Genomic DNA, 55,523 nt, shown 5'->3' with positions numbered 1-55,523 from the left:
TGGTTGACACAGCCTCAACCGGTGGTTGAGCATCGGTGCCGCATGCGCTTCAACCTCAACCGATTCGACCTGACCACCCTGCGCCTGTTCGTGGCCGCGGTGGAGGCCGGCAGCCTCACCGCCGGCGCCGAGCGGCTGGACCTGTCGCTGGCCGCGGCCAGCAAGCGGGTGGCCGAGCTGGAGAGCCACCTGGGCACGCCGCTGCTGCAGCGCAGCAAGCGCGGCGTGGTGCCCACTTCGGCCGGCGCCACGCTGCTGCCGCATGCGATGGAGATGGTGGCGCGGCTGGAGCAGATGGCACTGGCGATGGACGACGTGCGCGCCGGCCTGTTCGGTCACCTGCGCCTGTGGGCCAACACCTCGGCCTTCGGTGGCTTCCTGCCGGCGCTGCTGGCGGCCTACGGCAAGGCGCATCCGGGCGTGGTGCTGGACCTGCAGGATGCGATCAGCGAGGACGCGGTGCGCGGCGTGCTGCGCGGCGCGGCCGAGCTGGCGGTGATCGGCGACAACACCGCCGCCGAAGGCCTGCGCACCCTGGTGTGCGACGTGGACGAGCTGGTGCTGCTGCTGCCGCCCGGCCATGCGCTGGTGCCCGCGGCCGGTGGCAGCGTGGCCCTGGCCGACGTGCTGCAGCACGACCTGGTGGCCTTCGGCCGCACCACCTCGCTCACGCGGCAGCTGGCCAGCGCGGCCGAGGCCATCCAGCAGCCGCTGCGGCTGCGCGCGCAGGTGCGCAGCTTCGATGCGATGGGCCGCATGGTGGCCGCCGGCCTGGGCCTGGCGGTGCTGCCGCGCAAGGGCGCCCTGCCCTATGCGCATGCGCTGGGCCTGCGCATCGCGCGGCTGCAGGGCATGACCACCGAGCGCCGCCTGCTGCTGGCCATGCGGCCCGGCGACGGCCTGTCGGCCGCGGCGCTGGCGCTGGTGGCGATGGTGCAAAACTCGCTGGATCATCCCCACGCGAAAGGCGCGACATGATCCTTGACCACATCGGCATCGCCGTCTCCGACTACGAAGCCAGCAAGCGCTTCTTCGACGCCGCGCTGGCGCCGCTGGGCATCGGCCTGGTCACCGAAACCCACGGCTGGGCCGGCTACGGCGCGCAAGGCAAGCCCGAGTTCTGGTTCGGCGAAGGCGGCGAGCCGCAACGGCCGATGCACCTGGCGTTCACCGCTTCAAGCCGCGAGCAGGTGAGGGCGTTCTACGACGCGGCCTTGGCGGCCGGCGGCACCGACAACGGGCCGCCGGGGATACGGGCGCACTACCACCCGAACTACTACGGCGCGTTTGTCATCGGGCCGGATGGGCACAACGTGGAGGCGGTGTGTCATGGAGCGGAGGCGTGACGCGTGTCCTCCACGGATCACAGCCTGCTGTCGTCGTACCGCGAGTCCCTGTTGGAACACCTGTTCGCCGGTGAAGTCATGAAGGCGTTGCACATGGCCTGGGCCTGATCGATGGCCGTCGCGGCGCCGCTGACCACCAAAGTCTCAGGCAGTCCGCCCGCCCGCCTTCAAGGGATTCAGCAGCCGGACCCCAAACCCCTTGAAGTCCGCCACGTTCCGCGTCAACACAGTCAGCCCGTGCACCAGTGCGGTCGCGGCGATCATTGCGTCTTCATTGCGCGTGTCGGACTGCGGTGCATCGGGCGCGCCCAGGCGCGGAAGGCGGCTGCGTCCATCAGGCCACCACGGCGCCGTGGGGCTTGGGCTTGCGCAGCTCGGAGACGAGGTGGGTCCAGCAGGAACATGCTGGGTCAGTCGAAGGCCAACGGCGCACGCCGCCGCAGCTGCCCACGCTGGGGCACCGCCATATCGGCACGCGCCTCGTCGCACAGCAGCAACTGCCTCAGCGATGGCTTGGCGGCCGCCTGCAGCCGCCGCCATTCATCGACGGGCACCAGCACCGCAGCTTCCACGCCCCGCCGGGTGATCATCTGCGGACCTTCGGCGGGGCAGGTTTCCAGAAACTCGCTGAAACGCGCCTTGGCGTCCTGTAGGGGCCAGCTGTGCAGGGGGCACCTCTTGATGACTGGTCGGCTGACCAGGTTATTGCAAGGCCGCCGCCCCTACCGCGCCGCCATCCTCAACGCCCCATCCAGCCGGATCACCTCCCCGTTCAGCGCCGTGTTCTCCACGATGCTCGCCGCCAGCAGCGCGAACTCCTCGGGCCGGCCCAGCCGCTTCGGGAACGGGATGCTCGCCGCCAATGAGTCCTGCACCGCCTGCGGCAGCTCGTCCATCAGCGGCGTGTGGAACAGGCCCGGCGCGATGGTCATCACCCGCACGCCGAACTGCGCCAGGTCGCGCGCCAGCGGCAGCGTGAGCGACACCACGCCGCCCTTGCTGGCCGCATAGGCCTCCTGGCCCACCTGGCCGTCGAAGGCCGCGACGGAGGCGGTGTTGACGATCACGCCGCGCTCCTGCGTCTGGTGCGGGTCGTCCACCGGCGCCAGCTTCAGCATCGCTGCCGCGGCCAGCCGCGTCATGTTGAAGGTGCCGATCAGGTTCACCTCCACCACGCGCCGGAAGGCCTCCAGCGGCATCGGCGTGCCGTCCTTGCCCACCAGCCGGCGCGCGGTGCCGATGCCGGCGATGTTCATCATCAGCCGGGCCGGGCCGTGCGCTTTGGCCGCGGCCTGCAATGCGGCTTCGGCGCTCTCCGTCGAGGTGATGTCGCAGGCCACGGCCAGCGCCTGGCCGCCGGCCTGGGTGATCTCGTCGGCCACGCGGCGCGCGGCGTCCAGGTTGATGTCCAGCAGCGCCACCTGGGCGCCGCGGCGGGCCAGTTCACGCGCGGTCTCGGCGCCCAGGCCGGAGCCGGCGCCGGTCACCAGCGCGGCTTGTCCTTCGATCTTCATCGGTGCAACTCCAGGGGTGGATTCAACGCTGGCGCGGCAGCAGCAGCCAGGGGTCGTCGGCGCGGCCTTCGTACAGCGCCTTCACCAGCGCAGCCCGGTGCTGCAGCACCGCGCGCTGGTTGATCGAGCCCTTGTCGGTCACCTCGCCCTTGTCGATGGACGGCGGCTCGGCCAGCACATGGGCACGCGCCACGCGGTTGGCACTGCCGGTGCCGCCCTGCCACAGCCGGTCGACCAGCGCCTGGAAGAACTCGCGCACCTGCGGGTGGTGCAGCACCTCGGGCGCGGGCGTGTCGGCCGACAGGCCGGCCAGCGTGCGGCACTCGTCCAGCCGCGGAATGAGCAGCAGGCCGATGTCGCCGCGGTTCATGCCGGTGACCACCGCGTCCTGCACGCAGGGCGCGCCTTCGGCCACCACCCGCGCGCGCAACGGGCCCACGCTGACGAAGGTGCCGGTGTCCAGCTTGAAGTCCTCGGCGATGCGGCCGTCGAAGAAGAGGCCCGCCTCCGGGTCGGCCGGGTCCACCCATCGCACCGCGTCGCCGGTGCGGTAGAAGCCTTCCTCGTCGAAGGCCTCGGCCGACAGCGCCGGCTCGCGCCAGTAGCCCGGCATCACATGCGGGCCGCGGAAGCGGATCTCGGTCTTGCCCTGCGGGCCGGCGCCCTCGGGCACCAGCTTGACCTCCACGCCCGGCACCGGCAGCCCCACGTGCCCGGCACGCACCCGCCCTGCCCGCACGGCGAAGGTGCAGGCCGGCGCGGTCTCGGTCATGCCCAGGCTGGTGAAGACGGGGATGCGCTCGCCCACCGTGCGTTCGCCCAGGCGGTCGAGCTGGTCCCACACCGCCTGGCTGAGGCCTGCGCCGGCATACATGAAGGCCTGCACGCGGCGGAACAGCGATTCACGCAGCACGTCGTCGCGCTCCATCGCGAAGGCAATCTCCTCGAAGCCCTTGGGCACGTTGAAGTACACGGTGGGCGAGATCTCGCGCAGGTTGCGCAGCGTCTGCGCGATGCCCTTGGGCGTGGGCTTGCCTTCGTCGATGTACAGCGTGCCGCCGTTGAACATCGCGATGCCCACGTTGTGGTTGCCACCGAAGGTGTGGTTCCACGGCAGCCAGTCCACCAGCACCGGCGGCTCGTCGGCCAGGAACACCAGCGTCTGCCGCAGCATCTGCTGGTTGGCGCACATCATCCGGTGGGTGTTGACCACGCCCTTGGGCTGCTTGGTGGAGCCCGAGGTGAAGAGGAACTTGGCGATGGTGTCCGGCCCCACCGCGGCATGGGCGGCCTCGGACTCGGGCCCAGGCTCGGTGGCCAGCAGGGCTGCGAACGGCGTCACCGGGCGCCCATCCAGCATGCCGTCGGTCAGCACCACTTCCACGTCGGGCGGCACCGCCGCGGCGATGGCCTGGGCATAGGCCGGCCCGCTGGCGAACACCAGCCCGGGCGTGGTGCGGCCGATGATGTGGCGCAGCTTGGCATGGTCCTGCGACATCAGCGAATACGCGGCCGAGATCGGCACATAGGGCACGCCGGCCCACAGCGCGCCCACGGTGAGCACCAGGTGCTCCAGGTCGTTGTCCGACAGGATGGCCACCGGCCGCTCGGCCGACAGGCCGCGCCGGCAGAGCGCCTGGGCCACGCGCCGGGCCTGCGCCAGCATCTGCGCATAGCTGATGCGCAGCCAGTCGCCGCCACCGGGCACCGAAGGGTCGCGCCGTGCCACCAGCGTGCGGTCGGGCGCTTCGAGCGCCCAATGTTCCAGCCGGTCGGTCACGCGCGCCGGATACGGCTGCAGCGGCTCGGGCGAACGCAGCAGCTGGCTGCCGTCGGCACGCTGCTCCAGCTGCACCTGCAGGGCGCCGCCCACGCGGGCGGCCCGGTAGCGGGGCATGGCGTCGTCCATCGGGCTCACGCCGGCTTCACCTTGCCGGCCCGCTTGTCCAGGAACGCGCGCACGCGCTCCTTGGCGGCGTCGTCGCCCTGCGCGATGGCGGCCATCAGCGATTCGACGAACAGGCCGTCGGGCTGCGACAGGTCGGCGATGCGCGGCAGCGCCTGCATCACCGCGAAGTTGGACAGCGGCGCGTTCTGCGCGATCTTGCCCGCCAGCTCGAAGGCCTTGGCCAGGCCCTGGCCCTCGGGCACCAGGTACTGCGACAGGCCGCGCTGCAGGCCCTCCTGTGCATCCAGCACACGGCCGGTCAGCATCATGTCGGCCATGCAGGCCACGCCCACCAGCCGCGGCACACGCGCCGAGCCGCCGCCGCCCACGAAGATGCCGCGCTGGCCCTCCGGCAGGCCGTAATAGGTGCTGGCCTCGGCCACGCGGATATGGGTGCTGCTGGCGATCTCCAGCCCGCCGCCCACCACCGCGCCATGCAGCACGCTCACGATGGGCACCCGCCCGAACTGCAGCGAATCCATCACGCCGTGCCACAGCCGCGAGTGGTAGATGCCTTCGGCCACGCTGCGCTCCGACAGCTCCGACAGGTCCAGCCCCGCGCAGAAGTGCTCGCCCTCGCCGCTGAGCACCGCAGCGCCCACGCCCTTGGGCAGGTTGACCATCGCCGTCTGCAGCTGCTGCACCAGCGCATCGTTGATCGCGTTGCGCTTGGCCGGGCGGTTCAGGCGCACATGGGCCACCGGGCCGGCCAGCTCGATCTTCAGCAAGTCGAGCTGGGCCAGCAGGCCTTCGGCCGGTTGGAATTGAAGGCTCATGCGGGTTGCTCCACCAGGTTCAGCAGCCGCATCGCGTTCTGCTTGAGGATCAGCGGCTTCACCTCGGGCTTGAAGCCGGCCTCGTCGAAGTCCTTCAGCCAGCGCTCGGGCGTGATGAGCGGAAAGTCGCTGCCGAACAGGATGCGGTCCTTCAGCAGCGTGTTGGCGTACTGGATGAGCTGGGGCGGAAAGTACTTGGGGCTCCAGCCCGAGAGGTCGATCCACACATTGGGCTTGTGCATGGCCAGCGAGATGGCCTCGTCCTGCCAGGGCCAGCTCGGGTGGGCCAGCACGATCTGCATGTCGGGGAAGGCCATGGCCACGTCCTCCACCAGCATCGGGTTGCTGTTCTGCAGCCGCAGGCCGCCGCCGCAGCGCATGCCGCTGCCGATGCCCGAATGCCCGCTGTGGAAGATCGCCGGCAGCTTGTACTCGGCGATCACCTCGTAGATGGGCCAGGCCATGCGGTCGGCCGGCTCGAAGCCCTGCAGCGTCGGGTGGAACTTGAAGCCCTTGACGCCGTGCTCCTCCACCAGCCGGCGCGCCTCGCGCGCACCCATCCTGCCCTTGTGGGGGTCGACGCTGCCGAAGGCGATCATGATGTCCGGGTTCTTCTGCGCGGCCTCGGCAATCTCCTCGTTGGGGATGCGGCGGCGGCCGGTCTGCGACTCGGCATCGACGCAGAACATCACGAAGCCGGTCTTCTGCGCGCGGTAGTAGGCCAGCGTCTCGTCCATCGTCGGCCGGCGGCTGGAGCGGAAGTACTTGTCCGCCGCGCGGTCGTACTCCTCGCCATAGTTGTCGAAGGGGTTCCAGCACGACACCTCCAGGTGCGTGTGGGTGTCGATGGCCACCAGGTCTGCGGTATTCATATTGTTAATTTATTGAAGTATTAGCCCGCGCATGGGAGGTGTTTACCCTGAGCCTCCACGCACCGCAGGCGTCTGACGGTGCGATCTGCGCACCGCGGCGGCCGCCCCGCGGGAAAACACGCAGCGAAAGCGCCGGCACAGTACTTAAATTGCTGAAGCATTAAGCGCTTACCGGAGACTTGCCCATGATCCATCGTCGCACCTTGATCGCGGCCGCCCCGCTGTGGCTGGCCGCGCCCCGCCTGGCCGGAGCCCAGCCGGTGCTGGAGAACGCCCGCGTGCTGTGTGGCTTTCCGGCCGGCGGCACCACCGATGCGGTGTCCCGCCGCGTGGCCGAGAAGCTGCGCGGGCCTTATGCCCGCAGCGTGCTGGTCGACAACAAGGCCGGTGCCGGCGGGCGACTGGCGGTGGAGGAAGTCAGCCGTGCCGCGCCCGATGGCAGCACCCTGCTGCTGACGCCCGCGGCCATGATCACCTTGTATCCGCACCTGTACACCCGGCTGGCCTACGGCCCGCGCGACCTGCGGCCGGTGAGCACCGCCTGCCACCTGGCTTTCGGCTTCGGCGTGGGGCCCGCGGTGCCGGAGTCGGTGCGCGACATCAAGGGCTTCCTGGCCTGGGCCAAGGCCAACCCGGAGCAGGCCAACTACGCATCGCCCGGTGCCGGCACGCAGCCGCACTTCGTGGGCGCCCTGCTGGCCAAGGAAAGCGGGCTGGACCTGCGGCACGTGCCCTACAAGGGCTCGGCGCCCGGCGTGCAGGACCTGCTGGGCGGCCAGGTGGCCGCGATGAGCTCGCCGGTGGGCGACTACCTGCCGCACCTCAAGAGCGGCAAGCTGCGGCTGCTGGCCACCTCGGGCGCGCAGCGCTCGAAGCTGGTGCCGGACGTGGCCACCTATGCCGAGCAAGGCCTGCCGGCGCTGACGATGAACGAGTGGTACGGCTTCTTCCTGCCCGGCAAGGCCAGCGACGAGGTGACCCAGCGCGCGGCCGCCGCCATCGCCGCGGCGGTGCGCACGCCCGAAGTGATCGAGGCCTTCGCCCAACTGGGCCTGGAGGCCGCGGCCAGCACGCCGGCGGAGCTGACCAAGGCGGTGGCCGACGAGAACGCGGCCTGGGGCCCGATCGTCAAGCGGGTGGGCTTCAAGCCGGAAGCCTGAAGCCCGGGCCGCCTGCTATTCGCAACGGAAGCTGGCGGCCGATTCAAGGTCGCCGCTGCCCGCATAGCGCGCCACCTGCGGATACGGGCACAGCGGCCGGCTGCGCTGCGCCGACCAGCCGGCCGGCAGGTCGGCATTCACCCCGCCTGCATTGCCCGCACCGCGCGCGCTGGCCGTCACCGCGCCCGGGGCCTGGCCCTGCTCCACCCAGGCCACCAGCGGGCCCAGCAGGTCGAACTGGTCGGTGGCCGGGCCGCCCGAGCAGTGGCCCATGCCGGGCACGCGGTAGAAGCGGGCGAAGTCGGCCGCCTCGCCGCCATGCCGGCGGTTCAGGGCGTCGTACCAGGCGGTAGTGTCGTCGCTGGAGAAGATGGCGTCGCTGGTGCCGTGGTACACAAGCATCTTGGCGCCGCGGTTCCTCAGCGTGCCCAGGTCGTCGGCCTGCGGCGGCTGCATGAAGCTCATCGCGCTTTCGGTGTAGGTGGCATTGGTGGCATTCACCTTGGCCAGCAGGCCGTCGAGGTCGGCCGTCAGCGCGAAGGCCAGCGGATCGAAGCCGGCCACCGGCTCGGGCGGCACCTGCCACACCAGGCCCACGGCGCCCGGGTCGCGGGTGACCGAGTTGCTGTACTTCCAGCTCGCCCAGCCGCTGGTGGCCAGGCCCGCGTCGTACGGAAAGCTGCTGTAGATCAACGTCCCGGCCGGGCTGCGCGCGCCGCTGAACAGGCCTGCGATGCCCGTCTTCTGCGCGGCGCTCAGGCAGCTGCCGTCGCGCGCGCCGCTGCAGGTGGGCACGTCGCGCTGCAGGTCGAAGCGGGCCTGGCAGGCAGTGGTGTCCTGCACCAAGCCATCGGCCACGCCGTCCAGCGCGTCGCAGCGGGCCAGCACCGCGTTGCTCACCAACATGCGTTCGGCGACGGTGAAGCCGGTGGACGGATCGCCTGCGGTGTGGGCCAGTGCGCCGTACACCCGCACGCCGGCCATGTTGGCGATGGCCGCCAGCGGCAGCCGGAAGCCGGGGTTGCCGGCCAGGATGCCGTCGTACTGATCGGCATGGCGTGAGGCCGCCACCATCGCATGACGGCCGCCGTTGGAGCAGCCGCCCAGGTAGGAGCGGTCGGGCTGCTTGCCGTAGGCCAGCTCGATCAGCCGCTTGGCCATGGGCGTGAGGCTGCCCACGGCCTGGTAGCCGTAGTCCAGCCGCGCCTGCGGGTCGATGCCGAAGTTGGGGCCCAGGCTGCCCGCATGGCCGGCGTCGGAGCTGATGACGGCAAAGCCCTGCGCCAATGCATTTGTCAGCGGCCCGCCGCCACCCACCGGGCCCACGGCGGTGGCCACGCTGCCGTCCAGCCCGCCGTTGACCTGGTGGAAGAAGCGGCCGTTCCAGGCCTCGGGCAGCCGCATCTCGAAGCCGATGGCATAGGCATTGCCGTCCACCGCGCTCACCCGGCTGTTCATCGCGCCGGTGACGCGGCAATGCGCGGGCACCGGCTGGCCCGCCACCGTCAGCGTGCCGGCGGGCACGGCTTCGGCGCGCTGGATGGTGGTGTCGGGCCGGTTGAGCCGGCTGGCCAAATCGGTGCAGGCGGCCAGCGGTGCCGGCGTGGCTGCCGGCAGCCGCGGCAGGCTGGCCGAGCCGCCGTCACCGCCGCAACCGCTGACGAGCGCCGCCGCGGCGGCGGGCCACAAGCCGAGGGATAGGGCACGCATGCAAGTCTCCAGATGAAGTCGTTTGCTTCATCTTATGAACTATCTCGGCATGCGCTCTTCGCGCTTTCCCGTAGCTTCCTGCAGGCGTTATTTCAACGCTTGAACTTTTGGCGTGCGGCGTGCGCTGGACTCGGCCGCTGCCGCAGGCGCCGCCGGCCCGCGGCAGCAGGCCACCTTGTGCAGCAGCTCCAGCAGGATGGCGCGCTCCGCGGCCGACAGCGCATCCAGCGCGCTGCGCTCGCCTTCCAGCAGCCGGGCCGTGGCCTGCGCGGTCAGCTTGGCGGCCTTGGGCGTGAGCTGCAGCCGCTGGGCGCGCTTGTCGGTCTCGCTGGGCAGGCGCTGCACCAGCTGCCGCGCTTCCAGCCGGTCGATCCACATGGTGATGTTGGGCGCGGTGACGGCCAGCGCCTTGGCCAACTGCGTGGCCGAGCCACCCGGGTTGCGCTCGATGAGGGCCAGCACCGTGTATTCCACCGGCCGCAGGTCGAACGGGCCGCCCACGGCCTCGTTGAACACGCGGGTGGTGGCAATGCTGGCCTGCGCCAGCTGATAGCCAAGCACCTGGTGCAGGCCGTCCTCGGCCAGCCGGCCGTCGGGGGTGGTGTTGGCGGAGGGGGCGGTCTTCTTCGGCATGGGGGCCTTGTGGGATGCCGTTGCAAGGGAGCGTGAAGCGTCAGCTGTCGCGCCAGTCCTGCCCCGGCATGATGCGTTTCATGAACTCGTCGAACATCGGCACGGTAAACGCGGTGTCGCCGTGGTTCGGGCTCCAGATCATGCCTTTGGCAATCAATCCGCTGCGGGTAGGCGCCAGCGAAGTGACCTTGGCCGGATAGGCCTGCGCGATGTCGCCGGAGCGGTGGGGCCCGGGCCCCAGTTCCGCCATCGCACGCAGGTAGCGCTTTTCCTTCGGCGTCAGGCGGTCGAAGCGCACACGAAAGAAGCTCTCGTCCAGCGCAGCAACGGCGCTGGTGGATGCACGCCGCACATCGTCCACGGTCAACGGCGACAACGCGGCTTGCTCCCAGGTGTGGTAGCCCCACTGCTGCAGGAAGTAGGCGTAGCGGTGCGTCACCGCGATCAGGTAGTCCAGCGCCGGCGCCTCGATGTCGACCTGCTCATTGCGCAACGGCACACGAATCGCACGCTCGGCAGCCTCTTCGGGCAGCGGGCCGATCTCCGGGAAGTCGAACAGTCGTTCGGCATACGACTTGGCGTTGCCCATGCGGCCACGCAGCTGCGGCAGACCAGCGCCCACCAGCACCACCGGCAACTGCTGCTGGGCCACGCGGTGCATGGCAGTGATCAGCGCCGCGAGCTGGTCTTCCTCGACGTACTGCAACTCGTCGATGAACAACGCGACCGCCGTATCGGCAGCCTTGGCCGCATGGCCCAGCTGCTCGAACAGCGCCTGAAGGTCGTGCTCCAGGTCGCCGTTGTCTGCCAGGCCTGCCTCCGGCTCATAGTCAAAGCCGACCTCGATGTCGTTGTAGGTCAGCTTGAGCTTGCTTGCAAAGCCGGCCAGCGCGCGCAGGCCGCGCACCGCGTAGGCCTTGGCTTGCGCGACCGCGCTCAGGCGCAGCAAGGCCTGGCGCAATTGCGGCGCCAGGATGGCAGGCAGGGAGCGGCCTTCGGGTGCCTCGATCCGCACCGTGTGCACGCCAGCGGCTTCCGCATCGGTGCGCACGCGGTCCAGCAGCACAGTCTTGCCCACGCCGCGCAGGCCAACCAGCATCGCGCTTTTTGCAGGGCGGCCCAGGCGGGCGCGTGCAAAGGCGACACGCAGCGCTTCCCGTACACCGTCTCGCCCGGCAAGTTCAGGCGGCGGCGTTCCGGCGCCGGGTGCGAAGGGGTTACGAATAGAGTCCATGGCTCCAGTTTATACAAACCTTTGGCAATTTATGACAGGACCATAAACTGACAAATATCTGTATAAACAGCCCGCCTGCCGCGCGGCAGCCCTACAGCACCAGCACCGCCCTGAAGTCGTTGACATTGGTGAAGGTGGGCCCCGGCACCACCAGGTCGCCCAGCGCCTCGAAGAAGCTGTAGGCATCGTTGCGGTCGAGCAGCTCCGCGGGCTTGATGCCCTGCGCCGCGGCGCGGGCCAGGGTGTCGGGTACCACCAGAGCGCCGGCGTTGTCTTCCATGCCGTCGATGCCGTCGGTGTCGGCCGCCAGCACCCACACGCCCGGCTGGCCCTGCAGCGCGATGGCGCAGCCCAGCAGGAACTCGGTGGCGCGGCCGCCGCGGCCGCTCTTGGCCTTGACCGTCACCGTCGTCTCGCCGCCCGACAGGATCACGCAGGGCCGTGCGAACGGCTGGCCATGGCGGGCCACCGCACGCGCCAGGGCCGCATGCACCTTGCCCACCTCGCGCGATTCGCCTTCCATCTCGTCGCTGAGGATGTGCGCCTCGATGCCGGCCTGCCGTGCCAGTGCCGCCGCGGCTTCCAGGCTCTGCTGCGGCGTCGCGATCATGTGCACCTCATGCCCGTCGAAGCGCGGGTCGCCGGGCTTGGGCGTCTCGGCAGCGCCGCTTTCCAGCGCAGCCCGGGCCGCCGGCGGCACCTCGATGCCGTAGCGCTGCAGGATGGCCAGCGCATCGGCGCAGGTGCTGGGGTCGGGCACCGTGGGGCCGCTGGCGATGACCGCCGGCTCGTCGCCCGGCACGTCGCTGATCAGCAGCGTGACCACCCTGGCCGGAGCGCACAGCGCGGCCAGACGGCCGCCCTTGATGGCGGACAGGTGCTTGCGCACGCAGTTCATCTCGTCGATGGCGGCGCCGCTCTTCAGCAGCGCCTTGTTGACCGCCTGCTTCTCCTCCAGGCTGATGCCCTCGGCCGGCAGCGACAGCAGCGCCGAGCCGCCGCCCGAGATCAGGCACAGCACCAGGTCGTCGGCCGTCAGGCCCCTGGGCCAGCTGCAGGATGCGCGCGGCCGCCTGGCGGCCCGCCTCGTCCGGCACCGGGTGCGCGGCCTCCACCACCTCGATGCGGCCGGGCCGGGCCTTGTAGGCCGGCGGCACATGGTCGTAGCGGGTGACCACCAGGCCCGACAGCGGCGCATCGGCCGGCCACAGCGCATCCACCGCCTCGGCCATCGCGCCACCGGCCTTGCCGGCACCGATGACCACCGTGCGCCCCCTGGGCGGCGGCGGCAGGTGGGCCTGCGTGGTGTGCATCGGCAAGGCACGCTGCACGGCGGCGTCGTACAGCGCGCGCAGGAAGCCGCGCGGGTCTTGGTCGGGGCGGGAAGTGCTGCTCATGGGGCGATTCTGACCGCGAGGCCGCACCGCGCGGATGCGTAGCATCCGCAGGCGCCTGGGCGGCCGGTGCGGGCCGTCAGGCGTCCGGCGCCACGGTGTGGTTGGCCATCACCTCCAGCGCCTTCACCAGCGCCGAGTGATCCAGCTGGTCCCAGCCTTGGGCGGCAGCCACCTGCATCAGCTGCGCGGCGCCCGCCGTCTGCGGCAGCGCCACGCCAATCGCCTTGGCGCCCTGCAGCGCCAGGTTCAGATCCTTCTGGTGCAGCCCGATGCGGAAGCCCGGATTGAACGTGCGCTTGACCATCCGCTCGCCGTGCACTTCCAGGATGCGACTGGCCGCGAAGCCGCCCATCAGCGCCTGGCGCACCTTGGCCGGATCGGCCCCGGCCTTGCTGGCGAACAGCAGCGCTTCGCCCACCGCCGCGATGTTCAGCGCCACGATGATCTGGTTGGCCACCTTGGTGGTCTGGCCGTCGCCGTTGCCGCCGACCAGGGTGATGTTCTTGCCCATCAGCTCGAACAGCGGCTTCACCTTCGCGAACACGGCCTCGTCGCCGCCCACCATGATGGTCAGGCTGGCGGCCTTGGCGCCGACCTCGCCGCCTGAGACCGGCGCGTCCAGGTAGTCGCAGCCCAGGTCGTTGATGCGCTTGGCGAAGGCCTTGGTCTCCATGGGCGAGATGCTGCTCATGTCCACCACGGTCTTGCCCTTCGACAGACCGGCGGCCACGCCGTTTTCGCCGAACAGCACCTTCTCCACGTCGGGCGTGTCGGGCACCATCAGGAAGACGATGTCGGCCTGCTGCGCCACGTCGGTGGCGTTGGCGCAGGCCACGGCGCCGGCCTGCAGCAGCGCCTCGGGCACGCGGCCATGGGTGGTGGCGAACACCGTGTGGTCGGCGGCCAGCAGGTGGCCGGCCATGGGTGCGCCCATGATGCCCAGGCCGATGAATCCCAGTTTCATGCGTGTGTCTTTCAGTAGATGAAGCGCTGGCGCCAGTTCAGGCCGGCTTCGGTGGTGGACAGCGGCTTGTATTCGCAGCCGATGTAGCCCGTGTAGCCGATGCGGTCGATGTGCCGGAACAGGAAGTTCCAGTTCAGCTCGCCGGTGCCGGGCTCGTTGCGGCCCGGGTTGTCGGCCAGCTGGATGTGGTCGATGCGCGAGAGGTGTTGCTGCAGCGTGGCCGCGATCTCGCCCTCCGTGCGCTGCGCGTGGTAGATGTCGTACTGCACGTAGGCATTGGCCGCGGCCACCTCGTCCAGCAGCGCCACCGCGTCGTCGGTGCGGTTGAGCACGAAGCCGGGGATGTCGAAGCGGTTGATCGGCTCCACCAGCAGCTTCAACCCGGCCTTGTTCAGCTCGGCCGCTGCAAAGCGCAGGTTGTCCACCAGCGTGCGGCGCAGCGTGGCCGCGTCCACGCCAGCCGGCGCCTTGCCCACCAGGCAGTTGAGCCGCGGCGTGCCCAGCGAGGTGGCCACGTCGATGGCGCGCATCACGCCATCGCGGAACTCGGCCTGCCGATCGGGGTGGCAGGCGATGCCGCGCTCGCCGGCGTCCCAGTTGCCGGCAGGCAGGTTGTGCAGCACCAGCTTCAGGCCGTTGGCATCGAGCCGGCGGCGGATCTCCGCCGTCTCGAAGGCATACGGGAACAGGAACTCCACCGCATCAAAACCGGCCCGGGCCGCGGGCTCGAAGCGGTCGAGGAAGGGCCGTTCGGCGAACAGCATCGTCAGGTTGGCCGCGAACTTCGGCATGGATTCTCCTTGTCTAGACAACTCGGCAAGGCCGCGCTCAGTCCAGCAGCCCCACGGCGGTGGGCGCGTCGGCCGGCGTCAGCGCCAGTTCCTCGAATTCGTTGATGGCGTCGATCTCGGTGCCCATCGAGATGTTGGTCACCCGCTCCAGCATCACCTCGATCACCACCGGCACCTGGAACTCGGCCATCCAGCGCTCGGCCTGCTCGATGGCGGGCTTGATCTCTTCCTGGCGGTGCACCCGGATGGCCTTGCAGCCCAGGCCTTCCACCACCGCCTTGTGGTCCACGCCGTAGCCCTGCAGCTCGGGCGTGTTGATGTTCTCGAAGCCCAGCTGCACGCAGTAGTCCATGCTGAAGCCGCGCTGCGCCTGGCGGATGAGGCCCAGGTAGCTGTTGTTGACCACCATGTGGATGTAGGGCAGCTTGAACTGCGCACCCACGGCCAGCTCCTCGATCATGAACTGGAAGTCGTAGTCACCCGACAGCGCCACGATCTTGCGGGTGGGGTCGGCAGCGCGCACGCCCAGGGCGGCGGGAATCGTCCAGCCCAGCGGGCCGGCCTGGCCGCAGTTGATCCACTGCCGCGGGCCGTACACGTGCAGGAACTGCGCACCGGCAATCTGGCTCAGGCCGATGGTGGACACGTAGGTGGTGTCGCGGCCGAAGTTGTTGTTCATGCACTGGTACACCCGCTGCGGCTTCATCGGCACGGTGTCGTAGTTGGTCTTGCGCAGCATCGTTCGCTTGCGTTCGCGGCATTCGCCGGCCCAGGCCGTGCGGCTTCTCAGCGTGCCGGCGGCCTTCATCTCGCGCGCCACCTCCACGAAGCGCTCCAGCGCGGCCCGGGCGTCCGACACGATGCCCAGGTCGGGCGCAAACACCCGGCCGATCTGCGTGGGCTCGATGTCCACATGCACGAAGGTGCGGCCCTTCGTGTACACCTCGGTGGAGCCGGTGTGGCGGTTGGCCCAGCGGTTGCCGATGCCCAGCACGAAGTCGCTCGCCAGCATGGTGGCGTTGCCGTAGCGGTGGCTGGTCTGCAGGCCGCACATGCCGGCCATCAGCGGGTGGTCGTCGGGGATGGTGCCCCAGCCCATCAGCGTGGGGATCACCGGCACGCCGGTGAGTTCGGCGAACTCCACCAGCAGGTCGGACGCATCGGCATTGATGATGCCGCCGCCAGCCACGATCAGCGGGCGCTGCGCGGCCTGCATCATCTGCAGCGCCTTTTCCACCTGCTTGCGCGAGGCGGCGGGCTTGTAGACCGGCAGCGGCTCGTAGGTGTCGATGTCGAACTCGATCTCGGCCATCTGCACGTCGAACGGCAGGTCGATCAGCACCGGGCCCGGGCGGCCCGAGCGCATCAGGTGGAAGGCCTGCTGTAAGGCACGCGGCACCTGCGCCGGCTCGCGCACCGTCACGCTCCACTTGGTCACCGGCTTGCTGATCGACTCGATGTCGACCGCCTGGAAGTCTTCCTTGTACAGCCGGGCCCGCGGCGCCTGCCCGGTGATGCACAGGATGGGGATGCTGTCGGCCTGGGCCGAATACAGCCCGGTGATCATGTCGGTGCCCGCCGGACCCGAGGTGCCGATGCACACGCCGATGTTGCCGGCCCGCGCCCGGGTGTAGCCCTCGGCCATGTGCGAGGCGCCTTCCACGTGCCGTGCCAGCACATGGGCGATGGCGCCGCGCTCGCGCAGGCATGCATACAGCGGATTGATCGCCGCGCCGGGCACGCCGAAGGCCTGCGAGATGCCTTCCTTCTCCATCACCAGCACTGCCGCCATCGCGGCTTTCATCTTGGCCATTGCATCGTCTCCTGTTGCACTGGCGTCGATGATTCCGGCAGCCGCCGCACGGCGGAACCGCAGGCCGCGGATAAGCGCTATTCCGCCCGCGAATGGCGCGAACGCCAGGCCACCCAGCCCGCGATGCAGGTGAAGCCGAGCACGATGGCCACCACCACCCAGAAGCCCCGCGGCGAATCGGCCAGCGGCACGCCGCCCACGTTCATGCCCAGCAGGCCGGCAATGAGGTTGATGGGCAGGGCCAGCACGGTCACCACCGTCAGCACGAACAGGCTGCGGTGGTTGTCCTCGTTCACGCGCGCGGCCACCTCTTCCTGCAGCAGCTTGATGCGCTCCTGCAGCGCCGACATGTCGCGCAGCACCACGGAGAACTCCTCGGTGGACTGGCGCAGCGCCAGCACGCCGGCCTCGTCGATCCAGGCCGGCGGATGCTGCAGCAACCGGAACAGCGAGGCCGGCTCCGGCGCCAGCAGCCGCTGCAGCCGCACCAGCAGCCGCCGCATCGCGCCCAGGCGTGCGCGGCGGTGGTCGAGCCGGTTGGCCAGCAGCGCGTCCTCCACGTCGTCAACGCGGCCGGTCACGTCGCGCACGATGCGCACCAGCACGTCGGCTTGTGCGCGCAGCAGGTTTTCCAGCAGCTCGATGGGCGACGCAAAGCTGTCGCCGCGCTTGGCCGCGGTGCGCAGCGCGTCGATGGAGCGCAGCGCCTGGCGGCGCGCCGTCACCACCAGGTCGTGGTCGACATGGATCCACAGCGTGGAGATGTCCGACGGCTCGAAGCTGAAGGCGAAGTGCACGTCGTTGACCACCGCCACCAGCGCATGCTGGTCGGTGCGCTCGATGCGGGTGGAGTGCAGGTCCTCCTTCAGCGCGTCGAAGAAGGCCTCGGGCAGCTCCGCCCGGTGCTGCAGCCAGGGCTGCGCGCCGGTGTGGCTGAGGTTGAAGTGCAGCCACAGGAACTCGCCGCCCGCCGGGGCGCCGTGGCTGCGCCGCTGCGCCAGCCAGGCGGCCGCCTCGGCCGAGCCGATCTCCTGGGCGCGGCGGTCGGGAGCCAGCCGCCAGCCGCAGATGAGGCCGGATTCATCGGCCCCGTAGCCCGTTTGCGTCAGGGGGCTCAAGGCATCGTGCCGGGGGTCATGGGAAGGTGTGCACGTCCAGGTCGGTGATCGGCAGCGGGTGCGCGGCCGTCACGCGGAGGTCCGGCCGCAGCAAGCCGGCATGCTGCCAGCACGGCATGACGGTGGCGTGACAGCGGTGCGTCAGCGCCCCCAACTTCAACTGCGCGTGGCCGTGTCGGTGGCGCCTGGGGCATCCGGCTGTCGGCGGCAGATCAGCACGTAGCTGGTGCAGAACAGCGACCGGAAGCTGTACATGCCGGCCTTGAGCCCGGGGTCGATGGACGACTTCTCGAAGAAGGACGAGCAGCCCACGTACAGCCGCAGCAGCGGGTACAGCAGCGCCGCCAGCGGCAGCATCCACAGGTCCTTGGGCTTGCCCAGCACATGCACCACGCGCTCGACGCGGAAGCCCGCCGCATGCAGCATGCCCACCGTCGTCGGCATCGGGATGATGTGCCACACGCTCTGGTTGCGCACCCGGAACAGCTTCAGGCGCCGGGTGCGGCCTAGCAGCAGGTACAGCAGCCTGTCCTGCACGGTGAAGATGGAATCGTTGGTGACGATGAAGCAGCCCCCGGGCGCCAGCCGCTGCGCGCAGAAGTCGAAGAACTGCGAGGTGTTGCCGAACTCCATGATGCCGCTGATGCAGGTGACGACGTCGTAGCGGCCTTGCAGCGGTTCCGGCAGCGGCCCTGCCAGCGCGGCCGAGGCATCGAACCGGGTGTACTCGTGCGGGGCCAGATGCGCCGGGCTGGGCATGATGTCGGCACCGTGCGCCTGCAGCGGCAGGTGGCGGTTGATCGTCTGCACGAACAGGCCATGCCCGCAGGGCAGGTCGAGCAGCGTCTTCCAGCCGGCGGCCGGGGCGGCCTCCTGCAGGTACTTGAAGATCTCGCGATTGACGCCGCGGCTGGTATTGCCTTGCGGCACCTGCACGTCACCCACGCGGGTGACGGCGTATTCCTTGCGGCTGACTGCAGCGGTGTCCTGTTGCATGGTGGCCATCGGGTCGGGGCCTGCACTGTAGTTCGGCCGCACCCGGCCGTGCAGTGCGGCAACGGCACTTATTTGCCCCAGGCATCCGACCCGCCGGCCGACCCCGTCAACGCGCGGCGGCTGGCATGTGCGCCTCGGTCTGGTCCAGCACGGCTTCAGGCGCATCCGCTTCCAGCGGCGTTTCGCCGTTCAGGTGCGCATCCAGCCGGGCGCTGTCGAGGTCGCCGGTCCACTTGGCCACCACCAGCGTGGCCACGCCGTTGCCGATCAGGTTGGTGAGCGCACGGGCCTCGGACATGAAGCGGTCGATGCCCAGGATGAGCGCCAGCCCCGCCACCGGCACATGGCCCACCGCCGACAGCGTGGCCGCCAGCACGATGAAGCCGCTGCCGGTGACGCCGGCCGCGCCCTTGCTGGTGAGCAGCAGCACCGCCAGCAGCGTGAGCTGCTGCGTCAGCGTCATGTCGGTGTTGGTGGCCTGGGCGATGAACACCGCCGCCATGGTGAGGTAGATGGAGGTGCCGTCCAGGTTGAACGAATAGCCCGTGGGCACCACCAGGCCCACCACCGACTTGCGCGCACCCAGGTTCTCCAGCTTGGCCATCATGCGCGGCAGCACGGATTCGCTCGACGAGGTGCCCAGCACGATCAGCAGCTCTTCCTTGATGTACTTGATGAACTTCCAGATGGAGAAGCCGTGCGCGCGGGCGATGCCGCCCAGCACCACGAAGATGAAGATCAGGCAGGTGGCGTAGAAGGTGGCCATCAGCTGGCCCAGCGACACCAGCGAGCCGATGCCGTACTTGCCGATGGTGAAGGCCATGGCACCGAAGGCACCGATGGGGGCCACCTTCATGATCATGCCGACGATGCCGAACAGCACGTGCGAGAACTTCTCGATGAAGTCGAACACCAGCGTGCCGCGGCCGCCGAACTTGTGCAGCGCGAAGCCGAACATCACCGCGATCAGCAGCACCTGCAGGATCTCGCCCTTGGCAAACGCATCCACGAAGGTGTTGGGGATGACGTGCAGCAGGAAGTCCACCGTGCCCTGCATCTTGCCGGGCTCGGTGTAGGCGGCGATGGCCTTGGTGTCCAGCGCGCTGACGTCCACGTTCATGCCGGCGCCGGGACGCACCAGGTTGACGATGACCAGGCCCACCACCAGCGCCACGGTGCTGACGATCTCGAAGTACAGCAGCGCCAGGCCGCCGGTCTTGCCCACCTTCTTCATGTCCTCCATGCCGGCGATGCCGACTACCACGGTGCAGAAGATGATGGGCGCGATGATCATCTTGATGAGCTTGATGAAGCCGTCGCCCAGCGGCTTCATCGCCGCGCCGGTCTGCGGCCAGAAATGGCCGAGCAGCACGCCAATGACGATGGCCACGATGACCTGGAAGTAGAGGGAGCGGTAGATCGGCTGCTTGGTGGCCGGGGTGTCCATGGGCTTGTCTCCTGGAATGTGCGGAAGGCGGGTGCCTTTAGCAAGCCAGGGACCAGCGGCACGGCTGTCCGGTGATGCGGTAAGCCGTTGATTCAACAGTCTTTTCTCCCGACCGACAGGCGTCGCTGCCCGGACCTTCGTGCAGGCCGCCGGCGGCCAGCCCGGGTTCCCGGGCAGCGGCGGTTCAGCGGAAGGCTTCCGCCCGCAGGCCCAGGCGCTTGAGCTTGTCGTACAGCGTCTGCTTGCCGATGCCCAGGGACTGCGCGGTGGCCGCCGCATCGCCCTGGTGGCGGCGCAGCGCATCGGCCACCAGGGTGCGCTCCACATGCTCCAGCTGCTGCGGCAGGCTGGCGCCCGTGGCCGGTGTCGCGGTGGCGCCGCCCGCGCCGGGGCCGTGGGTGGAAGGCAGGTCGTCGCCGGCCAGGCCCAGCACATGGCGTTCGGCCACGTTGCGCAGCTCACGCACGTTGCCGGGCCAGGCGTGGGCCATCAGCGTGGCGGTCTGCGCCGGCGTCAGCGCGGGCGCGGCGCGCTGGAAGCGCTGCTGCGCGGCCAGCGAGAAGTGCTCGAACAGCAGCGGGATGTCCTCGCGCCGCTCGCGCAGCGGCGGCAGCTCGATGAAGGCCACGCCGATGCGGTAGTACAGGTCGGCGCGGAAGCGCTGCTGCTCGGCCATGAGCTTCAGGTCTTCCTTGCTGGCGGCGATCACCCGGCAGTCCACCGCGATCGGCTTGTTGGAGCCGATGCGCTCGATGCTGCGCTCCTGCAGTGCGCGCAGCAGCTTGACCTGCACCGCCAGCGGCATGCTCTCGATCTCGTCGAGGAACAGCGTGCCGCCGTGCGCATGCTCGAACTTGCCCACCCGGGTGCGCTGGGCGCCGGTGAAGGCGCCGGCCTCGTGGCCGAACAGCTCGGTCTCGGCCAGGTTCTCGGGCAGGCCGCCGCAGTTCAGCGCCACGAAGTGGGCCTTGCGCCGCGGGCCATGCTCATGCAGGCAGCGGGCCACCAGCTCCTTGCCGGTGCCGGTCTCGCCGTAGATCACCACGTCGGCCGAGGTGGCGGCCAGGGCCTGCACCCGCTGGCGCAGCCGTTCCATGGCGGCCGAGCGGCCGAGCAGCATCGCCTCGATGCCCTGGCGCTGCTCCAGTTGCCGCCGCAGCGCGCGCACCTGCAGCGCCAGCCGGCGCTTGTCGGCCGCGCGCCGCACCACCGAGGCCAGGTGGTCGGAGGCGAAGGGCTTGGCAATGAAGTCGTAGGTGCCCTGCTGCATGGCCTGCACCGCCATCGCGATGTCGCCATGGCCGGTGATGAGGATGACCGGCAGCTCCGCATCCAGCGCCTGCAGCTCGCGCTGCCAGTCCAGGCCGCTGGCGCCGGGCAGCCGCACGTCGCACAGCACCACCACCGGCAGCAGCGCCGCCGGCTCCGGCTGCAGCGCGCCGCGTGCGGCTTCCACGCTGGCATGGGCCTGCACCGGGAAGCCGGCCAGCTCCAGCGCCTGGCGGCAGCCGATGCGCACGTCCTCGTCGTCTTCCACCAGGATCACGCGGATCGTGTCCTCGGGCGGCCGGGGGTCGTCGCTCATGGCAGCAGCCTCCTGCAGGTTCAGGCCGCGGCGGCGGGCCGCAGCGGCAGGGTCAACACGAAGACGGCGCCGCCTTCGGGCCGGTTGCGGCCCTCCAACGTGCCGCCCAACTCGCGCACGATGTGGGCCGAGATCATCAGCCCCAGGCCCAGGCCGGCACCGGCCGGCTTGCTGGTGGCAAAGGGCTCGAACAGTCGCGGCAGCATGTCGTCGGCGATGCCCGGGCCGCTGTCGACCACCGTGAGGCGGCAGCGGCCGTCGTCGATCACCGCGTCCAGCTGCAGCAACCGGCGCGGCGCCTCGGCCATCGCATCGGCGGCATTGGCCAGCAGGTTCACCAGCACCTGCTCCAGCCGCGGCTCCTCGGCCATGACGGTGAGCGCGGGCGGCTCGATGCGCTGCTGCAGCTCGATGCCCAGCGTGCGCAGCCGCGGCTGCACCAGCAGCAGCGCGCCCTGCAGCACCCGCTGCAGCGGCACCGGCTGCAGCGCCGGCGGCCCCTTGTGCGCGAAGCCCTTGAGCTGCTGGGTGAAGCGGCCCACGCGGTCCACCAGCTGGCCGATGCGGCCGAGGTTCCAGCGCAGGTCGTCGGCCTGGCCGCGGTCCAGCAGCACCACCGCGTTGTCGGCCATGGTGCGCAGCGCGGCCAGCGGCTGGTTCAGCTCATGCACGATGCCGGCCGACATCTGGCCCAGTGCGGCCATCTTGCCGGCATGCAGCAGCTCGCTCTGCGTGGCGCGCAGCTCGGCGGTGCGCTCCTGCACCTTGGCTTCCAGGCTGTCGCGCGCGGCCTTGAGCACCACCTGCAGCGCGGCCTGGTTGGCCATGCGCTGGCGCAGCGTGCGCCGGCGCAGCCAGAAGATCAGCAGCGCCATCAGGCCCACCAGGCTGGCCATGCCGGCGGCCAGCGCCAGCGTGCGCGCCTGGTCCACCACCGGCCAGGTCTCGTCGAGCACGATCAGGCGCCAGCCGGTGCGCGGCATGGTGCGCTCCGACATCACGTACTGGGTGCCGCCCAGCAGCACCAGCTGCGTGGCCGCGTGGCCGGCCGCGCCCTGCGGCTGCCAGTCCAGCGGCGTGAGCGCGGCCTGGCCGTAAGGGCGGCTGCGCTCGATCTCGGCACGGGCCGTCGCGGCCAGCGGCTGCAGCGGCCGGAACCGCCAGACGTCCTGCGTGCTCAGCACCACCACGCCGTGCTCGTCCACCACCAGCACCTGGCCGGGCAGGCGGCGCCACGCCTGCTCGGCATCGGCCAGCCGCACCTTGACGGTGGCCAGGCCCAGCAGGCGCTTGCCGCGGGTCAGGCCGTAGGACAGGTAATAGCCCGGCCGCCGGCTGGTGACGCCCACGCCGTAGAAGCGGCCCTTGCCCTCGGCCAGCGCGGCGCGCACATAGGGCCGGAAGGAGAGGTCGTGACCCACCGGCGTGCCGGGCTGGTCCCAGTCCGCGCCGGCCAGGGCCATGCCGCGGCGGTCCACCACGTAGAGCATGTCCGCGCCGGCGGTGGCATTGATGGCGCGCAGCATGCGGTTCACCTCGTCGCGCAGCGCGGTGTCGCCGGGGCGCTCCAGCAGGTCCAGCACGCTGGGCGTGATCTCCAGCAGCGAGGGCAGGTAGTCGAAGCGGGCCACCTCCGCTTCCAGCGTGCTGGCGATCATGTCCAGCCGGTGCTGGGCCGCGTCGTCCAGTCGCTGCAGCGCGGCCCGCCGGCCGGCCGAATGGGCGCCGAGCGCCGCGGCGGCCACCAGGGCCACGGCGAGCAGCACCGTCAGCACGAGGGCAAGGGAACGCAGGCGCTTCACGGCAGGCAATCGGGCAGGCAGGCGGAGGGCGGCATCGGGCGGGCGCGAATCCTACCCGGCCGACCGCCGACGGACAGCCGGTGCGCCGGGCCCGGTTGCCGCCCCTCACACATCCGAACAAAGCGATGCGGGCCACCGGTCGGCCCCGGGGCGCCGCCCGGCGTTGGAAGGCCACACGATCATCTTGCGGGAGACGACAGCATGCCCTCCACTTCCTTGGCCCGCCGCGGGGCCGCGGCCGCCGCGCTGCTGGCGGCCTTGCTGCTCGGCGGCTGCGCGGTGGTCACGCCCTACGATCCCTATGGCGTGGCCGTGGTGTCGCCGGCACCTGCCGTCATCGGCGTGGCGCCGTATCCCGGCGCGGTGTGGATCGACGGCTACTGGAGCCGCCGCGGCAGTGGCCGCGAATGGGTCCCCGGCCGCTGGGACCGCGGCCACGGCCACCGCGACCGCTGGGACCGGCATGACCGCGACGACCGCCGCGGCTGGCGCGGCCGTGGCCGGTACGACTAGGCCTTCACGGCGCCGAGACCTGCAGCGCCGCCCGGTGGCCGATGGACGATTCCACCTGGCCGATGTGGTCGACCATCAGTCGCTCGGCCAGGTCGATGCGGCCTTCGGCCAGCGCGGCGACGATGCGTTCATGGTCGGCGCAGGATTCGGCAGCCGCCTGCCGCGTCTGGTACAGCGTGGAGACCAGCGTGGTGCGGGCCGTCAGGTCGCGCAGCAGGTCGGCCAGCAGCCGGTGGCCCAGGCATTCGGCCAGGCACACATGGAAGTCGGCCAGCAGGAAGGCGCGGGTGGCGGGGTCGGCATCGTCCAGCGCGGCGCGCTCGTCGGCCAGGTGCCGGCGCAGCCGACCCAGCACCGACTGCAGCGGCCGGCCCTCGGTCTGGCGCAGGATGCCGGCCTCGACCGCGCGGCGGGCCGCGAAGGCGTCGCGCGCCTCCTCGATGGAGGGCTCCACCACGTACCAGCCCTTGCGGCTGCGCACTTCCACGAAGCCGCGGGCCTGCACCTGCATCAGCGCCTCGCGCACCAGGGTGCGGCTGACGTCGAACTGCTCGGCCAGGTCCTGCTCGCCCAGCCGTTCGCCCGGCTGGAGCCGGCGCGCGAGGATCGAGCCGACGATGCGCTCGGCGATGCTGGGCGGGTGGCTGCTGGGCGGCGGGGGCATGGCGCGGCACTCTAGCGCAGGGCCGCGGCGCAGCGCGGGCCGCCACCGGCGCGCGGTCAACCGATGCGGCGGCGGCCCCGGCTGCGGCCCACGCCCAGGGCCAGGCCCAGCAGGCCCAGCGCCATCAGCGCATGGGTCTGCGGCTCGGGCACGGCCAGCGTCACCGTGGCGTTCACCACGCCGGGGTTGTCGTCGTAATAGCCTGATGTGCCGTTGAAGTTGAAGGCGTCCACGAAGCCGAGGTACAGCCGGGTGGCATTGACCGGCGCGGTGAAGGTGAGCAGCGTGCCGCTGGCGTCGTCCCGGCCGGTGCGGCCGTCGCCGACGAAGAACACCTGGTAGAGCGCTGGCGCCTGGCTCACGGGGTTGCCCGCGTCCCAGGCCGGCAGTGCGGCGGGCGCGGCCTGGCCGAAGGGATCGGCTTCGGAGCCGAACATCGCCACCAGCGGCAGCTGGGTGTTGCCGGTTGCGTTCGAGATGCCGTTGAGCCCGCCGATACTGGAAGCCGGGCCCAGCCAGTTGCCGCCCTCGGGCGTGGCCAGGTCGGCGCCGTTGCTGCAGCAGTTGAGCCCGCCGGTCACCGAGTTGAAGGTGAACACCTTGCCGCTGCCTGCGGTGAAGCTGGCGTATGGCGCGTCCGACGCCGCACCCGACACCGAGCCGCTGTGGCCGAACACCTGGTACAGGCTCACCGAGCCCGGCAGGCTGAAGGAGGCGCTGCCGCCCGGAACGATGGTCACCTGGGCCGATGCCACGCCGAATGCGGCGATGCAGCCCAGCGCGACCGCGGTCGATCGAGATGCGGGTGTCGGCATGCTGGTTCCTCCGGTGTTGTGCGTCCCGCACCCTAGCCTCGGGCACGGCGGCGGCGTATCCCTAAGCCGCACACGGCTGCCCTTACAGTGCGCCGCATGGACCGCATCACCGGGATCGAGCTGTACCTGCGCGTGGTGGAGACCGGCAGCTTCAGCAAGGCCGCCGCCGACCTCGGCGTGACCCAGCCCACCGCCACGCGGCATGTGGCCGCGCTGGAAGCGCAGCTGGGCGCGCGGCTGCTCCACCGCAGCACCCGCGGCGTGACGCCGACGGAAGTGGGCCAGGCCTACTACGAGCGCTGCAAGCACATCGCCCTGGCGCTGGAGGAAGCGGGCAACCTCGCCAGCCTGCTGCAGGCCGGCGTGGGCGGCACGCTGCGCGTGGGCTGCTCGGTGGCCTTCGGCCGGCGGGTGCTCGTGCCGCTGACATTGCGCTACATGCAGCAGCATCCCGGTGTGACGCTGGACCTGAGCTTCGACGACCGTTACGTGAACCTGGTGGAGCAGGGCATCGACGTGGCGGTGCGCATGGGCCGGCTGGCCGATAGCACGCTGGGTGCACGCTACCTGGGCATCAATCCGTGGGCGGTGCTGGCTGCGCCGGCGCTGCTGGAACGCCGCGGCATGCCGGCCGAGCCGACCGCCCTGGCCCAGGAGGATTGCCTGGTCTACAGCAGCGTGATGGGCGACGACCGCTGGCAGTTCCGCCTGCCCGATGGCGGCATGAGCGTGGTGCCGGTCAAGGGGCCGCTGCGTTCCAACAACCTGTCGGCCGTGCTGGCCGCCTGCCGCGCCGGCCTGGGCTTCGCGGCCCTGCCCTGGTACGTGGCCGGGCCGTCGGTGCAGGCGGGCGAGCTGGTGCCGGTGCTCACCGGCCATGCGCTGCCCTCGCAGGAAATGCATGCGGTCTTCCCCTCGCCGCGGCTGGTGCCGGGCAAGGTGCGCAGCTTCGTGGACTTCCTGCAGCAGCAGTTCACTGCGGCCAGATGGTGGGAGATGCCGCTCACGAAGTGAGCACGAAGCGGCCCACCACCGCATGAAGCTGCGCGGCCTCGCGGCGCAGGCTCTCGGCGGCGGCGGCGCCCTGCTCCACCAGCGCGGCGTTCTGCTGCGTCACCGCGTCCAGCTGCGTCACGGCCCCGCCCACCTGGGTGATGCCGGTCGTCTGCTGGCTGGCCGCGCCGGAGATCTCGCCGATCAGCTGGCTGACGCGGCGCGCCTGGTCCACGATGTTGCGCATGCTGCTGCCCGCATCGCCCACCAGGCGGGTGCCGGCCTCCACCCGTTCCACCGAGTTGCCGATCAACACCTTGATCTCCTTGGCCGCGTCGGCCGAGCGCTTGGCCAGGCCGCGCACCTCGGCCGCCACCACCGCGAAGCCGCGGCCCTGCTCGCCGGCCCGCGCGGCTTCCACCGCCGCGTTCAGCGCCAGGATGTTGGTCTGGAAGGCGATGCCGTCGATGGTGCCGATGATGTCGGCGATGCGGCGCGACGAGTCGCTGATCTGGCCGATGGTCTGCACCACCTTGTCCACCAGCTCGCCGCCCTGCACGGCGGCTGCCGAAGCCTCGCGGGCCAGCACGTCGGCCTGGGCCGCGGTGTCGGCGGTGTTGCGCACGGCGCCGGTGAGCTGCTCCATGGAAGAAGCCGTCTGCTGCAGGTTGCCGGCCTGCGCTTCGGTGCGCTGGCTCAGGTCCATGTTGCCGGTGGCGATCTCGGCCGCCGCCTGCTCGATGGCCAGGCTGGCCCGGCCCACGTCGCCCATCGCGGCATGCATCTTCTGCACGGCCGCCTTGAGCATCACGGCGGTGGGCGCCGTCACCGCCAGCGGCGTGACGTCCAGGCACAAGGCATGGCCGCGGTCGAGCTGGCGCACCAGGGCCGACAGCTCCGCCGCCTCGATGGTGGCGCGGCGCAGCCGCAGCGCCAGCAGCACCTCGATGGCGGTCTGCGCCACCACGTACACCGCATGCATCAAGGTCTTGAGCAGGTCGGGCTGGGGCGTGCAGTACACCGCCCAGCCCATGGCCTGCAGCCGGTCGAAGACCAGGTGGTGCACGGCAAACAGGGCGGCCACCAGCACCGCCGGCCGCCAGTCCCGGTACACCAGCACCATGCCCAGCAGCACGAACACGCCGAAGTGGAACTCCAGCGTGCCGCGGCCCAGCTGGATGTGCAGCGCCACCAGCACCACGTTGGCACCCACCAGCACCAGTTGCGAGAGCAGGCTGCCCCGTGCCGCGAAGAACACCGCCAAGCCCACCGCGCAGACCGGCACCGTCCATCCCAGCGCCAGGCCCAGCTGGCCGAAGGACTGGCCGATGGCCAGCGCCGCCAAGGCAGAGGCGGCCATGACCAGCAGCATCACCAGATCGCCCGCCCGGGCCACCGCTTTCAGGCGATGACGCACATCGGGGGCCAGGACAGCAACGGAGGGATTCATGGAAGGGCTCGCAGGGAAGGCCGAAGGTTCGGCGGCCCCGCCTGCTGACACATCGCGCCAGAAATGAGCAGGGCCACGAACGCCTTATCGGCGTGCGCAGCAGCTGGCTGAAGCACCCGGCCTGCGATCAGGCCCTCGACGTTACATCGAGCGGATCACGTCCCCGCCCTCGCGGGCCAGGGCCTCGCGGGCCTCGTCGGCTTCCTCGGCCGAGCGTGGATGCGCGACCACCGCCCAGCGGCCATGGCTGGTGGCGTCGCGCACGCTGCTGATGACGCGGCCCCGGTCGGGCCGCAAGGTCAGCAGCCCGGCCAGCAACAGGCCCGCGAACAGGCCGTACAGCGCGGCAACGCCGATCGTCATGCCGGGCGAGGCCTCGGCCGCGGCCCAGCCGCTGGCCACCAGCAGCGCACCGACGGCGGCACCCACCACCAGCCCGGCGGCGCCCAGCCTGCCGTGGCTGCGCAGCAGCGTGCGCCAGATGCCCTGGGATTCGGGTTCCAGCTTGCGGCCGAGCCGCGGGTCATGCGGCTCCACCACCAGCACGGGGCAGCGCTCGCCGCGCTGCTGTCGCTGCAGGCTGCCGGCCGCGCGTGCGGCTGCGGTGCCGTTGTCGAACAGCGCGGCCACCAGCGTCAACGATCGTTCACCGAACAGGTTCATCGCGGCGCGCATGGCGTCTCCTCAGGATGCGGGCGCCTGCTTTCCAGGCGCATGGCCGCATTGAACCGGAGCCGCCGGGCCAGCGGGATCAACCGACGGCCCGTTGCGCTGTCGGCCGGGGCCTACGGTGCGGTGCAGACGAAGCTGGCAGCCGCGTTCACGTCGCCGCTGCCGCGGTAGCGCGGGTAGGCCGGCCAGTCGCACAGCGGCCGCGTGCGGCCGGGCACGCCCACGGTGTCGGCCACCGTCTGGGCGGGCGGGGCGATGCCCTGCTCCACCCAGTTGTCCAGCGCGGTGAGCGAATCCCAGGCGGCGTTGAACACGGTGCTGGCTGCATGGCCGTAGCCCGGGATCTCGTAGTACCGCAGGAAGCCGGCGGTGCGCGCCGCGCCCATGGCGGCCTGCACCCGGGCGTAATACGCCTGGGTGGCGCGGGTGCTCACCAGCTGGTCGGAGGTGCCGTGGGCCATCAGGATCTTGCCGCCGCGGGACTCGAAGGCCGACAGGTCGGCCTGGTTGATGTCCTGCAGGCCGGTCAGCTCGCTGATGCGGGCCTGCCAGGGGCCGGGGTTCTGCGGGTCCAGCGTCAGCGCGTCGAAGCCGGGGTCGCGGGTGACGAAGTACTTGGCCCACTGGCTCCAGAAGCCGGAGTGGTACGGCACGCCGCCGGTGGGCAGGTAGGGCGGCATCGGCGTGGTGGGCTGCAGCGTGTTCAGGCCGAGGTAGGTGACGGTCTGCTGCACGCCGGTGCCAGGACGGCCGAAGTCGGTGCCCCAGGTGTTGAAGCCGGGGTAGCTTGTCTCGCCGCTGGCCACCGGGTAGCCGAAGACGATGGGCGTGTCGATCACCTTCATCGCCGTGATCTGCGCATCCGACAGGCAGCTGTCGCCGGTGTCCGCACCGCCCGGGCAGCGCAGCGGCTGGCCGTTGAGCGTGGCGGTGGCCGGGTCGTAGCTGGCATTGCAGGCCGCCTGGTGGCTGATGACGCCGTCGGCCACGCCGTCCAGGCCGTCGCAGGCGGCCACCGCGCTGTCGAACAGCGCCTGCCGCTTGGCCAGGTTGGGATAGGCCCCCGGCTGCGCCAGCGCCCGGGTGATGCGGCCGAACTGCAGGTCCAGGCTGGCGGCCGCATAGGCGGGATAGAGCACGATGGCGCCGTCGAAGTCGGCCGGCCACTTCTGCGTGACGGCCAGCGCTTCGCGCCCGCCGGTGGAGCCACCGGCGAAGTAGCTGCGGCGCGGGCCGTCGCCGTAGCGCTTGTCGATCAGGTACATCGCGGCATCGCGGGTCTTCTTCAGGGCCTCGAACGAGAAGTTGCGCAGCGCCTCCTGGTTGAGCGCGAACACGCCCGGGTTGGCCGGATCGGTGGCCGCCTGGTGGCCGCTGTCGCTGGCGAACACCGCATAGCCCAGGCCGATGGGATTGGGCCGGTCGGCCGGGCCGGCCGGCACGTTGCCCGCCACGTTGGGGATGGTGCCGTTGTAGCCGCCACCGCCCAGCATCAGCGCCTTGCCGTTCCAGGTGGCGGGCAGATTGAGCTGCATCAGGATCTTGGGCGCGGCCGGATCCACCGGGGCGATCTCGGCCATCACCTTGCAGTATTCGCCGAAGGTCTTGGGCGCGGTGCCGCCCGCGGCTTCCACCGTGGCGCTGGTGACGGTGGCGCCGCTGGTGGGCAGGCCGATGCGGGCGGCGGGCACGGTCATGCCGGCCAGCTCGGCACACGCCATCGGCTGGTCGTCGTCGTCGGACGAACTGCCGCAGGCGCTGAGCATCAGCAGGGCGCAGGCGGCGGGCACGGCGGCCAGCACCAGGCGGCGGCGGGAAGCGGGAACGATCATCGGTTTGTCTCCTTGACTGCCCCGCGAGGATGCGCCGCCGCACGGGGCCGCCACATCCGGTCGGACCCGATGCGATCACAATCCGCGCCCATGAAACTGCGCATGGCCGAGAACTCCCTTTTTGCAATCCTGCTGCGTTCACGCTGGTGGATCAGCCTGCTGGTGGCCGCGGGCTTCGTGGCGGTGTCGTTCGCGCTGCTGCCCGAATCGGTGCGCATGGTGGGTGCGCTGGGCGGCGCGCCCTTCGTCATCATCTCGGTGATGGCCGCGCGGCGGCAATGGGGCCTGCCGAGCCCGGCCAAGGCCGAGGCGCTGCTGAAGACGGCGGCCGGCATGGGCTGGCCCGAACTGGCCGAGGCCCTGGCGGCCGGCTGGCAGCGGGAGGGCTACAGCGTGCAGCGGCTGCAGGGCGGCCAGGCCGACTTCCTGCTGGAGCGCCAGGGCCGCACCGTGGTGGCCAGCGCGCGTCGCTGGAAGGCCGCCCGCGTGGGCACCGAGCCGCTGCGCGAGCTGCTGCAGGCGGTGGACCGCCATGAGGCCAGCTCGGGCCTGTACGTGGCCCTGGGCGAGCCCAGCGAAGCCGCGGTGGGCTTCGCCAACCAGAACGCCATCACCTTGCTGCGCGGCAACGCGCTGGCGCAGCTGCTGCGGGACATGCCGCTGGCGGCCACACCGGCAGTGCGAGGCAAGGCGTGATGGCGCCCCGCATCGCCCTCATTGCGCACGACGGCCGCAAGCAGGCCATGGTGGCGCTGGCGCAGGAGTTCGCGGGCTTCCTGCGCCGATGCACGCTGTGCGCCACCGGCACCACCGGCCAGCGGCTGCAGGACGAAGCCGGCCTTCAGGTGGAGCGCCTGCTCAGCGGCCCGCTGGGCGGCGACCTGCAGATCGGCGCGCGGCTGTCGGTGGGCGAGGTGGATGCGGTGATCTTCCTGCGCGACCCGATGACCGCCCAGCCGCACGAGCCCGACATCAACGCCCTGGTGCGCGCCTGCGACGTGCACGACGTGCCGTGTGCGACCAACGTGTCGGGGGCGCGGTTGCTCTTGCGGCAGCTGGAGGTGCAAAACTCGCCCCCATGATCCAGGCCTTTGCTGTACTTCTGGTGCTGCAGCTCGTGGGCGAGCTGCTGGTTCAATCGCTGGGGCTGCCCTTGCCCGGCCCGCTGATCGGCATGCTGCTGCTGTTCGGCATCCTGGTGTGGCGCGGCGGCGTGCCTGAGCCGCTGCGCAAGCTGGGCGAGGTGCTGCTGCAGAACATGATGCTGCTGTTCATCCCCGCCGTGGCCGGCGTGATGATGCTGTTCGACCGCGTGGCGCAGGAGTGGCTGCCCTTCTTCGTGGCCTGCATCGGCGGCGCAGCGATCACGCTGGCCGTCACCGCGCTGGTGCTGCAGGCGCTGCTGCGCCGCCGCCCGCCCGACGACTCCCTGGCCGAAGAACGGGAGCCGCGCACGTGAAGGCCGAGTTCTTCCAGATCTGGGTGTTCCTCGCGCAATCGCCGCTGCTGTGGCTCACGCTCACGGTGCTGGTGTACCTGGGCGCGCTGTGGCTCTACCGCAAGAGCGGGCTCAATCCGCTGGTCAATCCGGTGCTGATCTCGGTGGCGGCCATCGTCACCGTGCTGCTGCTCACGCGCACGCCCTATCCGCAGTACTTCGACGGCGCCAAGTTCGTGCACTTCCTGATCGGACCGGCCACGGTGGCGCTGGCCATCCCGCTGTACAACCAGCTGGAGCGGCTCAAGCGCATGGGCCTGCCGATCGGCATCGCGCTGTTCAGCGGCTGCATCACCGCCATCGCCAGCGCGGTGGGCATCGGCTGGCTGCTGGGCGCCACGCCCGAGACGCTGCGCTCGCTGGCGCCCAAGTCGTCCACCATGCCCATCGCGATGGGCGTGGCCGAGCGCATCGGCGGCCTGCCCTCGCTGGCCGCCGTGGCGGTGGCCGTCACCGGCATCTCGGGCGCCATCATGGCGCGCAGCGTGTTCAACCTGCTGAAGATCGCCGACCCGGCGGTGCGCGGCTTCGCGGTGGGCGTGGCCTCGCATGCCATCGGCACCGCACGGGCGCTGCAGGTGCATGAGCAGGCCGGCGCCTTCTCGGCGCTGGCGATGGCGCTCAACGGCATCGCCACGGCCTTGCTGGTACCGCTGCTGCTGGCGCTGCTGTAGGGCGCGGCGTCAGGCTTGCGCGGCCAGCAGCTTTGCGAAACGGTTGTGCTGCTCGACCACCCGCGGCAGCTCCACCGTCGTGAGCTGGCCGTCGCGCACGATGTGGCGGCCGCCGACCACGCTGTGCGTGACCTGCGGGGCGCCGCAGAACACCAGCGCGGCCAGCGGATCGCCCTGCCCGCCGGCCAGGCCGACGTGGTTCAGGTCGAAGCTCACGAAGTCGGCCGACATGCCCGGCGCCAAGGCGCCGATGTCGTCGCGGCCCAGCACCTGCGCGCCGCCACGGGTGGCGATCTCCAGCGCCTCGCGTGCGGTCATCGCCGCGCCGGTCACGCGCTGGAGCAGCATCGCCATGCGGGTCTCGCCCAGCAGGTGCGCGCCGTCGTTGGAGGCCGAGCCGTCCACGCCCAGGCCCACCGGCACACCCACGTCGCGCATGCGCCGCACCGGGGCGATGCCCGAGCCCAGCCGCATGTTGGAGCACGGGCAGTGGGCCACGCCGGTGCGGGTGCGGGCGAACAGCTGCAGGCCGGGTTCGTCGAGCTTGACGCAGTGGGCATGCCAGACGTCGGGGCCGGTCCAGCCCAGGTCTTCGGCATATTCGGCGGGCGTCATGCCGAACTTCTCGCGCGAGTAGCTGACGTCGTTGTCGTTCTCGGCCAGATGGGTGTGCAGGCTCACGCCGTACTGCCGCGCCAGCAGCGCCGAATCACGCATCAGCCCGCGGCTGACGCTGAAGGGCGAACACGGTGCCACCACGATGCGCAGCATCGAATGCCGCGCCGGATCGTGCCAGCGCTCGATCAGCCGCTGCGTCTCCTTCAGGATCGCGGGCTCGGCCTCCACCACGCTGTCGGGCGGCAGCCCGCCCTGGCTCTGGCCCACGCTCATAGAGCCCCGCGCCGCATGAAAGCGCATGCCGATCTGCTGCGCGGCCTCGATGCTGTGCTCGAGGTTGACGCCGTTGGGGTAGATGTACAGGTGGTCGCTGGAGGTGGTGCAGCCCGACAGCAGCAGCTCGGCCATCGCGGTCAGTGTGGAGGTGCGCACCATGTCGGGCGTGAGGCCCGCCCAGATGGGATACAGCTCCTGCAGCCAGCCGAACAGCTCCGCATCCTGCGCGGGGCCGATCACGCGGGTGAGGCTCTGGTACATGTGGTGGTGCGTGTTCACCAGGCCGGGGATGACGATCTGGTCGGTGGCGTCGATGACCTGGTCGGCCTGTTGCGGCAGCTCATGGCTCGGGCCGACGGCTTCGATGACGCCGTCCCTGCTGAAGATGGCGCCGTCAGGGATTTCGCGCCTTGCGTCGTCCATGGTGGCGATGAGGCGGGCGTTCTTGATGAGGAGCGTGGGGGTCATGGGTTGTCTTCCGTTCCTTGCTTGTTGTGGGCGGTTTGCGCAGGTGCCGTGCATCGACGCCACGGTTTGCAAGTGGAGGCGCGCCGCCAGGCTGCCGGGGCAAGGCGCCGCTTTGACCGAGGCCGGTGCCGGAGCGAGGCACCTCCCCGCACCCGCCCGAAGAGCCGCGCGGGGGCGGTGCCCGGTGGGGCGATTTGTGGGGTGGCGAGGAGCGCAGCGCCGAGGTCGGCGCGCGCAGCGCGCTTCGTGAACTGACTCGCGGACGTTGTCCGAGCGCAGTGAACGCAGTGAACGTAGCGAGTTGGGCCGCGCGACCTCGGCGCGAGCACCGCAGCGAAGTCGGCCGCGCAGCGGCCGACCACCCCAGCATGAGCCCCGCCGGGCACCGCCCCCGCGTGGCGGCCGAACAAGAACAGCACCTAAGGCCTCAACCAGCCACGCCAAAGATCAATGCCCGCCATCCGCCGCCAACGCCGCCTCCCGCGCCTCCTCCACACCCGCCGACCCCGCCCCGTTGAAGAACAGGTTCAGCAGCACCGCGCTCAAGGTGGCCAGCAGGATGCCCGACTCCAGCAGCGGATGCAGGCCGTGCGGCATGTGCTGGGTCCAGGCCGGGGCCACCAGCGGCACCATGCCCAGGCTGATCGACACGGCCACGATGTACAGGTTGCTGCGGTTGGTCTTGTAGTCCACCGCGGCCAGGATGCGGATGCCGGTCGCGGCCACCATGCCGAACATCACCAGCCCCGCACCACCGAGCACGAACTGCGGCAGCGATTCGACCAGCGCGGCCATCTTCGGGATCAGCCCCAGCACGATCAGGATGATGCCGCCGGCCACGCACACGAAGCGGCTGCGCACGCCTGTCACGCCCACCAGGCCCACGTTCTGCGAGAAGCTGGTGTAAGGGAAGGTGTTGAACACCCCGCCGATCACCGTCCCCAGGCCGTCCACCCGCAGCCCGGCCGTCAGGCCCTGCGGCGTCACCTTGCGGCCGGTCAGGTCGCCCAGCGCCAGGAACATGCCGGTGCTTTCGATGAAGGTCACGATCATCACCAGCACCATGGTGGCGATCAGCACCGGGTCGAAGGTGGGCATGCCGAAGCTGAAGGGCAGCACCACGTCGAACCAATGCGCGCCGGCCACCTTGTCGAAGTGCATCTTGCCCAGCGCGGTGGCCACCACGCCGCCCGCCACGATGCCCAGCAGCACCGAGATGTTCTGCACGAAGCCCCGGGTGTATTTGGCGATGAGCAGGATGACCGCCAGCACGAAGAACGCGATGGCCATGTTGTCGAGCGCCGCGTAGTTGGGGTTGGCGATCATCGGCGCCGGCCCGGTGCCGCCCGCGGCAGCGAAGGCCGGGTCGGGCACCTTGGCCAGGAAGGCGGGCCCGCCCATCGCCCAGCCGATGCCCACCCGCATCAGGCTGATGCCGATCACCGCGATGATGGTGCCGGTGACCACCGGCGGAAAAAAGCGCAGCATGCGGCTGGCCAGCGGCGCGATGAAGATGCCGATCACGCCCGCCGCGATGATGGCGCCGAAGATGGCGCGTGCACCCTCGGTGCCCGGCGTCGAATCGGCCATCGCCACCATCGGCCCCACGGCCGCGAAGGTCACGCCCATCATCACCGGCAGCCGGATGCCGAACCACTGCGTGACGCCCCAGCTCTGGATGAGCGTGGCGATGCCGCAGCAGAACAGGTCCGCCGAGATCAGCAGCGCCACCTGGTCGGGCGAGAGCTTCAAGGCCCGGCCGACGATCAACGGCACCGCGATGGCGCCCGCATACATCACCAGCACATGCTGCAGGCCCAGCGCGGCCAGGCGCGGCAGGGGCGGCTTCTCGTCCACCGGGTGGACCAGTGTGGATTCGCTCATCGCGTACTCCTCAATGACGGAGGGAGAGGCGGGCCGGCAAAGCACCGCCCGTGGAAAACGGGTGACTCAGTCCCGCCCGGCCGCCCGAAGGAACTGGGCGCCCCCTCGGGGGGTAGCGAGCGGCAGCGAGCTTGGGGGCACCATCAGTCGCGTTTTGCGCCGGCGTCGAACCACTTGCCCAGCAGCTCGCGCTCCTCGGCCGTGATGCCCGTGGCGTTGTTCAGCGGCATCTGCTTGCTGACTACCGCCTGTTGGTGGATCTGCGCCGCGTGCTGCACGATCAGGTCGGCCGTGTGCAGCGCCACGCCCTTGCTGGCCAGTGCCGCGTTGTGGCACATGGCGCAGCGCTGCGTCACGATCTGCTCCACGCGGGCAAAGCCCTGAAGCGGCGGCGTGCCGGGCTGTGCAGTGCCGGGCGGCGGCAGCGGGCTGCGCTCGGGTGCGACGAAGAACACCAGGCCGACCAGCAGGCCGATGGCCACGATCACCAGTTCCCAGCGCTCCTTGTGGCGGTGGCGCAGCACGAAGAACTGCCGCACCAGCGCGCCCACCAGCATCATGCCGATAAGAACGATCCAGTTGTGCTCGTGCAGGTACAGCATGCCGTAGTGGTTGCTGATCATCGCGATCAGCACCGGCAGCGTGAAGTAGGTGTTGTGCACGCTGCGCTGCTTGCCGCGCTGGCCGTGGATCGGGTCGGGTTGGCGGCCGGCCTTCAGGTCGGCCACCACCTTGCGCTGGCCGGGGATGATCCAGAAGAACACGTTGGCACTCATGATGGTGCCCAGCATCGCGCCCATCAGCAGGAACGCGGCGCGCCCGGCGAACAGGTGGCAGGCCAGCCAGGTGGCCGCGCACACGTAGATGAAGATGAGCACGCCCACCCGCAGGTCGCCGCCGATGCTGCCGTCCTTGTTGCGGCCGAACACGCGGCAGATCAGGTCGTAGACGATCCAGCCGGCCACCAGGAAGCCCAGCGCCGCGGCAATGGCGCCGCCCTGCGACCATTCGAACACCCGCGGGTCGACGAGGAAGGTCTGCGCCTGCCACAGGTACATCACCGTGAACAGCGCGAAGCCCGACAGCCAGGTGGAGTAGGACTCCCAGTACGACCAGTGCAGGTTGCCCTTGGGCATCTTCTTCGGGCCGACGAAGTACTTCTGCGAGTTGTAGAAGCCGCCGCCGTGCACCGCCCACAGCTCACCGTTGACGCCGCGCGCCAGCAGGTCTTCGTCTTCAGGCGGCGTGAGGCTGTTGTCCAGCATCACGAAGTAGAACGAGGCGCCGATCCATGCGATCGCGGTGATCACATGCAGCCATCGCAGCAGCAGGTTGAGCCAGTCGAACAAATACGCTTCCATCGCCGGAGTCTCCTCGTCTCCGAAGCTCGCCACCGCGGGCGCTGCGAGCCGTGTTCAGTGCTGTCGCGGCCTCGGCGTGATGCCGGCCCACTGCGACGATGGAATGTGTGAGTGGACGCTGCCGCGTTTCAGCTGCCCCGGTAGGTGCTGTAGCTCCAGGGGCTGACCAGCAGCGGCACGTGGTAGTGCGCACCGGCATCGGCGATGCCGAAGTCCAGCGGCACCTGGTCCAGGAAGGGCGGCTCGGGCAGCGTGCTGCCCATGGCCTCGAAGTACGAGGCCACCTCGAACACCAGCCGGTAGCGGCCAGTCTCGAATTCGTCGTCCGCCAGCAGCGGTGCATCGGCGCGACCATCGTGGTTGAGCACCACGCGCTTGAGCTGCAGCGGCAGGCCGTCGTCCAGCCGATACAGGGTGACGGCCATGCCGGCGGCCGGGCCGCCGCTGGCGGTATCGAGTACGTGCGTGGTCAGCTTGCCCATCGACTGCTTCTTCCAGGGTTCGGGTTATTCATCGCTTGAAGTGTGTGCTCAACTGTATACACTTTGGCGTGCAGTTCAAGTACTGGATTCCCCTGACCGCCATGCCACGTCCTGCCTCCACCACCGCAACGCCCCAGGCCGCACCGGCGCCGCGCAAGCCGCGCACCGCCCGTGTGCCCATGGCCGATGCCGTGCAGGAAACGCGCCCGCCCGCGGCCGCTGCCGATGGCGCCGAGACCAGCAGCACCCGGCGCATCGTCGATGCCATCACCGCGGCCATCGTCGAGCGGCGGCTGCAGCCCGGCACCAAGCTGGTGGAACAGCAGATTGCCGACGTGTTCAATGTCTCGCGCACGCTGGTGCGGCAGGCACTCAACCAGCTCAGCCGGGACCGGCTGGTGACGCTGGAGCCGGCCCGCGGCGCCTTCGTGGCCCAGCCCAGCGTGGAAGAGGCGCGCCAGGTGTTCGAGGCCCGCAAGCTGATCGAAGGCGCGATGATCAGGCAGCTGTGCGCACGCATCACCCCGGTGCAGATCGCCGAGCTGCGCGCCCACCTGCAGGCGGAGCAGGACGCCATCGAGCGCACCGACGTGCCCGGCCGCACCTGGCTGCTGAGCGACTTCCACCTGGTGCTGGCGCGCATGCTGGGCAACGAGGTGCTGGCCCAGCTGCTGGCCGACCTGCTGTCGCGCAGCTCACTCATCTCGCTGATGTACCAGTCGTCGCACTCGGCCGAACACTCGCGCGAGGAACACGTCGCCATCGTCGATGCGCTGGAGCGGCGCGACGCCCGCGCCGCCGTGCGCCTGACCGAAGCCCACCTGGGCAACGTGGAGCGCAACCTGCGGTTGCATCCCCGCATGTCCGACCTGCAGGCCGTGCTGCGCCCGCACGCAGCACCGCTGCGCCCCTGACCCCACCCTCTGACCCGCAGTGCCATGAGTACACCTGACACCAACGATCCCCGCGCCGGCGAATCCACCTACGCCGGCTATGCCCGCGACATGAAGGGCTATGGCCGCGACGTGCCCCATGCCCGCTGGCCGGGCGGTGCACGCATTGCCGTGTCCTTCGTGCTGAACTACGAGGAGGGCGGCGAGAACAATCCGCTGCACGGTGACCCGTCCACCGAGACCTTCCTATCGGAAATGGTCACGGCGTCGGCCTTCGAGAACCGGCACATGACGATGGAGTCAATGTACGAATACGGCTCGCGTGCCGGCGTGTGGCGGGTGCTGCGCGAGTTCGAAAGCCGCGGCCTGCCGCTGACCATCTTCGGCGTGGGCATGGCCATGAAGCGCTACCCCGAGCTGGCGCAGCACTTCGTGCAGGCCGGCTACGAGATCGCCAACCACGGCTTGCGCTGGATCCACTACCAGAACCTGCCGGCCGAGACCGAGGCCCGCCACATTGCGCTGGGCACGCAGGTGGTGCGCGAGATGACCGGCGGCCAGTGGCCGGTGGGCTGGTACACCGGCCGCGACAGCCCCAACACCCGCCGCCTGGTGGTGGACCACGGCGGCTATGAATACGACAGCGACTACTACGGCGACGACCTGCCCTTCTGGCTGAACGTGGAGAAGACCGACGGCGGCCAGGCGCCGATGCTGGTGGTGCCGTATTCGCTGGACACCAACGACATGCGCTGCGTGCAGGCCAACGGCTTCAACACCGGCGACGCCTTCTTCACCTACCTGCGCGACACCTTCGATGCGCTGTATGCCGAGGGCGATCCGCAGGGCCTGGACCGGCCGAAGATGATGAGCATCGGCATGCACTGCCGGCTGCTGGGCAAGCCCGGTCGCATTGCGGCGCTGCAGCGCTTCCTCGACCACGTGACCAGCCGCGAGCAGGTGTGGATCACCCGCCGCATCGACATCGCGCGCCACTGGAAGCAGGTGCACCCGTTCGACCCGGCCACCGCCCACGCCTGGCGCTGAGCGCCCTGCCCTTGAAGGAAGTACCGATGCTCAGTTTGTTCACCCTCAACGAGGCCTCGCAGGCCGAATTCGTGGCGCTGCTCGACGGCGTGTACGAACACTCCCCCTGGATCGCCGAAGCCGCCTTCGAGCGCAAGCCGGCTGGCGGCTTCGCCAGCCTCGCGCAGCTCAAGCTCGCGCTGGCCCAGGTGGTGACCGACGCCACGCAGGACCAGCAGCTGGCCCTGGTGCGCGCCCACCCCGAGCTGGCCGGCAAGGCCATGGTCAGCAAGACGCTGACCGCCGAATCCACCAACGAGCAGGGCAAGGCCGGCCTGACCGATTGCACGCCGGCCGAGTTCGACAGGATCCAGCAGCTGAATGCGGCCTACAACCAACGCTTCGGCTTCCCGTTCGTGATGGCGGTGCGCGGCCCGCGCGGCCTGGGCCTGCACCGCAGCGAGATCATCGCCACCTTCGAGCGCCGGCTGGGCCACCCCGCCGACTACGAGCTGGCCGAGGCGCTGCGCAACATCCACCGCATCGCCGAGATCCGCCTGAACGACAAGTTCGGCGCCGAGCCCACGCTGGGCAACCAGGTGTGGGACTGGGCCGAGGCGCTGGCCGTGCACAGCGACCCGGGGTATGCCGAGCAGGGCCAGCTCACCGTCACCTACCTGACCGACGCCCACCTGGCCTGTGCGCGGCAGCTGCAGTCGTGGATGCTGGAATGCGGCTTCGACGAGGTGCAGATCGATGCGGTGGGCAACGTGGTGGGCGTGTACCACGGCGCCGATCCGTCGGCCCGCCGGCTGCTGACCGGCAGCCACTACGACACCGTGCGCAACGGCGGCAAGTACGACGGCCGCCTGGGCATCCTGGTGCCGATGGCCTGCGTGCGGGAGCTGCACCGCGCCGGCCGCCGACTGCCCTACGGCTTCGAGGTGATCGGCTTTGCGGAGGAAGAAGGCCAGCGCTACAAGGCCACCTTCCTCGGCTCCGGCGCCGTCATCGGCCAGTTCGACCACCGCTGGCTGGACCAGGCGGACGCCGACGGCGTGACGATGCGCGAGGCGATGGCCCAGGCCGGGCTGGACCCGGCGAACATCCCGGCGCTGCGGCGCGACCCCGCGCGCTACCTCGGCTTCGTGGAAGTGCACATCGAGCAGGGCCCGGTGCTCAACGAGCTGGGCCTGCCGCTGGGCATCGTGACTTCCATCAACGGCAGCGTGCGCTTGCTGTGCGAGATCACCGGCATGGCCAGCCATGCCGGCACCACGCCGATGAACCGCCGGCGCGATGCCGCCGCGGCCGCGGCCGAGGTCATCCTGTACCTGGAAAAGCGCGCGTCCAGCGTGGCCGACCTGGTGGGCACCGCGGGCATGCTGCAGGTGCCGGCCGGCTCGATCAACGTGGTGCCGGGCCGTTGCCAGTTCAGCCTGGACATCCGCGCCACCACCGACGAGGTGCGCGACGAATGCGCAGCCGACGTGCTGGCCGAGATCACGGCCATCTGCGAGCGCCGCGGTGTCTCGTTCAAGGCCGAGGAAACGATGCGCGCCGCCGCGGCGCCCAGCGATGCCGGCTGGCAGCAGCGCTGGGAGCGTGCGGTGGAGTCGCTGGCGCTGCCGATCTTCCGCATGCCCAGCGGCGCCGGGCATGACGCGATGAAGCTGCACGAGGTGATGCCGCAGGCCATGCTGTTCCTGCGCGGCTTGAATGCCGGCATCAGCCACAACCCGCTGGAAAGCATCACCAACGACGACACCGAACTCTGCGTGCAGGCCTTCCAGCGCCTGCTCGACCATCTTGCGACGGAACTCCAAGCATGAACGCCTACCAACGACTCGACGCCTGGATCGACGCCCACTTCGACGAGGAAGTGAAGACGCTGCAGGCCCTGGTGCAGGTGCCCACCGACACCCCGCCCGGCAACAACGCGCCACATGCCGAGCGCACCGCCGCGCTGCTGGAAGGCCTCGGCTGGGCACCCGAGAAACATGCCGTGCCGGCCGAGGCGGTGAAGGACTACGGCCTGGAATCGATCACCAACCTGATCGTGCGCCGCAAGTACGGCGAGGGCCGCACCATCGCGCTGAATGCCCACGGCGACGTGGTGCCGCCGGGTGAAGGCTGGACCCACCCGCCCTATGGCGCCGAGGTGGTGGACGGCAAGCTGTACGGCCGTGCCGCGGCGGTGAGCAAGAGCGACTTCGCCAGCTACATCTTCGCGGTGCGTGCGCTGGAATCGCTGGGCGCGCCGCTGAAGGGCGGCGTGGAGCTGCATTTCACCTACGACGAGGAATTCGGCGGCGAGCTGGGCCCCGGCTGGCTGCTGCAGCAGGGCCTGACGAAGCCCGACCTGCTGATCGCCGCCGGCTTCAGCTACCAGGTGGTGACGGCGCACAACGGCTGCCTGCAGATGGAGGTGACGGTGCACGGCAAGATGGCGCATGCGGCCATCCCCGACACCGGCGTCGATGCGCTGCAGGGTGCCGTCGCCATCCTGAACGCGCTGTATGCCCAGAACCAGTTGTATAGGCAAGTGACGTCCAAGGTGGAGGGCATCACCCATCCGTACCTGAACGTCGGCCGCATCGAGGGCGGCACCAACACCAACGTGGTGCCGGGCAAGGTGGTGCTCAAGCTCGACCGCCGCATGATCCCGGAAGAGAACCCGGTGGAAGTGGAAGCCGAGGTGCGCCGCGTGATCGCCGAGGCCGCGGCGGGCCAGCCCGGCATCACGGTGGACATCAAGCGGCTGCTGCTGGCCAACTCGATGAAGCCGCTGCCCGGCAACCAGCCGCTGGTGGAGGCCATCCAGAGACACGGGCGCGAGGTGTTCGGGCAGGAGATCCCCACTTCCGGCACCCCGCTGTACACCGACGTGCGGCTGTATGTGGAGCGGGGCATCCCCGCCGTGATCTACGGCGCCGGCCCACGCACCGTTTTGGAGAGCAATGCCAAGCGGGCCGACGAGCACCTGGTGCTGGAGGACCTGCGCAAGGCCACCAAGGTGGTGGCCCGCACCCTGTTCGACCTGCTGGGCTGATCCGCCCTCCCCAGGGAAACACACGCGGCGCACCAGCGGCGGGCAGGTAGTCCCCGCATGGTGCGCCGCATTGTTTTGGTGCATCCTGCGCCCGGCTGCGGCGTGCATGGAACTTGCAAACGGCTTGTATACAACCCGCAAGCCGCTTTTTGGAGTTCCTTCCCATGTCCTTCGTCGTTCCCGTGTTCGCCCGCGCCCGCCGCCGCCTGCTGCTCAGCGCCACCGCCGCCACCGTCGCGTTGATGGCCATGGGCCCGGCCCGCGCGCAGGAAACCAGCATCAAGTTCCAGCTCGACTGGCGCTTCGAAGGCCCGGCCGCGCTGTTCCTGGTGCCGGCCGCCAAGGGCTACTTCAAGGCCGAGAAGCTCAACGTCGCCATCGACGCCGGCAACGGCTCGGGCGGCACCGTCACGCGCGTGGCCTCGGGCACCTACGACATGGGCTTCGCCGACCTGGCCGCGCTGATGGAGTTCCACGCCAACAACCCCACCGCACCCAACAAGCCGGTGGCGGTGATGATGGTCTACAACAACACGCCGGCCGCGGTGCTGGCGCTCAAAAAGAGCGGCATCAAGACCCCCGCAGACCTCAGCGGCAAGAAGCTGGGCGCTCCGGTGTTCGACGCCGGCCGCCGGGCCTGGCCCATCTTCGCCCAGGCCAACAAGGTGGCCAACGTCACCTGGACGGCCATGGACCCGCCCCTGCGCGAAACCATGCTGGTGCGCGGCGACATCGATGCCATCACCGGCTTTTCCTTCACCTCGCTGCTGAACCTGGAAGCCCGCGGCGTGAAGACCGAGGACGTGGTGGTGCTGCCCTATCCGCAGTACGGCGTGAAGCTGTACGGCAACGTGGTCATCGCCAGCGAGGAATTCCTGAAGAAGAACCCGGAGCAGGTGAAGGCCTTCCTGCGCGCCTTCACCAAGGGCGTGAAGGACGTGATCGCCGACCCCAAGGCCGCCATCGCCACCGTGAAGGAGCGCGACGGCATCATCAACGCCGACCTGGAAACCCGCCGCCTGAAGCTGGCGCTGGAGCAGACGGTGCTGACCGCCGATGCGCGCGCCGAAGGCTTCGGCGCCATCGACCCCGCCCGCCTGACGCTGATGGCCAGCCAGGTGTCCGACGCCTTCGCCACCAAGCAGCGCGTCAACGCCACCGCCGTGTGGAATGGCGACTACCTGCCCGCGGCGGCCGACCGCAACATCTTCGCAGCGGGCAAGAAGTAAGGCCGCCGACATGACCGCTTTCGTGGATTTTCACGAGGTCTGGCTGGCCTACAACGAGGAGTTGGAAGCCGCCGGGCAGTACGCCGTCGAGGACATCAACCTGAAGGTCAACGAGGGCGAGTTCATCGCCATCGTCGGCCCTTCGGGCTGCGGCAAGAGCACCTTCATGAAGCTGGCCACCGGCCTGCGCCGGCCGACCAAGGGCACGGTGATCATCGGCGGTCAGGAGGTCAAGGGCCCGCTGAAGATCACCGGCATGAGCTTCCAGGCGCCCAGCCTGCTGCCCTGGCGCACCACGCTGTCCAACGTGATGCTGCCGCTGGAGATCGTGGAGCCCTATCGCTCCAGCTTCCGCGCCAAGAAGGCCGAGTACACCGAGAAGGCGCGTGCGCTGCTCAGGAGCGTGGGCCTGGGCGGCTACGAGGACAAGTTCCCCTGGCAACTTTCCGGCGGCATGCAGCAGCGGGCGGCCATCTGCCGCGCCCTGGTGCACGAGCCCAAGATGCTGCTGCTCGACGAGCCCTTCGGCGCGCTGGATGCCTTCACGCGCGAGGAGCTGTGGTGCGCGCTGCGCGACCTGCAGGCCGCGCAGAAGTTCAACGTCATCCTGGTGACGCATGACCTGCGCGAAAGCGTGTTCCTGGCCGACACGGTGTACGTGATGAGCAAGAGCCCCGGCCGCTTCGTCGTGCGGCGCGAGATCGAGCTGCCGCGCCCGCGCGACCTCGAAGTGACCTACTCGCCCGAGTTCACCGCCATCGTGCATGAGCTGCGCGGCTACATCGGCGCGATGCGCAAGACCGGCGCGGAGGTGGCGCAATGAAGAAGAACCGCTTGCTCTACCGCGCCGCGCCCACGCTGCTGGCCGTGGCGGTGGTGCTGGTGTGGCAGATCGTGTGCAGCGGCTTCAACGTCAGCGAGTTCATCTTCCCCAGCCCGCTGCGCATCGCCGAGCAGTCGTGGGAGCACCGCACGGTGATCCTCGGCCACGCCTGGCACACCTTCTGGGTGACGGTGGTGGGCTTTGCCATCGCCATCGTGGTGGGGGTGCTGCTGGGCTTCCTGATGGGCAGCTCCAAGCTGGCGTACGACGCGATGTACCCGCTGATGACCGGCTTCAACGCGCTGCCCAAGGCGGCGTTCGTGCCCATCCTGGTGGTGTGGTTCGGCATCGGCGTGGGCCCGGCCATCCTCACCGCCTTCCTGATCTCGTTCTTCCCGATCATGGTGAACATCGCGACCGGGCTGGCCACGCTGGAGCCCGAGCTGGAAGACGTGCTGCGGGTGCTGGGCGCCAAGCGCTGGGACGTGCTGATGAAGGTGGGCCTGCCGCGCTCCATGCCGTACTTCTACGGCTCGCTCAAGGTGGCGATCACGCTGGCCTTCGTGGGCACCACCGTCAGCGAGATGACGGCCAGCAACGAAGGCATCGGTTACCTGCTCATCAGCGCCGGCAGCTCGATGCAGATGGGTCTCGCGTTTTCCGGCCTGCTGGCCGTGGGCGTGATGGCGATGGCCATGTACGAGCTGTTTTCGGTGATCGAGAAGCGCACCACCGCCTGGGCTCACCGCGGCTCGCAGAATCACTGAGAACCTGTGAACGAACCACTCACGCCCGCTCGACGCGCCCTGACGACCCGGCTCGTCGTTGCAAATGCTCGCCATAGCCCGAGCTATGGCTGCGCTTTGCGCCTACATCCAGGCCGCCCTGTCGCGCCGCTCGGTCGCGACCGGTTCATTCACAGGTTCTGAGCCCGCGGGCCGTCAGTCGGCCACGTCGCGCACCAGGCGCATGCCCACGAGCGTGTAGCGCGTGGCCACGCTGTTCCAGTTGCGGTAGCTGCAGCGGGCATAGAACGGCCAGCTGTGCCAGGAGCCGCCGCGGCGCACCTTCACCTCGCCGTCCGGCGGCCCGGTGGGGTCGTCGCGCGGCGACTCGGCGTAGTAACGCTCGCCGTACCAGTCGGCCGTCCATTCCCACACGTTGCCGTGCATGTCGTGCAGGCCGAAGGCATTCGGCGCGAAGCGGCCCACTGGCGCGGTGAAGGCGAAGCCGTCGTGCCAGGGCGCCGCCTGCGGCACCCAGTCGGGCCAGCGCTCGCGCCATGGCGGCAGCGCGTCGGCATCGAACAGGTTGGCCGCGCCCCGCAGGTTGGCCGGGTCGTCGCCGGTGCCATAGCGGCCGCGGCTGCCGGCGCGGCAGGCGTATTCCCATTCGGCCTCGGTGGGCAGGCGGTAGCGTCGCTGCTCGGTGCGGCTGAGCCACTGTGCCAGCGCCATCGCATCGCCCCAGGTGATGTTGACCACCGGGTCGTCCTCGGTCTGCGGAAAGCCGGGGTCGCGCCAGGAGTAGCGCGGCGAGCGGCCCTCGAACGCATCGCCGCGCGCGCTGCCGGCCGGGTCGTAGGCCGCGTTGTAGCCATAGCCGCCGGTGCCGTCGGCCACCGATTCCGGCACATGGCCCGACAGCGCCAGGAAACGCCGCCACTGGCCCACCGTCACCTCGTGGCGTCCCATCTCGAAGGGCCGGGTGATGCGCACCACATGCACCGGCGCCTCGTCGTCCAGCAGGCCGAAGCGCCGGGCCGGCAGCTGCGGATAGCTGCGCGCCAGGGACTCGGCCGGCTCGTCGCTGCCCATGCGGAATTCACCGGCCGGCAAGCGCACGAACTGCATGCCCAGGCTGTTGGGCGCCGCGGGCAGCGGCCCGGCGCAGCCGCCCAGCCCCGCCACCGCGCCGGCGGCGAGGACACACGCCGCTGCTACCATCCTGCGCCCATGGAAACGCCTGGCAATCTCTTCGTCGTCGCCGCCCCCAGTGGCGCCGGCAAATCCAGCCTCGTGAAGGCGCTGCTCGAGCTCGATTCGCACCTGGCGGTATCGGTCTCGCACACCACCCGCGCGCCGCGCGGCCAGGAGCAGCAGGGCCGGGAATACGTGTTCACCGACGAGGCCACCTTCCGCGACATGATCGACCGCGGCGACTTCTTCGAATGGGCGCTGGTGCATGGCAACCTCTACGGTACGTCTCGATCGGCGATCGAGGACCGCCTGAACCGCGGCGAGGACGTGGTGCTGGAGATCGACTGGCAGGGCGCCCTGCAGATCAAGCAGCTGTTCGTGCACGCGGTGCTGATCTTCATCCTGCCACCGAGCTGGAACGAACTGCAACAGCGGCTGCAGCGCCGCGGCGAAGACCAGCCCGAGGTGATCGCCCAGCGCATGGCCAATGCCCGCACCGAGGTGGCCCAGGCCCGCCACTTCGACTTCGTTATAATCAATGCCCTCTTCGAGACGGCGCTTTTCGACCTGAAGACGGTCGTTCATTCGCAGCGCCTCAAGTACGCCGCCCAGCGGCGTAACAAATCCCAGGTCTTTGCCGCGCTGGACCTGATCTGACAACACACCAGGACTACGCCATGGCCCGCATCACCGTCGAAGACTGCCTGAACAAGATCCCGAACCGCTTCCAGCTGGTGCTGGCCGCCACCTACCGGGCACGCATGCTGAGCCAGGGCCACACCCCGCGCATCGAGAGCAAGAACAAGCCGGGCGTCACCGCCCTGCGCGAGATCGCCGCCGGCGAGATCGGCCTCGAAATGCTGCGCAAGGTGCCGGTGTAATCGGCCTCGGCCACCACGCACAGCGGGCGCCTCGGCGCCCGTTTTCTTTGGTGGGCCTGGAATAAAGCCACCGCCGGCCGGGCGGCGCCGACAGTCCTGCTAGATTCGGTGCCATGGGGATTCGATCGTTCGCCGCCGAACTGTTGCCAAGCGCGCTGGTTGCCGCGCGCACTGCTGCGCAACGCACGGCCGAACCGCAGGAGGCCGCTTCGTTCGCAGCCCTGCTGGACAAGCTGGGCTACCTGCCCAAGACCGACGTCAAGGTCATTCGCGAGGCCTACAAGTTTGCCGACGAGGCCCACCTCGGGCAGTTCCGGGCCACCGGGCAGCCGTACATCACGCATCCGATCGCGGTGGCCGGCCTGGTGGCCGACTGGAAGCTGGATGCGCAGGCCATCATGGCCGCGCTGCTGCACGACACCATCGAAGACTGCGGCGTCACCAAGCCGCAGCTGATCGAGCACTTCGGTGCCGCCACCGCCGACCTGGTGGACGGCCTGACCAAGCTGGACAAGCTCCACTTCAGCACCCGCGAGGAATCGCAGGCGGAAAGCTTCCGCAAGATGCTGCTGGCGATGGCGCGCGACGTGCGCGTGATCCTGGTCAAGCTGGCCGACCGGCTGCACAACATGCGCACGATGACGGGCATGGCGCCCGAAAAGCGCGCACGCATCGCCCGCGAGACGCTGGAGATCTACGCGCCCATCGCCCACCGCCTGGGCCTGAACCGCGCCTACCGCGAACTGCAGGAGCTGTCGTTCCAGTTCCTGCACCCGTGGCGGCATGCGGCGCTGATGAAGGCGGTGCAGCGCTCGCGCGGCTACCGGCGCGACATCGTCGACCGCGTGCAGCGCGAGGTGGAGAAGGCCTTCGCCCATGCCAAGGTGAAGGTGCAGGTCTCCGGGCGCGAGAAGACCGTGTACTCGATCTACCGCAAGATGACCGAGAAGCACACGTCGTTCGCCCAGGTGAGCGACCTGTTCGGCTTCCGCATCGTGGTGCCCACGCTCTCCGACTGCTACCTGTCGCTGGGTGTGCTGCACCAGCTGTACAAGCCGGTGCCGGGCCGCTTCAAGGACTACATCGCCATCCCCAAGGCCAACGGCTACCAGAGCCTGCACACCACGCTGGTGAGCCCGCTGGGCACGGCGGTGGAGTTCCAGATCCGCACCGAGCCGATGCACGCGGTGGCCGAGAGCGGCATCGCGGCGCACTGGATGTACAAGACCAAGGACGTGCACCAGCCCGAGGAAGCGCAGCGCCTGGGCGCGCTGTGGCTGAAGTCGCTGCTCGACATCCAGGACGAGAACAACGACTCGGCCGAGTTCCTGGAGCACGTGAAGATCGACCTCATCCCCGATGCGGTCTACGTCTTCACGCCCAAGTCGAAGATCCTGGCGCTGCCGCGCGGCGCCACCGCGGTGGACTTCGCCTACGCCATCCACTCCGACGTGGGCGACCATTGCGTGGCCGCCAGCGTCAACGGCGAGCCGGTGGCCCTGCGCACCGAGCTCAAGAGCGGTGACGTGGTGGAGGTGGTGACGGCGCCCGGCGCGCGGCCCAACCCGGCCTGGCTGAACTTCGTGCGCACCGGCCGTGCGCGCAGCAAGATCCGCCACTACCTGAAGAACATGGAGCACGAGGAATCGCGCGCCCTGGGCGAGAAGCTGCTGGCGCAGGCGCTGCGCGCCGAGGGCATGCTGATGCCCTCCTACGATCCCTCCGATACCAACGCCACCGCCACCTGGCAGCAGCTCACCCGCTGGAGCGGCAACCGCACCCGCGACGAGCTGATGACCGACATCGGCCTGGGCAAGAAGATCGCCAACATCGTGGCCAAGCGCCTGGCGCACAACATGGTGGAACGCGGCGCGCGGCTCGATGCGGTCACGCTGTCCATGGGCCGCTACGCGGTGGACGACAGCGTGCCCAGCCAGGGCATGGTGATGATCGACGGCACCGAAGGCGCCTCGGTGCAGCTGGCGGCCTGCTGCAGGCCGATCCCGGGCGATGCCATCGTCGGCTACCTGGGCCGCGGCGAAGGCCTGACGGTGCACACCGCCGAATGCAGCATCGGCAAGCGGCTGCACGAGCGCGACCCCGAGCATTTCCTGCGCGTGGGCTGGGCCGAGGAGCTGAGCCGGCCGTTCGACACCGTGGTCAGCCTACTGCTGGAAAACGGCAAGGGCGTGCTGGCGCGGGTGGCGCAGTCGGTCAACAGCGCCGAGGCCGACATCACCCACATCGACATGGACGACCAGCTGGACGGCCAGACCGCCGAGATGCGGCTGACGCTGTCGGTGCGCGACCGGCTGCACCTGGCCGACGTGCTGCGCGTGCTCAAGCGCGCGCCCGCCGTGCTGCGGGTCGCGCGGGTCAAGCCCTAGCCTGCTCCGCCGGGGGCCGGGTAGGTCACCGCCACCACCTCGAGCGTCTCCAGCCCGCCGGGCGTCATCAGCGTGACCTCGTCGCCCTCGCGCGACTTGAGCAGCGCGCGGGCGATGGGCGAGATCCAGCTCACCTCGCCGGCCAGGTTGTCCACCTCGTCGATGCCCTTGATGGTGATGGTGCGTTCCTCGCCCTTGGCGTTGGCATAGGTGACGGTGGCGCCGAAGAACACCTGGTCGCTGCCGTGGTGGGCCGAGGGATCGGCCACCTCGGCCACGTCCAGCCGCTTGGTGAGGAAGCGGATGCGGCGATCGATCTCGCGCAGCCGCTTCTTCCCGTACAGGTAGTCGCCGTTCTCCGAGCGGTCGCCGTTCTTGGCCGCCCAGGAGACGATCTCCACGATCTTCGGCCGCTCGTCGTCGATCAGGCCCAGCAGCTCTGCCCGCAGGCGCTGGTAGCCGGCGGGCGTCATGTAGTTCTTGCTGCCCGCGGGCAGGGGCGGCAGGCCGCCCAGCTCGTCGTCGTCGTCCTCGCGGTCGGTCTCTTTGGTGAACGCCTTGTTCATGGCCGCGATTTTGCGGCCTTCGCGGGGGCGGCCTTGGCCGGGTCGGACTGCTGCACCAGCGCCTGGCAGTTGTCCTCCTTGTCGCCGCTGCCCGGGTCCAGCAGCGGCAGCAGTGCGGCCAGCGGGCCGGCCACCGCGGCCAGCGCCGCGCCGGCGGCCACCCGCGCGGCGATCGGGCCGGGCGCCACGCCCACGTCGGGCGAGGAGAAGCTGCCGGTCAGCAGCAGCGGCGAGCGCAGGGTGGCGAAGCTGAAGTCCTTGGGCTTGGTCTCGCTGCGCAGGTCCAGCAGCTCGTTCTTCAGGTCGATGGTGCCGCTCAGGGTCACCGTGCTGTCGCGGGTGTCGAGCACCGCCACGCTCGGCGTGAGCACGCCCTGCTTCGCATCCATGGCCACCACCGCGCAGTTCAGCGGCAGGCTGGCATCCCCCTTGACGAACACGCCCAGCGCCTGCGCCACGTCGATGCCCAGCGCTTCCACGATCAGGTGCGACAGCGTGCCGTTGCGCACCACGGCGCGGGCACTGCCGTCCAGCGTGCTCAGCAGCTGCGCGGTGCTGTTGCCCTGGCCGCGCAGCTTGATCTCGGCCTGCAGCTCGCCGGTGATGTAGGCGGTGACGGGCTCGTCGCCGCTGCGGGCGGCCTCGCGCTCCCGCTTGAGCTTGGTGGCGCTGCTGCGGGCGTTGACGTCGGAGGTGTCCTTGCGCGCGCCCTTGAGCCAGCCGGCCAGGTCCACGCCGCGCAGGCGCAGGTCGGTGTCCCAGCGCGGCGGCTTGGCATTGCTGTCCAGCCCGGTGGAGCCCGTGACGCTGCCGCCGGCGGTGGTGGCCTGCAGCTCGGTGATGCGCAGCACGCCGCCGTCCAGCACGATGCGGCCGGCCAGCGGGCGCAGCGTTTCCACCGCGCTGGTGTTGAGGTTCAGCTCGTCCAGCGCCACGCGCACGTCGGCATCCATCGCCTTCAGCGAAGGCAGGTCGAAGCTGCGGTCGGGGATCACGCGCGGTCCGCCGTTGCGGGTGTTGGGCGGCGGCGTGGAAGGCTTGCCGTCGGCGCCGACCGCGGGGGCCAGGTCGGCCAGGTCCAGCCGCCTGCCGGCCAGCGTGCCGGTGAGCTTGGGCGTGCCGGGCTGCGGGTCGTAGGCGAATTCGCCACGCAGCGCGCTCTTGCCGATGGTGGCGCTGGCCACCGCCACATGCCACACCGGATCGGTATGCCGCAGGGTGCCGCGCAGGTTGAAGGGCGGCGTGGTGGGCAGGGTGACGTTCAGGGCCTCGCCCACTGCCCCGAGCGAGGGGCCGCTCAGGCGCACCTCGCCTTCGATGCCGCGTGCGCCCAGCGGGTCGTGCACCACGCCGTCATAGGCCAGGCGGGCGCGGCCGATCAGCGCCTCCACCTTGACCTGCAGCGGCGCGGGCTGGTCCTCGTCCAGCAGCGGCAGCACCTGCGGCGAGCGTGCTTCCACCTTGATGGGCATGCCGCGGTAGGTGCCCTGCGCATCGGCCACCAGGCCGAAGTCGCCTTGCGCCGCGGCGTCGCCGGCCGGTGCCGAGGCCGCCGGCTGGCCGGCCCGCGGCGCGCTCTCGTTCATGCGCGCGTGCGCTTCCACCTTCACCTGGCTGACCGCGTCGTCCACATGGATGGCGGCCTCGCGCAGGCGCACCCGCTCCACCTTGGGCGGATCGCGTTCGGTCTTGGGCTCGTTCGGGTCGGTCTTGAACTGCCAGCTCGCCTGGCCGTCCTTGGTGCGCAGCACATGGGCTTCCAGCCGGTCGGCCTGCAGCGCGACGATGCGCAGCGCCTCGCCCTTGCGGAAGGCATTGATGTCGCCCCAGCGCCAACGCAGCAGCACCGACTGCGCATCCACCAGGAAGGGCGCCTGGCTGCCCGGCGCCGCCGCCACCCACAAGCTGCCGGCGCTGGCCTGCGGCGGGCGCAGCAGGTGCAGCCGGAAGGGTGCACCCACGCGCACCGGCACGCCCAGGCTGTCGCTGGCATAACGCTCGATGGGGCCGCGCAGGTAGCGCCAGCCCAGGAGCTCCGACACCAGCACGAAGGCCAGCAGCACGGCCAGCACGATGCCGATCCAGCGCAGCACCGGATGGCGCTTGCGCCGGGCCCGCGCGGCATCTGCGGCCGGTGCGGAAGAGGAAGTCGGGGTGCTGGCAGCCATGCTTCCGATTGTGGGAAGCGGCGCCTGGCGGGTCGGTCGTACCGCGCCCACAAGCACCGTCGGACAGCACCTACACTGCCCAGCCGCTGGCCCGTGCATCATGCGCGGTCCGGGTTCACCACCGTCGCGCGTCCCTTGTCCTCTCCTGCCCTGCCTGCCGCCACCGATGCGCCGCGCGATGCCGCGGGCGGCCTGCTGGCCGGCTGCGAACTGTGCGACGCGCTGAACCGCATGCAGCCCGGCCAGCCCGCCACCTGCTGGCGCTGCGGCTCGCCGCTGCACACGCTGCACCACGGCGGCAGCGCCGAATCCGCGGCGCGGCTGTCGGGCGTGGTGGCGCTGCTGGTGGCCGCCTGGGTGTGCATCGTGGCCACGCACATCGAGCCGATGGTCTCGCTGGCGCTGCGCGGGCTGGAGAGCTCGGTCACGCTCAGCGGCGCCTCCCTGGTGCTGTGGCAGCAGGGCCGGCTGGCGCTGTCGACGGCGCTGTTCATCACCACCGTGGTGGCACCGGCCACCGAGATGGGCGCCATGCTGCTGGTGGCCGCGGCGCTGTGGTGGCGCGCCCGCACGGGCAGCCGGGCCGGCCCGCCGCCGCGCTGGCTGCCGCCGGTGCTTCACCTGTGGCAGGGCATGCGCGACTGGAACATGACCGAGATCCTGGTGCTGGGCATGGCGGTGGCGCTCGTCAAGCTGGGGCAGCTGGCCACGCTGATCGTCGGCCCCGGCCTGGTGGCGCTGATGGCCTTCCTGGCGCTGCGGCTGGCCGCGCTGCGCCTGCTGTCGCCGGTGGATGCGTGGGCCCTGCTGGACCCGCGCGAGGTGCCGGTGCGATGAGGCCCTGGCGCCGCCCTCCGCCGGCCCCGCATGCGCAGCCGGCATCCGCTGCCGTGCCGGCCGCCGAAGGCCCCACGCTGGCGGCCTGCGGGCTGCGCCAGTGCCCGGCCTGCCAGCTGCTGCTGACCGCCGGCGACGGCCGCCCCGCACGCTGCCCGCGCTGCGAAGCCCAGCTGCGCGGCCCGCTGCGGCGCAGCGTGGCCACCACCACCGCCCTGTTGCTGGCCGCCGCGGTGCTGTACGTGCCGTCCAACACGCTGCCCATCATGGTCACGCGCTCGGCCGTGGGCGAGCGCGGCGACACCATCCTGTCGGGCATCGCCGCGCTGGCGCAGGCCGGCTCCTGGGTGCTGGCGGCCATCGTCTTCGTGGCCAGCGTGATGGTGCCGCTGCTCAAGCTCAGCGTGCTGAGCTACCTGGTGCTGGCGGTGCACCTGGGCTGGCAGCGCGGCCGCACCCACCGCACCACGCTGTACCGGCTGATCGAGACGGTGGGCCGCTGGTCGATGCTGGACGTGTTCGTGGTGGGCATGCTGGCCGCCCTGGTGCAGCTGGGCCCGGCCGCGCAGGTCTCGGCCGGGCCGGGCGTGGTGGCCTTCGGCACCGTGGTGTGGCTGACGATGTGGGCCACGCAGAGCTTCGATCCGCGGCTGCTGTGGCAGCCTCCCGCCGCCGCGGGCCTTCCCCCTTCCCCCGAACGAACCGAGGTCCGGCAGCCCGATGCAGCCTGATGAATCCCCCGACACGCCGGCCCGCCCGCCGGCCGCGCCGCTGCCCGCCAGCATCCCCGACGCGGTGCCCGCGCCGCGCCGCCGCTGGTCGATGGCGCAGGCCATCTGGCTGGTGCCGCTGGTGGCGGTGCTGGCCGTGGGCTGGCTGGCCGCCAGCGAATGGCTGCAGCGCGGCCCCAGCATCACCATCCGATTCGCCACCGGCGAAGGCATCGAGGCCGGCAAGACCCGCATCAAGTACCGCAACGTGGACGTGGGCCAGGTCAGCGCGGTGCGGCTGGCGCCCGACTTGAAGGGCGTGCTGGTCACCGCCCAGATGGAGCGCAATGCCGCGCCGCTGCTGGTGGACGACACCCGCTTCTGGGTGGTGCGTGCGCGGGTGGCCGGCGGCGAGGTGTCGGGCCTGACCACGCTGCTGTCGGGTGCCTACATCGGGGTGGACGGCGGCAAGAGCGAAGAAACCCGCCGCAACTTCACCGGCCTGGAAACCCAGCCGGTGGTGTCGGTGGACGAGGCCGGCAAGGAATTCGTGCTGCAGGCCAGCAGCCTGGGGTCGCTGGAGATCGGCTCGGCGGTGTACTTCCGCCGGGTGCGCGTGGGGCAGGTGCTGTCGGCCGACCTCTCGCCCGACGGCCAGGGCCTGCGGCTGCGGGTGTTCGTGCGGGCGCCCTACGACCGCTTCGTCAGCAGCAATGCGCGCTTCTGGCATGCCAGCGGGGTGGACGTGTCCTTCGACGCCAGCACCGGCCTGCGGCTGCGCACCGAATCGCTGCTGTCGGTGCTGGTGGGCGGCGTGGCCTTCGAGACGCCGGCCGAACTGGACGCCAGCACGCCGGCCGAGGCGGGCACCACCTTCAACCTGTTCGAAGGCCAGGCGGCGGCGCTGCGCCGCGGCGCGGCCCAGGTGCTGGAATACACCGCGGTGTTCACCGACAGCGTGCGCGGCCTGGCGGTGGGCGCGCCGGTGGAGTTCAAGGGCTTCGTGATCGGCGAGGTGGCCTCGCTGGGCATCCGGTTCGACCGCGAAGGCGGCGGCTTCGCCTTCCCGGTGAAGCTGCACATCTACCGCGACACCGCCGCCACCGTGGCCGCGCGCGAGGCCACCGCCCGCCGCACCGACGACGGCAACGGCGCGCGCTTCCCGATCGAGCGGCTGCTGTCGGGCCGCTCGGTGGACCGCGGCCTGCGTGCGCAGCTGCGCAGCGCCAACCTGCTGACCGGCCAGCGCTACGTGGCGATCGACTTCTTCCCCGAGCACCGCGGCGAGAAGGTGGCCGGCCTGAGCGAAGGCCAGCGCGAGATTCCGACGGTGCAGGACGCCTTCGGCGAGCTGCAGGCGCAGGTGGCCCGCATCGCCAAGCGGCTGGAGGAAGTGCCGTTCGAGAAGCTGGCCGGCGACATGAGCAAGGCGCTGGTGGGCATCGAAGGCGCAGCCCGCAGCGTGGAGACGACCATGGGCGGCCTGCAGGGCGAGGTGGTGCCCAGCGTGCGCCAGACGCTGGACGAGGTGCGCGGTGCGGTGAAGGACGTGCGCGGCCTGCTGGCCCAGGATGCACCGCTGCCGCAGGACGTTCGCGGCGCGATGCAGGACCTCTCCCGTGCGGCCGATGCCATCCGACAGCTGGCCGACACCCTGGAGCGCCAGCCCGAATCCCTGTTGCGCGGCAAGCGCGAGACTGAACTGGAGCCCGCCCGATGAAGCCGC

Annotated in this window: 51 protein-coding genes and 1 pseudogene (1 of these 52 cut by a window edge); 23 read left to right on the top strand and 29 right to left on the bottom strand. The window is 70.3% G+C overall.

Annotation, left to right across the window (positions count from 1 at the left end; genetic code table 11):
• Positions 1-42: 42 nt before the first annotated feature.
• Both LRS14_RS00550 and LRS14_RS00545 read left to right on the top strand, forming a co-directional pair.
• Entirely contained in the window at positions 43-978 is a 936-nt protein-coding gene (locus tag LRS14_RS00550; RefSeq protein WP_046114576.1) for a LysR family transcriptional regulator, read from the top strand.
• On the top strand, positions 978-1,346 hold the full coding sequence (locus LRS14_RS00545) for a VOC family protein (protein ID WP_257800382.1): 369 nt from the start codon (positions 978-980) through the stop codon (positions 1,344-1,346). The genes LRS14_RS00550 and LRS14_RS00545 overlap by 1 nt, the downstream gene beginning before the upstream one ends.
• Positions 1,347-1,756: 410 nt before the next feature.
• Here LRS14_RS00545 and LRS14_RS00540 read toward each other — a convergent pair whose 3' ends face one another.
• Genes LRS14_RS00540 through LRS14_RS00520 form a run of 5 tightly spaced genes read right to left on the bottom strand, consistent with a single transcriptional unit; the run spans position 1,757 to position 6,456 of the window.
• A complete protein-coding gene (locus tag LRS14_RS00540; protein ID WP_257800381.1) occupies positions 1,757-2,014 on the bottom strand; it encodes a type II toxin-antitoxin system Phd/YefM family antitoxin in 258 nt (85 codons plus the stop codon).
• A gap of 54 nt (positions 2,015-2,068) precedes the next feature.
• Complete coding sequence (locus LRS14_RS00535; RefSeq protein WP_257798195.1) at positions 2,069-2,860, bottom strand: SDR family NAD(P)-dependent oxidoreductase; 792 nt, start codon at positions 2,858-2,860, stop codon at positions 2,069-2,071.
• A 22-nt stretch (positions 2,861-2,882) separates the two neighbouring features.
• The gene (locus tag LRS14_RS00530; RefSeq protein WP_257800380.1) at positions 2,883-4,769 is read right to left on the bottom strand and encodes a feruloyl-CoA synthase; all 1,887 of its coding nucleotides are present in this window, start codon (positions 4,767-4,769) and stop codon (positions 2,883-2,885) included.
• A gap of 5 nt (positions 4,770-4,774) precedes the next feature.
• Positions 4,775-5,584, bottom strand: coding sequence for a crotonase/enoyl-CoA hydratase family protein (locus tag LRS14_RS00525; protein WP_257798194.1), 810 nt, complete (start codon positions 5,582-5,584; stop codon positions 4,775-4,777).
• Positions 5,581-6,456, bottom strand: a complete 876-nt coding sequence (locus LRS14_RS00520) for an amidohydrolase family protein (protein ID WP_046114580.1) — start codon at positions 6,454-6,456, stop codon at positions 5,581-5,583. The genes LRS14_RS00525 and LRS14_RS00520 overlap by 4 nt, the downstream gene beginning before the upstream one ends.
• A gap of 185 nt (positions 6,457-6,641) precedes the next feature.
• Here LRS14_RS00520 and LRS14_RS00515 point away from each other — a divergent pair, with 185 nt between their 5' ends.
• Positions 6,642-7,616, top strand: coding sequence for a Bug family tripartite tricarboxylate transporter substrate binding protein (locus LRS14_RS00515; RefSeq protein ID WP_257798193.1), 975 nt, complete (start codon positions 6,642-6,644; stop codon positions 7,614-7,616).
• A gap of 15 nt (positions 7,617-7,631) precedes the next feature.
• Here LRS14_RS00515 and LRS14_RS00510 read toward each other — a convergent pair whose 3' ends face one another.
• The 12 genes and pseudogenes from LRS14_RS00510 to LRS14_RS00455 all read right to left on the bottom strand — a co-directional run bounded on the left by LRS14_RS00510 (position 7,632) and on the right by LRS14_RS00455 (position 23,106).
• The gene (locus tag LRS14_RS00510) at positions 7,632-9,326 is read right to left on the bottom strand and encodes a tannase/feruloyl esterase family alpha/beta hydrolase (protein WP_257798192.1); all 1,695 of its coding nucleotides are present in this window, start codon (positions 9,324-9,326) and stop codon (positions 7,632-7,634) included.
• An 87-nt stretch (positions 9,327-9,413) separates the two neighbouring features.
• The gene (locus LRS14_RS00505) at positions 9,414-9,959 is read right to left on the bottom strand and encodes a MarR family winged helix-turn-helix transcriptional regulator (RefSeq protein WP_052736470.1); all 546 of its coding nucleotides are present in this window, start codon (positions 9,957-9,959) and stop codon (positions 9,414-9,416) included.
• Between the two features lie 40 nt (positions 9,960-9,999).
• The gene (locus LRS14_RS00500) at positions 10,000-11,193 is read right to left on the bottom strand and encodes an ATP-binding protein (protein ID WP_257798191.1); all 1,194 of its coding nucleotides are present in this window, start codon (positions 11,191-11,193) and stop codon (positions 10,000-10,002) included.
• A gap of 91 nt (positions 11,194-11,284) precedes the next feature.
• Positions 11,285-12,590: pseudogene (locus LRS14_RS00495) on the bottom strand (glycerate kinase).
• A 76-nt stretch (positions 12,591-12,666) separates the two neighbouring features.
• Complete coding sequence (glxR, locus tag LRS14_RS00490) at positions 12,667-13,554, bottom strand: 2-hydroxy-3-oxopropionate reductase (protein ID WP_257798190.1); 888 nt, start codon at positions 13,552-13,554, stop codon at positions 12,667-12,669.
• An 11-nt stretch (positions 13,555-13,565) separates the two neighbouring features.
• Positions 13,566-14,345, bottom strand: coding sequence for a hydroxypyruvate isomerase (hyi, locus tag LRS14_RS00485; RefSeq protein WP_257798189.1), 780 nt, complete (start codon positions 14,343-14,345; stop codon positions 13,566-13,568).
• Between the two features lie 37 nt (positions 14,346-14,382).
• The gene (gcl, locus tag LRS14_RS00480) at positions 14,383-16,158 is read right to left on the bottom strand and encodes a glyoxylate carboligase (RefSeq protein WP_257798188.1); all 1,776 of its coding nucleotides are present in this window, start codon (positions 16,156-16,158) and stop codon (positions 14,383-14,385) included.
• A gap of 77 nt (positions 16,159-16,235) precedes the next feature.
• Positions 16,236-17,276, bottom strand: coding sequence for a transporter (locus LRS14_RS00475; RefSeq protein WP_257798187.1), 1,041 nt, complete (start codon positions 17,274-17,276; stop codon positions 16,236-16,238).
• A 156-nt stretch (positions 17,277-17,432) separates the two neighbouring features.
• Positions 17,433-18,281 (bottom strand): bifunctional 2-polyprenyl-6-hydroxyphenol methylase/3-demethylubiquinol 3-O-methyltransferase UbiG, encoded by an 849-nt coding sequence (locus tag LRS14_RS00470; protein ID WP_257798186.1) that lies wholly within the window; start codon positions 18,279-18,281, stop codon positions 17,433-17,435.
• A gap of 97 nt (positions 18,282-18,378) precedes the next feature.
• A complete protein-coding gene (locus LRS14_RS00465) occupies positions 18,379-19,719 on the bottom strand; it encodes a dicarboxylate/amino acid:cation symporter (protein WP_257798185.1) in 1,341 nt (446 codons plus the stop codon).
• Between the two features lie 184 nt (positions 19,720-19,903).
• The gene (locus LRS14_RS00460) at positions 19,904-21,304 is read right to left on the bottom strand and encodes a sigma-54 dependent transcriptional regulator (protein WP_257798183.1); all 1,401 of its coding nucleotides are present in this window, start codon (positions 21,302-21,304) and stop codon (positions 19,904-19,906) included.
• 20 nt (positions 21,305-21,324) lie between these two features.
• Entirely contained in the window at positions 21,325-23,106 is a 1,782-nt protein-coding gene (locus LRS14_RS00455) for an ATP-binding protein (protein ID WP_257798181.1), read from the bottom strand.
• A gap of 201 nt (positions 23,107-23,307) precedes the next feature.
• Between LRS14_RS00455 and LRS14_RS00450 the strand changes: the two genes are divergently transcribed.
• On the top strand, positions 23,308-23,619 hold the full coding sequence (locus LRS14_RS00450) for a YXWGXW repeat-containing protein (RefSeq protein WP_046115449.1): 312 nt from the start codon (positions 23,308-23,310) through the stop codon (positions 23,617-23,619).
• 4 nt (positions 23,620-23,623) lie between these two features.
• Here the strand turns inward: LRS14_RS00450 and LRS14_RS00445 are convergent, their stop codons facing one another.
• Positions 23,624-24,283, bottom strand: coding sequence for a GntR family transcriptional regulator (locus tag LRS14_RS00445; RefSeq protein ID WP_046115450.1), 660 nt, complete (start codon positions 24,281-24,283; stop codon positions 23,624-23,626).
• 56 nt (positions 24,284-24,339) lie between these two features.
• Positions 24,340-25,098: a hypothetical protein gene (locus LRS14_RS00440; protein ID WP_257798179.1), complete on the bottom strand. Its 759-nt coding sequence runs from the start codon at positions 25,096-25,098 to the stop codon at positions 24,340-24,342.
• 96 nt (positions 25,099-25,194) lie between these two features.
• Between LRS14_RS00440 and LRS14_RS00435 the strand changes: the two genes are divergently transcribed.
• Positions 25,195-26,112 carry a LysR family transcriptional regulator gene (locus LRS14_RS00435; protein ID WP_257798178.1) on the top strand — a complete coding sequence of 306 codons (918 nt, stop codon included), beginning with the start codon at positions 25,195-25,197 and terminating at the stop codon, positions 26,110-26,112.
• Here LRS14_RS00435 and LRS14_RS30090 read toward each other — a convergent pair.
• The 3 genes from LRS14_RS30090 to LRS14_RS00420 all read right to left on the bottom strand — a co-directional run bounded on the left by LRS14_RS30090 (position 26,102) and on the right by LRS14_RS00420 (position 30,045).
• Complete coding sequence (locus LRS14_RS30090) at positions 26,102-27,541, bottom strand: methyl-accepting chemotaxis protein (RefSeq protein WP_310740778.1); 1,440 nt, start codon at positions 27,539-27,541, stop codon at positions 26,102-26,104. The two genes, LRS14_RS00435 and LRS14_RS30090, sit on opposite strands and share 11 nt — an antisense overlap.
• Before the next feature lie 141 nt (positions 27,542-27,682).
• The gene (locus LRS14_RS00425) at positions 27,683-28,216 is read right to left on the bottom strand and encodes a riboflavin biosynthesis protein RibA (RefSeq protein WP_257798177.1); all 534 of its coding nucleotides are present in this window, start codon (positions 28,214-28,216) and stop codon (positions 27,683-27,685) included.
• Positions 28,217-28,326: 110 nt separating this feature from the next.
• Positions 28,327-30,045: a tannase/feruloyl esterase family alpha/beta hydrolase gene (locus LRS14_RS00420; RefSeq protein WP_257798176.1), complete on the bottom strand. Its 1,719-nt coding sequence runs from the start codon at positions 30,043-30,045 to the stop codon at positions 28,327-28,329.
• Positions 30,046-30,135: 90 nt separating this feature from the next.
• Between LRS14_RS00420 and LRS14_RS00415 the strand changes: the two genes are divergently transcribed.
• The 4 genes from LRS14_RS00415 to LRS14_RS00400 are packed head-to-tail and all read left to right on the top strand — an operon-like array spanning position 30,136 to position 32,217.
• The gene (locus LRS14_RS00415) at positions 30,136-30,741 is read left to right on the top strand and encodes a restriction endonuclease (protein ID WP_083440889.1); all 606 of its coding nucleotides are present in this window, start codon (positions 30,136-30,138) and stop codon (positions 30,739-30,741) included.
• Entirely contained in the window at positions 30,741-31,127 is a 387-nt protein-coding gene (locus tag LRS14_RS00410) for a methylglyoxal synthase (RefSeq protein WP_046115454.1), read from the top strand. The genes LRS14_RS00415 and LRS14_RS00410 overlap by 1 nt, the downstream gene beginning before the upstream one ends.
• On the top strand, positions 31,124-31,504 hold the full coding sequence (locus tag LRS14_RS00405) for a CidA/LrgA family protein (protein ID WP_046115455.1): 381 nt from the start codon (positions 31,124-31,126) through the stop codon (positions 31,502-31,504). The genes LRS14_RS00410 and LRS14_RS00405 overlap by 4 nt, the downstream gene beginning before the upstream one ends.
• Positions 31,501-32,217 (top strand): LrgB family protein, encoded by a 717-nt coding sequence (locus LRS14_RS00400; protein WP_257798175.1) that lies wholly within the window; start codon positions 31,501-31,503, stop codon positions 32,215-32,217. Before LRS14_RS00405 ends, LRS14_RS00400 begins: the two co-directional genes overlap by 4 nt.
• Before the next feature lie 9 nt (positions 32,218-32,226).
• Here the strand turns inward: LRS14_RS00400 and LRS14_RS00395 are convergent, their stop codons facing one another.
• The 4 genes from LRS14_RS00395 to uraH all read right to left on the bottom strand — a co-directional run bounded on the left by LRS14_RS00395 (position 32,227) and on the right by uraH (position 37,306).
• Entirely contained in the window at positions 32,227-33,579 is a 1,353-nt protein-coding gene (locus LRS14_RS00395; protein ID WP_257798174.1) for an 8-oxoguanine deaminase, read from the bottom strand.
• 447 nt (positions 33,580-34,026) lie between these two features.
• Complete coding sequence (locus LRS14_RS00390; RefSeq protein WP_046115458.1) at positions 34,027-35,463, bottom strand: nucleobase:cation symporter-2 family protein; 1,437 nt, start codon at positions 35,461-35,463, stop codon at positions 34,027-34,029.
• A 143-nt stretch (positions 35,464-35,606) separates the two neighbouring features.
• Positions 35,607-36,824: a urate hydroxylase PuuD gene (locus tag LRS14_RS00385; RefSeq protein WP_257798173.1), complete on the bottom strand. Its 1,218-nt coding sequence runs from the start codon at positions 36,822-36,824 to the stop codon at positions 35,607-35,609.
• 128 nt (positions 36,825-36,952) lie between these two features.
• A complete protein-coding gene (uraH, locus tag LRS14_RS00380) occupies positions 36,953-37,306 on the bottom strand; it encodes a hydroxyisourate hydrolase (protein WP_046115460.1) in 354 nt (117 codons plus the stop codon).
• A 101-nt stretch (positions 37,307-37,407) separates the two neighbouring features.
• Here uraH and LRS14_RS00375 point away from each other — a divergent pair, with 101 nt between their 5' ends.
• The 7 genes from LRS14_RS00375 to LRS14_RS00345 all read left to right on the top strand — a co-directional run bounded on the left by LRS14_RS00375 (position 37,408) and on the right by LRS14_RS00345 (position 45,096).
• A complete protein-coding gene (locus tag LRS14_RS00375) occupies positions 37,408-38,220 on the top strand; it encodes a GntR family transcriptional regulator (RefSeq protein ID WP_404977514.1) in 813 nt (270 codons plus the stop codon).
• Positions 38,221-38,244: 24 nt separating this feature from the next.
• Entirely contained in the window at positions 38,245-39,246 is a 1,002-nt protein-coding gene (puuE, locus tag LRS14_RS00370) for an allantoinase PuuE (protein ID WP_257798172.1), read from the top strand.
• A 26-nt stretch (positions 39,247-39,272) separates the two neighbouring features.
• Complete coding sequence (uraD, locus tag LRS14_RS00365; protein WP_257798171.1) at positions 39,273-41,057, top strand: 2-oxo-4-hydroxy-4-carboxy-5-ureidoimidazoline decarboxylase; 1,785 nt, start codon at positions 39,273-39,275, stop codon at positions 41,055-41,057.
• Complete coding sequence (locus LRS14_RS00360) at positions 41,054-42,277, top strand: ArgE/DapE family deacylase (RefSeq protein WP_046115463.1); 1,224 nt, start codon at positions 41,054-41,056, stop codon at positions 42,275-42,277. Before uraD ends, LRS14_RS00360 begins: the two co-directional genes overlap by 4 nt.
• A gap of 164 nt (positions 42,278-42,441) precedes the next feature.
• Positions 42,442-43,506 carry an ABC transporter substrate-binding protein gene (locus LRS14_RS00355; protein ID WP_257798170.1) on the top strand — a complete coding sequence of 355 codons (1,065 nt, stop codon included), beginning with the start codon at positions 42,442-42,444 and terminating at the stop codon, positions 43,504-43,506.
• 10 nt (positions 43,507-43,516) lie between these two features.
• Positions 43,517-44,329 carry an ABC transporter ATP-binding protein gene (locus LRS14_RS00350; protein WP_046115465.1) on the top strand — a complete coding sequence of 271 codons (813 nt, stop codon included), beginning with the start codon at positions 43,517-43,519 and terminating at the stop codon, positions 44,327-44,329.
• Positions 44,326-45,096, top strand: coding sequence for an ABC transporter permease (locus LRS14_RS00345; RefSeq protein ID WP_046115466.1), 771 nt, complete (start codon positions 44,326-44,328; stop codon positions 45,094-45,096). The genes LRS14_RS00350 and LRS14_RS00345 overlap by 4 nt, the downstream gene beginning before the upstream one ends.
• A gap of 174 nt (positions 45,097-45,270) precedes the next feature.
• On the opposite strand, the gene LRS14_RS00340 is transcribed toward LRS14_RS00345, so the two are convergent.
• Positions 45,271-46,275: a formylglycine-generating enzyme family protein gene (locus LRS14_RS00340; RefSeq protein ID WP_404977513.1), complete on the bottom strand. Its 1,005-nt coding sequence runs from the start codon at positions 46,273-46,275 to the stop codon at positions 45,271-45,273.
• A 9-nt stretch (positions 46,276-46,284) separates the two neighbouring features.
• Here LRS14_RS00340 and gmk point away from each other — a divergent pair, with 9 nt between their 5' ends.
• From gmk to LRS14_RS00325, 3 genes are all read left to right on the top strand, one after another.
• Entirely contained in the window at positions 46,285-46,905 is a 621-nt protein-coding gene (gene gmk, locus LRS14_RS00335) for a guanylate kinase (protein ID WP_046115468.1), read from the top strand.
• Positions 46,906-46,925: 20 nt separating this feature from the next.
• Complete coding sequence (rpoZ, locus tag LRS14_RS00330) at positions 46,926-47,129, top strand: DNA-directed RNA polymerase subunit omega (RefSeq protein WP_046115469.1); 204 nt, start codon at positions 46,926-46,928, stop codon at positions 47,127-47,129.
• 113 nt (positions 47,130-47,242) lie between these two features.
• The gene (locus LRS14_RS00325) at positions 47,243-49,516 is read left to right on the top strand and encodes a bifunctional (p)ppGpp synthetase/guanosine-3',5'-bis(diphosphate) 3'-pyrophosphohydrolase (RefSeq protein WP_257798168.1); all 2,274 of its coding nucleotides are present in this window, start codon (positions 47,243-47,245) and stop codon (positions 49,514-49,516) included.
• Here LRS14_RS00325 and greB read toward each other — a convergent pair.
• Both greB and LRS14_RS00315 read right to left on the bottom strand, forming a co-directional pair.
• The gene (gene greB / locus LRS14_RS00320) at positions 49,513-50,082 is read right to left on the bottom strand and encodes a transcription elongation factor GreB (RefSeq protein ID WP_257798167.1); all 570 of its coding nucleotides are present in this window, start codon (positions 50,080-50,082) and stop codon (positions 49,513-49,515) included. The genes LRS14_RS00325 and greB overlap by 4 nt on opposite strands.
• Complete coding sequence (locus tag LRS14_RS00315; RefSeq protein ID WP_257798165.1) at positions 50,079-52,250, bottom strand: AsmA family protein; 2,172 nt, start codon at positions 52,248-52,250, stop codon at positions 50,079-50,081. The genes greB and LRS14_RS00315 overlap by 4 nt, the downstream gene beginning before the upstream one ends.
• Positions 52,251-52,385: 135 nt before the next feature.
• Between LRS14_RS00315 and LRS14_RS00310 the strand changes: the two genes are divergently transcribed.
• The 4 genes in view from LRS14_RS00310 to LRS14_RS00295 are tightly spaced (at most 53 nt apart) and all read left to right on the top strand, a layout consistent with a single transcriptional unit that may run on beyond the window.
• Entirely contained in the window at positions 52,386-53,087 is a 702-nt protein-coding gene (locus LRS14_RS00310; protein ID WP_257798164.1) for a paraquat-inducible protein A, read from the top strand.
• 53 nt (positions 53,088-53,140) lie between these two features.
• Entirely contained in the window at positions 53,141-53,818 is a 678-nt protein-coding gene (locus LRS14_RS00305; RefSeq protein ID WP_052736592.1) for a paraquat-inducible protein A, read from the top strand.
• Positions 53,808-55,517: an intermembrane transport protein PqiB gene (locus tag LRS14_RS00300; protein ID WP_257798163.1), complete on the top strand. Its 1,710-nt coding sequence runs from the start codon at positions 53,808-53,810 to the stop codon at positions 55,515-55,517. The genes LRS14_RS00305 and LRS14_RS00300 overlap by 11 nt, the downstream gene beginning before the upstream one ends.
• Positions 55,514-55,523 carry the beginning of a membrane integrity-associated transporter subunit PqiC gene (locus LRS14_RS00295; RefSeq protein WP_257798162.1) on the top strand. The gene runs 602 nt beyond the window's last position, so the window shows 10 of its 612 coding nt (coding positions 1-10); its start codon is at positions 55,514-55,516; its stop codon lies beyond the right edge, outside the window. The genes LRS14_RS00300 and LRS14_RS00295 overlap by 4 nt, the downstream gene beginning before the upstream one ends.

Origin of the sequence: Aquincola sp. J276 (genome assembly GCF_024700035.1) — a bacterium.
Taxonomy (GTDB): Bacteria; Pseudomonadota; Gammaproteobacteria; order Burkholderiales; family Burkholderiaceae_C; genus Aquincola; species Aquincola tertiaricarbonis.
The sequence above is the reverse complement of the archived record's forward strand: the minus strand, read 5'-3'. Positions and strand labels throughout refer to the sequence as shown.

Coding starts and splice junctions, on each gene's coding strand:
- LRS14_RS00385 (WP_257798173.1), bottom strand. CDS start 36,824: ATGGAAGCGTATTTGTTCGACTGGCTCAACCTGCTGCTGCGATGGCTG.
- LRS14_RS00340 (WP_404977513.1), bottom strand. CDS start 46,275: ATGGTAGCAGCGGCGTGTGTCCTCGCCGCCGGCGCGGTGGCGGGGCTG.
- LRS14_RS00510 (WP_257798192.1), bottom strand. CDS start 9,326: ATGCGTGCCCTATCCCTCGGCTTGTGGCCCGCCGCCGCGGCGGCGCTC.
- LRS14_RS30090 (WP_310740778.1), bottom strand. CDS start 27,541: ATGAATCCCTCCGTTGCTGTCCTGGCCCCCGATGTGCGTCATCGCCTG.
- glxR (WP_257798190.1), bottom strand. CDS start 13,554: ATGAAACTGGGATTCATCGGCCTGGGCATCATGGGCGCACCCATGGCC.
- LRS14_RS00420 (WP_257798176.1), bottom strand. CDS start 30,045: ATGATCGTTCCCGCTTCCCGCCGCCGCCTGGTGCTGGCCGCCGTGCCC.
- LRS14_RS00425 (WP_257798177.1), bottom strand. CDS start 28,216: ATGCGCGCCGCGATGAACCTGTTCGGTGAACGATCGTTGACGCTGGTG.
- LRS14_RS00355 (WP_257798170.1), top strand. CDS start 42,442: ATGTCCTTCGTCGTTCCCGTGTTCGCCCGCGCCCGCCGCCGCCTGCTG.
- LRS14_RS00520 (WP_046114580.1), bottom strand. CDS start 6,456: ATGAATACCGCAGACCTGGTGGCCATCGACACCCACACGCACCTGGAG.
- LRS14_RS00460 (WP_257798183.1), bottom strand. CDS start 21,304: ATGAGCGACGACCCCCGGCCGCCCGAGGACACGATCCGCGTGATCCTG.
- LRS14_RS00500 (WP_257798191.1), bottom strand. CDS start 11,193: ATGGACTCTATTCGTAACCCCTTCGCACCCGGCGCCGGAACGCCGCCG.
- LRS14_RS00445 (WP_046115450.1), bottom strand. CDS start 24,283: ATGCCCCCGCCGCCCAGCAGCCACCCGCCCAGCATCGCCGAGCGCATC.
- LRS14_RS00325 (WP_257798168.1), top strand. CDS start 47,243: ATGGGGATTCGATCGTTCGCCGCCGAACTGTTGCCAAGCGCGCTGGTT.
- uraH (WP_046115460.1), bottom strand. CDS start 37,306: ATGGGCAAGCTGACCACGCACGTACTCGATACCGCCAGCGGCGGCCCG.
- LRS14_RS00550 (WP_046114576.1), top strand. CDS start 43: ATGCGCTTCAACCTCAACCGATTCGACCTGACCACCCTGCGCCTGTTC.
- LRS14_RS00375 (WP_404977514.1), top strand. CDS start 37,408: ATGCCACGTCCTGCCTCCACCACCGCAACGCCCCAGGCCGCACCGGCG.
- LRS14_RS00345 (WP_046115466.1), top strand. CDS start 44,326: ATGAAGAAGAACCGCTTGCTCTACCGCGCCGCGCCCACGCTGCTGGCC.
- LRS14_RS00515 (WP_257798193.1), top strand. CDS start 6,642: ATGATCCATCGTCGCACCTTGATCGCGGCCGCCCCGCTGTGGCTGGCC.
- hyi (WP_257798189.1), bottom strand. CDS start 14,345: ATGCCGAAGTTCGCGGCCAACCTGACGATGCTGTTCGCCGAACGGCCC.
- LRS14_RS00390 (WP_046115458.1), bottom strand. CDS start 35,463: ATGAGCGAATCCACACTGGTCCACCCGGTGGACGAGAAGCCGCCCCTG.
- LRS14_RS00360 (WP_046115463.1), top strand. CDS start 41,054: ATGAACGCCTACCAACGACTCGACGCCTGGATCGACGCCCACTTCGAC.
- uraD (WP_257798171.1), top strand. CDS start 39,273: ATGCTCAGTTTGTTCACCCTCAACGAGGCCTCGCAGGCCGAATTCGTG.
- LRS14_RS00395 (WP_257798174.1), bottom strand. CDS start 33,579: ATGACCCCCACGCTCCTCATCAAGAACGCCCGCCTCATCGCCACCATG.
- greB (WP_257798167.1), bottom strand. CDS start 50,082: ATGAACAAGGCGTTCACCAAAGAGACCGACCGCGAGGACGACGACGAC.
- LRS14_RS00525 (WP_257798194.1), bottom strand. CDS start 5,584: ATGAGCCTTCAATTCCAACCGGCCGAAGGCCTGCTGGCCCAGCTCGAC.
- LRS14_RS00410 (WP_046115454.1), top strand. CDS start 30,741: ATGGCGCCCCGCATCGCCCTCATTGCGCACGACGGCCGCAAGCAGGCC.
- LRS14_RS00315 (WP_257798165.1), bottom strand. CDS start 52,250: ATGGCTGCCAGCACCCCGACTTCCTCTTCCGCACCGGCCGCAGATGCC.
- LRS14_RS00465 (WP_257798185.1), bottom strand. CDS start 19,719: ATGGACACCCCGGCCACCAAGCAGCCGATCTACCGCTCCCTCTACTTC.
- LRS14_RS00350 (WP_046115465.1), top strand. CDS start 43,517: ATGACCGCTTTCGTGGATTTTCACGAGGTCTGGCTGGCCTACAACGAG.
- LRS14_RS00535 (WP_257798195.1), bottom strand. CDS start 2,860: ATGAAGATCGAAGGACAAGCCGCGCTGGTGACCGGCGCCGGCTCCGGC.
- LRS14_RS00505 (WP_052736470.1), bottom strand. CDS start 9,959: ATGCCGAAGAAGACCGCCCCCTCCGCCAACACCACCCCCGACGGCCGG.
- LRS14_RS00450 (WP_046115449.1), top strand. CDS start 23,308: ATGCCCTCCACTTCCTTGGCCCGCCGCGGGGCCGCGGCCGCCGCGCTG.
- LRS14_RS00300 (WP_257798163.1), top strand. CDS start 53,808: ATGCAGCCTGATGAATCCCCCGACACGCCGGCCCGCCCGCCGGCCGCG.
- LRS14_RS00440 (WP_257798179.1), bottom strand. CDS start 25,098: ATGCCGACACCCGCATCTCGATCGACCGCGGTCGCGCTGGGCTGCATC.
- LRS14_RS00435 (WP_257798178.1), top strand. CDS start 25,195: ATGGACCGCATCACCGGGATCGAGCTGTACCTGCGCGTGGTGGAGACC.
- gmk (WP_046115468.1), top strand. CDS start 46,285: ATGGAAACGCCTGGCAATCTCTTCGTCGTCGCCGCCCCCAGTGGCGCC.
- puuE (WP_257798172.1), top strand. CDS start 38,245: ATGAGTACACCTGACACCAACGATCCCCGCGCCGGCGAATCCACCTAC.
- rpoZ (WP_046115469.1), top strand. CDS start 46,926: ATGGCCCGCATCACCGTCGAAGACTGCCTGAACAAGATCCCGAACCGC.
- LRS14_RS00405 (WP_046115455.1), top strand. CDS start 31,124: ATGATCCAGGCCTTTGCTGTACTTCTGGTGCTGCAGCTCGTGGGCGAG.
- LRS14_RS00470 (WP_257798186.1), bottom strand. CDS start 18,281: ATGGCCACCATGCAACAGGACACCGCTGCAGTCAGCCGCAAGGAATAC.
- LRS14_RS00530 (WP_257800380.1), bottom strand. CDS start 4,769: ATGGACGACGCCATGCCCCGCTACCGGGCCGCCCGCGTGGGCGGCGCC.
- gcl (WP_257798188.1), bottom strand. CDS start 16,158: ATGGCCAAGATGAAAGCCGCGATGGCGGCAGTGCTGGTGATGGAGAAG.
- LRS14_RS00415 (WP_083440889.1), top strand. CDS start 30,136: ATGAAACTGCGCATGGCCGAGAACTCCCTTTTTGCAATCCTGCTGCGT.